The organism is Shinella sp. GW835-FHT14H05, assembly GCF_058793575.1.
In genome coordinates this window covers 941,551-997,105 of sequence record NZ_JBXAFY010000001.1, presented here as the reverse complement: position 1 = coordinate 997,105, position 55,555 = coordinate 941,551, and the positions used below count along the sequence as shown (strand labels likewise).

Here is a 55,555-nt window from a genome sequence, read left to right as displayed (position 1 = left end):
GGCCGGCTTCGTCTTTTATGAGGTCGTTGCGGACCTCGATCATCACATTGGGCAGGCCGTTTGCGAGGCCGTGCTCTTTCAAAGTATGCGTCACGCCGTCTTCCGGCCCGTAGGGCTCGTTGCGGCGGGTGTCGTAAAGGCTTTTTTCGCCAGCCGCGGCCAGCATGGCATCGGCAAGCCGCGTATCGGCATCGTGCAGGATGCCGATCTCGACGGCGCGCGGCTTGCCGAAATAGACCGGCGTGAAACTGTGCATGGTCACGATGACCGGCGGCCGCTCCTCGGCGATCCGGTTTTCGACAAGGCGGCCGAGCCCCTTGCGGAACGGCAGGTAGAGCGCCTCGGTGCGGGCATCGCGCGCCGCCTGGTCGAGGCCGGCATTGCCCGGCACCTCGAAGACCTCGCTCTTTTCCGGCATGGCGGCCGGCGATTCGGGCGGGCGGTTGCAATCATAGACGAGGCGCGAGAAACGCTGGAAAACCAGCGTCGCATCAAGGCTCCTGGCCATCAGGCGCGATACGGCGAGCGCGCCAGGATCCCAGGCGATATGGCTTGCGAGCGCTTCCTCCGTAAGGCCCAGCGTACCGAGCGCCTTCGGAAGCAAGCGGGAGGCATGCTCGCAGACGAGGATCACCCTGCCACGCGCAGCATTGTTTTCCAGGGCGACGGGGTCGCCCTCCTCTCCAGTCAGAATTCCCATCAGGCCTGATCCCCTCGACCGGCTCTTGTCATTTCTGAAGAGAATTCTTCACAGTTTTGTCCATGTCAACGGTCCAATGAAAAAATCTCTTCAAAAAAACATTTGACTTGAATTGTGACAGTGCGTTTTATCTTCAAAAGCCCGGCGAAAGACCGGGCCGCAGGGGAAGAATTTGACGCTTAACCAAGCATCCATGACGGTGTCGGATGTGATCCATGCTCATTTCGCCACGTTGACCCGTGCCGAAAAACAGCTGGCCGCATCGCTGCTCGACAACTATCCCGTCTCCGGCCTCGGTTCCATCACGACGGTCGCGGAAAACGCCGGCGTGTCGACCCCGACGGTCGCCCGCATGGTGCAGAAGCTCGGTTTCCGCGGCTTTCCGGATTTTCAGGCTCGCCTGCACCATGAGCTGGAGGCGACGCTTTCCAGCCCGATCAGCAAACACGACCGCTGGGCGGCCAATGCGCCGGGCACGCATATCCTCAACCGTTTTGCCGACGCGATCATGAACAACCTGCGCCAGACCCTGTCGCAGGTCGAGACCGCCGAGTTCAACGGGGCAAGCGCCCTCCTCGCCGATCGCCAGCGCAGCATCTACATCATCGGCGGGCGCATCACGAAGGCGCTTGCCGACTACCTCTTCACCCATTTGCAGGTCATCCGCCCGCACGTCACCCAGATCGCCTCCAATCCGAGTTCATGGCCGCACTACGTGCTGAACATGAAGGCGGGCGACGTGCTCGTCATCTTCGACATCCGCCGCTACGAGCAGGAAATGGAGACGCTCGGCCGGATCGCCCGTGAACGCGGCGTCGAGATCGTGCTCTTCACCGACCAGTGGGCCTCGCCCGTCGCCAAGGTCGCCGCGAAGGTTTTTCGCGTCCATATCGAGGCGCCGTCGGCCTGGGATTCGTCCGTCGTGACGCTTTTTATCGTCGAGGCGCTCATCGAAGCGGTGCAGAGTTCGGGCTGGGAAGAGACCAGCGATCGCATGAAGACGCTGGAGGGCCTCTTCGAGGCCAGCCGGCTTTTTCGAAAACCCCGGCCGGAGGTCTCTGGCAAATCCTGACAGGCATACGAAAAAACCGAAACAAAACTGTCACATAAGCTTCATCTGTCGCCAGTATCAGCTTCGCCGAAGTTGACTGACTCACAACAAGGAGAACACCCGTGATGTCACATACGAGACGCCTGCTTTCGCTCTCCACCGCAATGGTGGTTGCGTCCTCCTCGTTTGCCTTTGCCGAGCCGAGCGCCGAGCTCGTCGCTGCCGCCAAGGCCGAAGGCAAGCTGACGACCATCGCGCTTCCGCATTCCTGGTGCGGCTACGGCGACATCATTGCCGGCTTCAAGGCCAAGTACCCGGAAATCACGGTCAACGAACTGAACCCGGACGCCGGCTCGGGCGACGAAATCGAAGCCATCAAGGCCAACAAGGGCAACACTGGCGACCAGGCTCCTGACGTCATCGACGTCGGCCTGTCCTTCGGCCCGTCGTCCAAGGCCGAAGGCCTGATCCAGCCCTACAAGGTCGAAACCTGGGATTCGATCCCGGACAGCGCCAAGGATGCTGACGGCCACTGGTACGGCGACTATTACGGCGTTCTCTCGTTCGTCGTGAACACAGACATCGTCAAGGAAGTTCCGAAGGACTGGAAGGACCTGACCAAGGCCGACTACGCCAACGCCGTAGCACTCGCCGGCGACCCGCGCACGTCGAACCAGGCCGTTCAGGCCGCCTACGCCGCCGGTCTCGCCACCGGTGAAAAGGACGCTGCGAAGATCGGCGAAGCCGGTCTGGCGCTGTTTGCCGAAGTCAACAAGGCCGGCAACTTCGTTCCGGTCATCGGCAAGTCGGCTTCGCTTGCCCAGGGCTCGACCCCGATCGTCATCGCCTGGGACTATAACGGCCTGTCCTGGCGCGACACGCTCGGCGGCAACCCGCCGCTCGAAGTCGTCGTCCCGGCAACCGGCGTCGTCGCCGGCGTCTACGTCCAGGCGATCTCGGCCTTCGCACCGCACCCGAACGCTGCCAAGCTCTGGATGGAATACCTCTATTCCGACGAAGGCCAGCTCGGCTACCTGAAGGGCTATTGCCACCCGATCCGCTTCAACGATCTCGCCAAGAACGGCAAGATCCCGCAGGAAATGCTCGACAAGCTGCCGCCGGCAGAAGCCTATGAAAAGGCTGTCTTCCCGACGCTCGAAGAGCAGGAAGCCGGCAAGGGCGTGATCACCACGAAGTGGGACAGCGTCGTCGGCGCCAACGTCCAGTAACATCGTGCAGATACCCCTTCCCGCCGTTCGCGGCGGGAAGGGCCTGGCATTCCCGGCTGGTGTGCGTCACGATTGCGCGCCAGCCGTTTCCGTCTGAAATTCTTTTCTCTAAAATTCTTTCCTCGCCTCGCACCCGGGACCCGCCGCCCCTATGAGCACCGCAACCCTGATAGACCGTCGCAAGGTCATCGATTGGCTCGGTATCGCGCCCTTCATGATCTTTGCGCTGATGTTCCTCATCCTGCCGACGCTCTATCTGGTGGCCGGCGCCTTCTTCAACCCGCAGGGCGAATTCACCTTCCAGAACATCAAGGACCTGACGCATCCGACGATCCTCAGCGCCTACTGGATCTCGATCAAGGTCTCCGTCGCCTCCTCGCTCGGCGGCGCACTCATCGGTTTCTTCCTCGCCTGGGCCATCGTGCTCGGCGGGCTGCCGAGCTGGATCCGCTCCGGCATGCTGACCTTCTCCGGCGTCGCCTCCAACTTCGCCGGCGTGCCGCTCGCCTTCGCCTTCATCTCCACGCTCGGGCGCACCGGCCTCGTGACGGTGTTTCTCAACGAGTGGTTCGGCTTCAACCTCTATTCGACCGGCTTCAACCTCCTCTCCTTCTTCGGCCTCACCATCACCTACATGTTCTTCCAGATCCCGCTGATGGTGCTGATCCTGACGCCGGCGCTGGACGGCCTGAAGAAGGAATGGCGCGAAGCTTCCGAAATCCTCGGTGCCTCGAACTGGCAATATTGGCGCCTGGTCGCCCTGCCGATCCTCTGGCCGAGCCTGATGGGCACGACGCTCTTGCTCTTCGCCAACGCCTTCGGCGCCATCGCCACCGCCTATGCGCTGACCGGCTCCTCGCTCAACATCGTGCCGATCCTACTCTACGCGCAGATCCGCGGCGACGTGCTGCACAATCCAAACCTCGGCTATGCGCTGGCGCTCGGCATGATCGTCATCACCGGCGCCTCCAATATCCTCTACATCTGGCTGCGCTCGCGCGCTGAACGGTGGCAGAAATGAAGTCGTCCCGCCTCCTCGCCTGGATCGCCATCGCCATCGGCGTCATCTATTTCATCGTGCCGCTCATCGGCACCTTCGAATTCTCGTTGCGCATGCGGCGCGGCGAATACACGTTCGACGCCTACCAGTCGGTCTTCTCCGACCTGCAGTTCCGCGCCACCTTCGGCTATTCCATGCTGATGGCGCTGCTGACGATCGTCTTCGGCATGCTGCTCGTCGTGCCGACCGCTTACTGGGTGCGCCTGCGCCTGCCGCAGATCCGCCCGGTGATCGAGTTCATCACGCTGTTGCCGCTCGTCATCCCGGCCATCGTCATCGTCTTCGGCTATCTCCGCCTCTACAATTCGTCGTCCTGGCTGCCGCTCACCAACACGACCAGCGGCACCAACGTGCTTTTGATGTTCTCCTACATGACGCTGTCGCTGCCCTACATGTACCGGGCGGTCGACACGGCGATGCGCGCCATCGACGTCGCGACCTTGACCGAGGCCGCCGAAAGCCTCGGCGCCAAGTGGCCGACCATCATGTTCCGCTGCATCTTCCCGAATGTCATGAGCGGCGTGCTCTCCGGCGCCTTCATCACCTTTGCCATCGTCATGGGCGAGTTCACCATGGCCGCCCTGCTGAACCGGCCGGCTTTCGGTCCCTATCTCCAGCTCGTCGGCGCCAACAAGGCCTATGAGCCCTCCGCGCTCGCCATCATCGCCTTCGCGATCACCTGGCTGAGCATGGGCTTCCTGCAACTCGTCTCCCGCTTCCAGAAAACCGCGCCGCTCAAGGCCTGAGGATCTCCATGTCGTTTCTCAATCTCAGCAACATCCAGAAGGCCTTCGGCCCGGTGCAGGTCGTCAAGGATTTCAACATGGCCATCGAGAAGGGCGAATTCGTCTCCTTTCTCGGCCCGTCGGGCTGCGGCAAGACGACGGTTCTGCGCATGATCGCCGGCTTCGAGACGCCGACCGGCGGCTCGATCACCGTCAACGGCAAGAGCCAGGCGAACCTGAAGCCCAACCAGCGCAATATCGGCATGGTCTTCCAGGCCTACGCCCTCTTCCCGAACATGAACGTCGCCGAAAACGTCGCCTTCGGCCTCAAGATCGCCGGCAAGCCGAAAGCCGAGATCGACGCCCGCGTCAAGGAAATGCTCGGTCTCATCAAGCTCGACCACCTTGCCGAACGCTACCCCTACCAGATGTCCGGCGGCCAGCAGCAGCGCGTGGCGCTCGCCCGCGCGCTGGCGCCGAAGCCGCAGGTGCTGCTGCTCGACGAGCCGCTCTCCGCACTCGACGCCAAGATCCGCGTGTCGCTGCGCGAAGAAATCCGCATGATCCAGCAGCAGCTCGGCATCACCACGGTCTTCGTCACGCATGACCAGGAAGAGGCGCTGTCGATCTCCGACCGCATCGTCGTCATGAATGCCGGCAAGGCCGACCAGATCGGCAAGCCCGCCGAAATCTACAACCGCCCGGCCACCCGCTTCGTCGCAAACTTCGTCGGCACGCTGAACCTGATCGAGGCCAAGGTCGTCGACCCTGTCGCGAACCGCATCACCATCGGCGACCAGGGCGTGACGCTGCGCGAGCCACTCGGCAATGTGAAGGTCGGCGACACGGTCTCGCTGGCGCTGCGCCCGGAAGCCGGCTCGACGGCGCCGGATGCCAAGGGCGACACGGCGCTGACCGGCGAGGTCATCTCCTCCAACTTCCTCGGCTCGGTCATCCGCACCCGCATGAAGGTCGGCCCCGCCGTCATCTCCTTCGACATGTTCAACAGCCCGGGCCTCGTGCCGCCGGCCGTCGGCGAGACTGCCACGCTGCGATTCACCGCCGGCGATCTTCTGATCATCCGCGACTGAGCTAGAGCATTTCCAGCCGAAGCGGCATCGCTTCGGCGTCGGATAATGCGGCGAGAACAAAACCCTGGAGCGCTTCCGGTGAACCGGAGTTCACCGGAAGCGCTCCAGTCATTCTATTTTTCCGCCGCGGCGTGGAAAAATCTGTCGTGATTTGCGTGTTTTCCGTCGCCTCGGGATTTGATCTCCGGGCGGCGGCCGGCTAATCTTCCATCGTTCTCAGGGCGGGGTGAAACTCCCCACCGGCGGTATCTGGAGCGATCCAGGAGCCCGCGAGCGCCTTCCGCCCCAAACGGAAGGGTCAGCAGATCCGGTGCGATGCCGGAGCCGACGGTCATAGTCCGGATGGAAGAGGGCAAGCAGGAGGCACCCGGTTTCGGTCGGGTTTCAAACCTCGTGCGTGTTCGCCCAAGGGGATCATTGAAAAATGGCTCAACCCTTGAAAGGCCTAGACATGAATGCGAATGCAACCCCCGTCTCCCGGATCGCCGTCATCCGTGCCCGCTGGCACGCCGGCATCGTCGATCAGGCAGTCGATTCTTTTGTTGCCGAATGGGCAGCACTCGGCGGCCGCGCGGAAGACGTCGATATCATCGACGTGCCCGGCGCACTCGAAATCCCGCTGCACGCCCAGTTCCTCGCCCGCACCGGCCGCTATTCCGCCATCCTCGGCGTAGCGCTCGTCGTCGACGGCGGCATCTACCGCCACGATTTCGTCGCCGGCACCGTGGTCGACGCCATCGTGCGCGTCGGCCTCGACACCAACGTGCCGGTGCTCTCCGCCGTGCTGACGCCGCACAATTTCCAGGAATCCGAAGCCCACATCGCCTTCTTCCGCGACCACTTCGTCCTCAAGGGCAAGGAAGCCGCCAACGCCGCGCGCCAGATCATCGATGCGCGGGCGCAGGTGGCGCTGGCGACCGTTTCCTAAATCGACGTCTCAACGACCGGAATCATTCCGCAAGCTTGAGATGGCAAGCCGTTGAAATGTTTAGAGAGCTCGGTAGCGATGCCGGGCTTTCGTCGATTCAGGACTGAAGGTTCTTCAAATAGATCGACAGCAACTGGATCTGCGAGGAAATCCCGAGCTTGCGGTAGACGTTGCGCCGGTGGACCTTCACCGTGCCGGTGGAAATGTCGAGTTTCAGGCCGATCGATTCCGATGAATGCCCCTGCAAGACCAGCTCGATGATCGAGGCCTCGCGGTCCGTGAGGTTGAGCTTGCGCCAGACGCGGTCCGCCTCGCTCACCGGCTCTGCGCGCCGCCCGCGCCCCGGCCCGGCAAAGCGCCCGGCAAGATCGCCCCAGGCACGGCGCACGAAGGCGGCGACGAAGGGTTCGGCGTCGTTGAGCAAGGCAAGCTCCGGGGCCGGGAAGACGCCGGTCTTTTCCCGGCGCATCAGTGACACGACCACCGTCACGCCATCCGCCGTCGGCACGAAGAAGCCGAGTTCCTCGGCAAGCCGGGTCTGCGAATAATAGGTGCGGAAATACTCGCTGGAGAAAAACCGGTCCGGCGCCAGTTCCCGCATGCGGAAGACGCCGGCCTTCTCCGCGCGGGTCGTGTGGTAGAACGGATCGAGCAGGTAGGGGCCGGCCTGGTAGAGCGTGACGTAGATGTGGTGGTCATCCGCATCGAAGGTGCTGAACAGGTCGATCGGCCGGGCCTTGTCGCGATAAGCGAAGATGACGATATCGTCGAAGCGCACCAGCGCGCGCATCATGGCGAGCAGGGTTTCGCCGGTCTGCCGGTCGGAAACCTCTGTCTCGCCGGCCCAACCGGCAAGCGCGCGGAAAAGGCCCGTGAAATCGACTCGCATGGCGCCGACGCTCCTCCGGTTCCCCAATGGCGGCCGTTTTTCGCCGCTCGTGAGATATACTCCTCCCACAGCCAAATTACGGATAAAATACCTCTCTCGGGGTATATACCGCCCACCGGCGGCTGACTAGCATTCCTCCCGACGGTGGCCAAAGCGGCAGAGATCGCTGAGAGACCAAACAACCGCAGGGAACAGACGTGACATCCGCCCCAACGAACGACATCGAGTTCCGTTCGGTGACCAAGCGCTATGGCGCGGTGACCGCGGTCTCCGACATCAATCTCGCCGTGCCCAAGGGCGCCTTCGTCGCCCTTCTCGGGCCGTCCGGCTGCGGCAAGACGACGTGCCTGCGCATGATCGGCGGCTTCGAGCAGCCGACAGAGGGCGAGGTGCTGATCGCCGGCAATGTGGCCAATGGCGTGCCGGCCTATCGCCGCCCGGTCAACATGGTCTTCCAGCAATATGCCCTCTTCCCGCATTTCGACGTCGAGCAGAACGTCGCCTACGGGCTGAAGCAGCTACGGCCGAGACTGCCGGCGGCGGAGATTTCCCGCCGCGTCGGCGAGGCGCTGGAAATGGTCCGCCTTTCCGGTTTTTCGAAGCGCCGCATCCATGAAATGTCCGGCGGCCAGCAGCAGCGCGTGGCGCTCGCCCGCGCGCTCGTCAACAAGCCCTCCGTGCTGCTGCTCGACGAGCCGCTCGCCGCCCTCGACAAAAAGCTGCGCACTGCCATGCAGATCGAGCTGCAAACGCTGCAACGCGACCTCGGCATCACCTTCGTGCTCGTCACCCATGACCAGGAAGAGGCGCTGTCGATGAGCGACCTCGTCTGCGTGATGAGCGCCGGCAGCATCCGCCAGCTCGCCACCCCGCAGGAGGTCTACGACCGCCCTGCCGATCTCTTCGTCGCCGATTTCGTCGGCAAGACCAACCGCTTCGACGGCACGATGGAAGCCGGTGGCATGGTGCGCCTCGGCAACGGGTCGGCGCTCGCCTCCGGGCGAACGGACCTCGCGCCCGGCGCCGTCACCGTGGCGCTCAGGCCGGAGGTGATCCGGCTCTCCCGCAATGCGGGCGCCACCACGCTGGAAGGCACCGTCACGCACCGCATCTTCCTCGGCTCGGCCGCCGAATATTCCGTCGCCGTCGATGGCCTCGGCGACTTCCTCATCACGGCCGAACGCCAGAGCCAATCAGAAAACGACCTCGTCGCACCGGGCGAGCGGGTCGCAATAAGCTTCGATCCCGGTACAGCGCATATCTTTCCGGCCTGAGGGAAACAGGCCCGTCACGACAACAAGGGAACAGTGTGATGTCCAAATGGTTCAGAGAGAATGCCCCGATCAGTGCCCGTGATCTGACGGAAGAATTCATGCGCCTGAAGCGCGGCTCGGTCACGCGCCGCCACTTCCTCGGCGTCACCGGCCTCGGCCTTGCCGCCGCCGTGCTTGCCCGCCAGCCCGGCCTTTTCACATCGGAAGCCTATGCGGCGGAAGACCTCGGCTCCGCCATGTCGCTCGCCACCTGGCCGAACTATCACGACCCGGCGACCTTCGAGGCTTTCACCGCGGCGACCGGCGTTGCCGTCGAGGTCAATGTCTTCGGCTCGAACGAGGAAATGCTCGCAAAGCTCCAGGCCGGCGGCACCGGTTGGGACCTGTTCGTGCCCACCAACTACACGATCTCCACCTATGTGAGCCTCGGTCTCATCGACCCGATCGACCTTGCCAAGGTGCCGAATTTCGACCCGAAGACGCAGAACACCCGCTTCACCGACGAAGGCACCGTCGACGGCAAGGTTTTCGCCCTGCCGAAGAACTGGGGCACGACGGGCATCGCCTTCAATTCCGACAAGGTGAAATCGCCGGTCACCAGCTGGAAGGAATTCTTCGAGGTCGCCATGACCGAGGCCGACGGCCGCGCCATGGTGCACGACTACCAGCTCACCACCATCGGCAACGCCCTCGTCTCGCTCGGCTTCTCCTTCAATTCGATAAAGCCGGAGGAGCTTGCCAAGGCCGAAGAGCTGCTGATCAAGGTCAAACCGCATCTCTACGCCATCAACAGCGACTACCAGCCCTCCATGCGCGCCTCGGATGCCTGGATGACCATGTGCTGGACCAATGACGGCGCGCAGCTCAACCGCGACATCTCGGAAATCCAGTTCGTGCTGGGCACGGATGGCGGCGAGATCTGGTCGGATTTCTACGCGGTGCCGACGAGCGCCGCCAACAAGCCGGCCGGCTATGCGCTGCTCAACTTCCTGATGGACCCGCAGAATGCGGTGAAGGAACACGTCGCCAACGGCGCGCCCACCACCGACAGCCGCGTGCTCTCGCTGCTGCCGGCCGAGATCACCGGCAACAAGATCGTCTATCCGGACGAGGCCGCGCTGACCCCGCTGGAATTCGGCGCAGCCGTGACGCTGACCGATCCGGCGCGTGCGGAGCTGATGGCGCGGTTCAAGTCGGCTTAGCGGAAAGGCATACCTCTGCAACACCCCCCTCTGCCCTGCCGGGCATCTCCCCCTCAAGGGGGGAGATGCCCGGCAGGGCAGAGGGGGGGAGGCCACTCGCAACGTTTTCCTTCTCCTCACAGCCAAGGAGAAGGTGGCCGGCGGGCCGATGCATGCGCAACAGGACCCGAAACTATGCCCCTGACGATGACGACAAAGAGACGGCTGGTGACGACGGCGCTGCTGGCGCCGGCGTCCGTCTGGCTGTTCGTCTTCCTCGTGCTGCCCTTCATCGCCATGATGGTGTTTTCCGTCGGCGAGCGCGGACCGGCGGGCGGTTACCAGGCGGCGTTCACCTTCGCGCAATATGCCAACCTGCCGGCCCGGTCCGCCGCCTACTGGAACACGCTGATGCTGGCGCCGGTCGGGGCTTTCGTCTGCCTCATCGTCGCCTATCCCACGGCATACTACCTCGCCGTCAAGGCGAACCCGCGCTACCGGCTGCTGCTCGTCTCACTGGTCGTCGTCCCCTTCTGGACGAGCCTGCTGGTGCGCACCTATGCCTGGATGTACATCCTCGGCTCGCGCGGCATCCCGAACCTGCTGGACATGATCGGCATAGAAGACGTGCGCCTGCTCAACACGCCCGGCGCCGTGCTGCTCGGCATCGTCTACGGCTACCTGCCGCTGATGATCATGCCGATCTATGTCAGCCTCGAAAAGCTCGACCGCCGACTGCTGGAAGCCTCGGCCGATCTCGGCGCAAAACCGGTGTCGACCTTCTTCTCCGTCACCCTGCCGCTGTCCCTGCCGGGCGTCATGACCGGCGTGGCGCTCGTCACCATCCTGCTGCTCGGCGAATACCTCATCCCGCAGCTCTTGGGCGGCGGCAAGGTGTTCTTCATCGGCAATGCGCTGGTCGATCTCTTCCTGCAATCGCGAAACTGGCCCTTCGGCTCCGCCATTGCCGTCACGCTGGTCGCCATCGTGGTGGTGGTGCTGATGGTCGCCATGCGCATCGCCTGGCGGATTTCCGGCACGAGACAGGTGGATCTCGTCTGATGCGCGCGCTGATCACCTCCGTCTATCTCTTCCTCTACGCGCCGATCGCGCTCGTCGTGCTGTTCTCCTTCAATGCGGGGCGCAATGCGAGCGAGTTCACCGGTTTCTCCACGGAGTGGTACGGCAAGGCGCTGGCCAACCCGTTCCTCGTCACGGCCCTGCAGAACAGCCTGATCATCGCCCTTGTCAGCGCCACGCTCGCCGCCGTCTTCGGCACGATGGCGGCGCTGGGCCTCGAACGGCTGGGCAGCCGCGCCCGCGCCGTCTTCGATGGCCTGCTCGCCGCCGCCATCGTCGTGCCGGGCGTCGTCATCGGCATCGCGACGCTGGTCGCCCTCGTTGCCGTCTTCGGGGCGATCAATCCGGCCATCGCCGCCATCTGGCCCGGCGAAAAACCGCCGCAGCTCGGCCTCGGCTACGGCTCGATCATCGCCGCGCACGGCCTTTTCACCATGGCGCTCGTCACCATGATCGTGAAGGCGCGCATCGCCACGCTGGGGCGCGATATCGTCGAGGCCTCGGCCGATCTCTACGCAACACCGCTCACCACGTTTCGCCAGATCGTGCTGCCGCAGATTCTGCCGTCGGTGCTCGCCGGCTTCCTGCTTGCCTTCACCTTCTCCTTCGACGATTTTATCGTGGCCTTCTTCGTCGCGGGCTCGAAGACGACGCTGCCGATCTACGTCTTCGCCTCGATCCGTCGCGGCGTGACGCCGGAGGTCAACGCGATCGCCACCATGGTGCTGGTCGCCTCGCTGATGCTTATCCTGATCGCCCGCCTGCTGATGCGGGAGAAAACCAGAAAATCGCCTGCCGGGGAGTGAGACCGATGATCCTGAAGAACCGTGTCGCCATCGTCACCGGAGCAGGCTCCGGCATCGGCCGGGCCGGCGCGCGCATCATGGCGCGCGAAGGCGCCACCGTCTGCGTCGCCGACCTCGACGAGACGCGCGCCGGCGAAACCGTCGATTTCATCAAGGCCGAGGGCGGCAAGGCGGAGGCGGTGATCGTCGACGTCACCGACGACGTGGAGCTGAAGATGGCGGTCGCCGCCGTGCTCTCGCGACACGGCCGCATCGATATCCTGCACAACCATGCCGGCGCGCAGGTGGCCGGCGACCTCGAAAGCGTACCGCTCGACGGGCTGGATCTTTCCTGGAACCTCAATGTGCGCGCCCACCTGATGGCCGCCCGCCTCGTCATGCCGGCCATGAAGGCGCAGGGCAAGGGCGTCATCCTCAACACCGCCTCCTCCTCCGGCGTGCTCTACGACCGCGAGATGATCGCCTACACGACGACGAAACACGCCGTCATCGCCATGACCAAGCAGATGGCCGGCGACTATGCCCGCCACGGCGTGCGCGTCAACGCGCTCTGCCCCGGCTGGGTCGATACGCCCTTCAATCGGCCGTTCATCAGCCAGATGGGCGGGCGCGAGGCGATCGAGGCCTATATCAAGGAGAAGGTGCCGATGGGCCGCTGGGCGGATGTGGAGGAGATCGCCGAACCGATCCTCTTCCTCGTCTCCGACCGGTCAAGCTACATGACCGGCCAGATTCTCGTGGTCGACGGCGGCGAGACCGTGACTTAGGCACACTCTTAACGCAATTCCGGACGCAAAACCGCTGCACACTTTTGCTGGAATTGCTTAGACCGCCGCGCCCATCGCCCCCTGGTGCACGACGATGCGGGCGTGGTAGCCCACACGTTTGTAGAGGTCGAGCACATCCTGGTTGATCAGCCGCACGCAGCCCGACGACGTCGCCTTGCCGATCGACGCCCATTCGGGCGAACCGTGCAGGCGGTAGAGCGTGTCCTGACCGTTCTGGAAGATGTAGAGCGCGCGCGCGCCGAGCGGGTTCTTGATGCCCGGCTCCATGCCGCCGTTTTCCACGGAATATTTGGCGAGGCTCGGTGTGCGGGCGATCATGTCGGCCGGCACCTTCCAGCGCGGCCAGGGCTGGCGCCAGTGGATGATGCCCTCGCCCTCCCAGGCGAAACCGTCGCGGCCGATGCCGACGCCGTAGCGCATCGCCGTGCCGCCCGGCTCCACCACGTAGAGGAAGCGGCCGGGCGTATCGACGACAACCGTGCCGGCCGGCTCGCCTGTCGGATCCTTGACGCGCTGGCGGTAATATTTCGGGTCGATCTGCGTGTAGGGAATGGCCGGGATGACGTGGCCGCCGTCTTCCACTGCGGCGTAGCGCGCCTCCAGTTCCTCCACTGTTGCCGGCACGATGGGATAGCTGACCGTCTTGGGAACCGGTGCGACCTTCACCGATGTCGACGTGGTCGCGCAGCCCGCAAGCGTCGCGGCGGCGCCCAGGACAAACGCGCGGCGCGACAATGAGCAAACCGTAGGCATTCTCGATATGAACTCCAATGGGGGGAAACGGGTTAGCACCGATGGCTAGCCAAAGCGGGAGCAGGCTGGCAAGAAGCGGAGGCATCACATCTTCGGCATACCCCATCATTGAGGACCGGCAGATGCAAAGCGGCCACGCCCAACGGCAGATCAGGGGAAAACGAGATGGCGCCTGTGGAAATCAATCCCGCTCATGTCCGGGAATTTCCAGACCCCGAGAGCTTCTACCGCTGGCTAGCTGAGAACCACGACACGGCGCCGGAAGTGTGGATCAAGATCCACAAGCGCGGCTCGGGCCTCAAGTCCATCACGGCGGAAGAAGCGATCGAGGTGGTGCTCTGCTGGGGCTGGATCGACGCCATCCGCAAGGGACTGGACGAAAAGAGCTTTTTCCAGCGCTACTGCCCTCGCGGCCGCAAGAGTGTGTGGAGCAAGAAGAATGTCGATACGGTCGGTCGCCTGGTCGACGAGGGGCGCATGACGGAGCACGGCCTGAAGCACGTCGCAGCGGCGAAGGCGGATGGCCGCTGGGACAAGGCCTATGGCAGCGGCAAGGACCTGAAGATCCCTCCGGACCTGCAAGCCGCAATCGACGCGGACGACGCCGCCAAGGACATGCTCGGCAGGCTCACCGAACAGAACCGCTTCGCGCTGGCCTTCCGCATGCACAACATCAAGACGGACGCCGCCCGCAAGCGGAACATCGAGGCCTTCGTGGAGATGCTCAAGCGCGGCGAGACGATCTATCCGCAGAAGCAGAAGTAGATCGTCCCGATTATCCCCGGGATCTCATCGGCAATCAGTCGCGGCTGGCCGTTTTTGTACCCGACTGACCGTTCAGCCAGTTGTGCCAATCGCTCTCGCTGCCGGCAAAGACGTTGAGGTCGATCTTACCTGTTACGCCGTGCGAAAGGCCAGACCCCGAATATTGCCAGAACATCCATCGGCGGTTCGGGTAGCGCTTCGACGGGTGCGCGGCGACCGAGCGCAGCCAGAACGGATGGTTCTTGAGTTCGCCCGACAGGTTGTCCTCGTAGAAATCCGGTGCCGTATAGATGATCGGCCGCTTGCCGTAATGGCGCTCCAGCATGTCGGAGAAGACCTGGATCTTCTCGACATATTGCGCGCGGGTGAGACGCCGCTTGCAGCTCGATTCGCCGTTATATTCCGCATCGATCACCGGCGGCAGCGCATCCGGATCCTTCGGCACGTTGCGGATGAACCATTCGGCCTGCGAACTCGCGACGCGGCACCAGTAGAAGAAGTGGTACGCACCGCGCCGGATGCCAGCTTCCTTGGCCCTGCGCCAGTTCTTCTGGAACATCGGGTCGAGATGGTCGCCGCCATCGGTCGCCTTGATGAAGGCGAAGTTGGCGCCCTGCGTGCGCAGCTTCATCCAGTCGATATCGCCCTGCCAGCGCGACACGTCGACGCCGTGCACCTGGTAATGCCGCGGCGCGCGCTTGCCGAAATTGATCGGATGCGCATCGCGGAACTGCTGGCTGTAGATGCGCGACCGTTTTTTCGAGCGACCTTCTGAGGGCGTCTCGACGGCCGTCAGCGCCTCTTCCGGTCGTTCAGAGGGAATTGCCGATTGTTTGGTGACGCTCTCGAAAACGTGGGAATCAGCGCCCGGCCCGGCCCAGGCGAGCATTTCCGCACCTTCCGCCGTCACCTTGCTTTCGCCGACCGCGACTTCCGGAACAGGGTTGCTGGCCTTGGAAACGGAACTCGTGACTTCCGCCGACGGCTTGATCGACAGCGCCGCCGTGGGATTCGAGCTCGACGCACAGCCGGCCATGGAGGCACAGCCGAGGAGGATCGCTGAAAGGATCGAAAGACGCATTGGCACTCGCACGCAAAACTAACCGAAGGCCCGCCCTTTCGACACAGGGACGGAATTACTAACGGAAGATTACCGCGAAATGTTAAATGCGAGGTTTACGGAGGACTCGACATTTCAGGTACTTAGCCCCGGGAGCTGTCACGATCCTTGACGACGCCCTTCACGAAAGCGTGTCCACGCAGCGAAAGCCGGTAGCCGACGGCAAGACTCTCCGTCAGCCCCAACTCCTTGAGCTGGCGTATCTTTCGCTTGAGCGCCAGTTTCTCCACGCCAAGCCGCTCCGCCATCTCCGCAGCCGTCCGGCCGTCCTTTTCCGCGATCATGGAGAGCACCGAACCGGTCCATGGCTGGTCGCGGTCGAGCCTTTCCAGCCGGGCTTTCAGTGCCGCGATGTCGGCGCCATCGAGCGTATCGTTTTCGCGCAGGTTTTCCCGCGGGTCGTCGCCCGCGACATGGAAGGCGATGCGGTAGAGATCGCCCGCCGGCCGAAGGTCGCCCTCAAGCGCCTCCCGCGAGGCATAGCCCGCCGCACGGATATCGGCCTCGCAAAGCCACGCCAGTTCCACCGGCTCGACGCTGTCGATGGCGAGCACGCCGGCCGCGGTGCGCAGCGTGCCGCCGGCCCTGACCGTCGGCTTCGTCCAGCGGCGAAAGGCGAGTGTCACCTCGCCCCGCCCGATCCTCTCCAGCACCGCCGCCTTGAACAGCATCGCACCCTTCCGGGTTTACCCAACCCTGACGTAGCCGATGCCCTTCTTCTCGATCTCGTCGAGCGATTCGTCGTAGCCGGCATCGGCGTAGCGGATCACACCGAGCGACGTGTCGTTCGTCAAGGCATGGTCCAACCTTTCCGCCGCCGCTTCCGTGCCGTCGGCGACCAGCGTCACGCCGCAGCTCGTCATGTAGCCGGCATAACCACCGCCTCCGGAATGGATGACGACGAGGTCGGCCATCGAGGAGGTGAGCAGCATGGCATCGAGCAGCGGCCAGTCGGCAATGGCATCCGACCCGTCCTTCATGCGCTCCGTCATGATGTTCGGATGCGCCATGGCCCCGGCATCGAGATGGTCGCGCGAAAAGGCGATCGGCCCCTTGAGTTCACCCGCCGCCACCAGCTTGTTGACTGCCAGCGCCAGCTCCGTGCGCTCGCCATGGCCGAGCCAGGCGATGCGCGCCGGGAGCCCCTCGAAGGGCACGTTTTCGCGGGCAAGCCGGATCCAGTTGGTGACGATGCGATTGTCCGGAAACATCTCCAACACGAGATCGTCGATGCGCGCGATATCGCTTTCCTCGCCGGACAGCGCCATCCAGCGAAACGGCCCGATAGCACGCGCGAAGAGCGGGCGCAGATAGGCTTCGGTGAAAATCGGAATGTCGAAGGCGTTGGCAACGCCGCCTTCCCGCGCCTGCGTGCGGATGAGGTTGCCGTTGTCGAAGACTTCGGAGCCTTGCTTCTGGAACTCCAGCATCGCCGAGACATGCTCGACGATCGAGGCCCGGCTTGCCGCCATCAACTGTCCTTGGCCGTCGTCGCGCAGCCCCTTCACCTGGTCGAGGCTCATGCCCTTCGGCACGTAGCCGTAGACGAGGTCGTGCGCCGAGGTCTGGTCGGTGACGATATCCGGCACGATGCCGCGCCGCGCGATCTCCGGATAGATTTCGGCAGCATTGCCGACAAGGCCGATCGAGGTCGCGCGCTTGTCCTTCACCGCCTCGTCGATCATCGCCAGCGCCGTATCGAGATCCGGCGCCACATGTTCGAGATAGCCGACCGCCTTGCGCGCTGCCGCGCGCGCCGGATCGATATCGACGCAGAGGATGGCAGCCCCCGCCATGCGGCCGGCCAGCGGCTGCGCGCCGCCCATGCCGCCGAGGCCGGCGGTCAGGATAAAGCGGCCGGCAAGGCTTCCGCCAAACCGCTTTTCCGCGATGCGCATGAAGATTTCATAGGTGCCCTGGATGACGCCCTGGCTGCCGATATATTGCCAGGCCCCGGCCGTCAGCCCGCCCCAGCAGATCAGCCCCTTGCGCTGGAGTTCATAGAACACCTCCGCCTTCGCCCATTGCCCGACGATGTTGCAATTCGCCATGATGACGAGCGGCGCCTTGGCATGGGTCTTCAGCAAGCCTACCGGCTTGCCGGACTGGATGACCAGCGTCTGGTCCTCGTCCATCTCCGTCAGCGCCTTGACGATCGCCCGATGCGCCGCCCAGTTGCGCGCCGCCTTGCCGAGCGCCGCGTAGACGATGAGATTGTCCGGGTCCTCACCGACCGACAGCACGTTTTCGAGCAGCCGCAGCAGCCCCTCCTGCCGCCATCCCTTGGCGCGCAGCACGTCGCCGCCGGGGATCGGATAGTTCGGATGGCGCGGATTGGGTTTTGGCATGGTCATCTCCTATTCGTTTTGCGGGCTGCTGCCCCTCATCCGCCTGCCGGCACCTTCTCCCCGCAAGCGGGGCGAAGGGGTATGCCGCGCCGTTTTCCCCAACCCGATCACCGCATGGGGCACGTCCCCTCTCCCCGCTTGCGGGGAGAGGGCTAGGGTGAGGGGCAAACAACCTCAGCCGCCAAGCGCGTATTTCGCAAGCTCGATCCCCATCGCCTTCTCCACCGAAGGATACACCGTCGGATCGAGCACGCTGGAAGCGAGCGGGATGATGGTCTTCGGCACATGCAGCACGAAGAGCTTCATGCCGACTTCGAGCTGGCCGACACTGAGCGGCTCGCCTTCCGGCGACAATGTGGTGATGACATCCGGGAAGGTCGCGAGGCGTTTGCCCGCGGCCGATTCCACCACCATATATTCGTTCATCACATGCAGCACCGTCGCGCTGTCGCCCTTGCCGAGCGTCACCGTGCCGATGTCGAAGGCCTCCTTGGTATAGACCACCGACTTGTCGGTGATCGTGCCTTCGGAGAGGATCGCGCCGCCCGTCGTCTTGACGATCGCGTCGATGATCGCCGAACCGCCCTTGCCCTCCGCCGCGAGGATCGCCTCGCCGAGCGTCAGCGCCAGCGAAATGCCGCCGAGCGCCGCGTTCCTGCGGACATAGGAGGCGCGCAGCGGATTGCGGCAGGAAGCGATGAAGCCGCCGGACATGTCGGAGGCGGTGCGCAGGATCGGCGAGACCTTTGCGGTCGCGCCGCGCACGACGAGCTCGATATAGCGGTTCTCGTCGCGGTTTCCGCCCACGGCCGTCTGGATCATCTGCTCCGGGGAGCCGGCCATGCCGATCGAGCCCATGTCGCCGGTCGGGTGCGCGCGCATGTCGCCGACGGCGTCCAGCACCTTGGTGCCGAGGATGGCCGACGGCAGCCAGCCATTCAGCGTCGAGGATTTGCCGTTCTGGCCGACCATCAGCGCCGCGACCTTCTCGCCGAGCGCCTCCTGCAGAAGCTCGACCGCCTTCACATAATCGACACCGCGCATTTCCCAGGGCGTGGTCGAGGCGGGAGCGCCGATGGCAGCGGCCGTCGCCACCCAGTCGTCGTCGGAAAGCTCGTCGATGGAAACCAGTTCCGGCTTGCCGATCGACACAGCCGCATAACCGAGCATGCGGCCATGATCCGCCCAGCCGCCACCGCCGGCGGCATAGACCGAACCGCCCTTGACCGCCGCCTCGACGTCTTTTTCCTTTAGAATCCGGCCCATCAGACGTCCTCCTGACTCAAGATCTTATCCAGCTGAATCACTGCGTTAAAAAGCACCGCTGCGCCGAGCGCGATATCGTCCGTCTCAGCGAACTCTTCGGGCGCATGGCTGCGCCCGCCAAGGCAGGGCACGAAGATCATCGCCGAGCGCGTCACCCGCGCCATCCAGGCCGTGTCATGCCCGGCACCCGATGCCATGCGGCGATGCGTGGCGCCCGCGACCTCGCAAGCGGCATCCAGCACGTCGAGCAGCAGCGGATCGCCGGGTGTCGGCGGGTTGTCGGAGATGCGGCGCGGTGCTTCGATGACGGTGCCCGTCTCGCGCGCCAGCTGCTCGGCCATCATGTCCACCGATGCCGCGAAAAGGTCCATCGCGGCGCGATCCTCCGCCCGAGCATCGATCAGCAGGCGCGCGCGGGAGGGAACGACATTGGCGGCATTCGGCTCGATGGAGAATTCGCCGACCGTCGCGGTGAAATGGCTCGGTCCATCGGAGAGCGATTTCGCCAGCGCCTCGATACCCGTCACCAGCCGCGCTGCGGCGGCGAGCGCATCGGCACGATTGCCCATCGGCGTCGTGCCGGCATGGTCTGCCCGGCCCTGCACGATGATCTCGATGCGCGTGATGCCGGCAATCGCCGTCACCACGCCGATGTCGAGCCTTTCGGTTTCCAGCACAGGGCCTTGCTCGATGTGCAGTTCGAGAAAGGCCGCAATATCCTTGCGCGCCTCGGCGGCGATGCGCGCCGGATCGCCGCCGGCATCGCGAATGCCCTGTTCCAGCGTGAGCCCGTTGCTCTCGCGCGAAAACCAGTCCTCCGGCAGCACGCCGGCCATGCCGCGGCTGCCGACGCAGGAAACGCCGAAGATCGACACCTCCTCGGCGAGGAAATCGACGACCTCCAGGTCATGGTCGAGGTCTATGCCCTGGTCGGCGAGCGCCCGGGCCACTTCCAGCGCCACGGCCACGCCGGCAATGCCGTCGTAACGCCCGCCATCCGGCACGGTGTCGGAATGGGAGCCGAGCATGATCGTGCCGAGGCCGGGCTTTCTGCCCGGTCGCCGAGCGATGAGATTGCCCGCGGCATCCACGCGTGTCTCAAGCCCCGCGGCCTGAAATTTTTCGAGAAGAAAATCCCGCCCCGCCGGGAACAGAGCGGTAAAGGCACGCCGCGTATAGGGCCGGCCAGGCTCGGTGAGCCGGGCGAGGCCGTCGATCACATCCTGTATGCGGGCGGGATCGACCGGCAGATTGGTTTTTGGCGCGGCCATCAGGCGCGGCCCGAAACGAGCGTCGGCAGCGGGCGCACGAAAGCGCCGGTGCCGGGTTCGGCCAGCACCTTGGTGCCGTCGAAGGCGAGCTTGCCGCGCAGATAGGTGGCTGAAATGCGCCATGGCAGGCGAATGCCCTTATAGGGCGACCAGCCGACGACGTTATGGCCGCTAGCGGCCGCGTCATAGGTGTAGGGCTCGGGCGTCAGCACGGTAATGTCGGCATCCTTGCCGGCTTCCAGGGCACCCTTGACGTGGTCCAGCCGGAAATGGCGAGCCGGGTTCAGCGTCATCAGTTCGGCAGCGCGGGTCAGCGGAATGCCGCGCTTCAGCGCACCCTTGACGAAGAGCGGCACCATGACCTCCAGCCCCGGCACGCCCGACGCGTTCGCCAGCATATCCGGATTGGTCTTGCGGTCCTCCGACCAGCTCACATGGTCGGTCGAAACCATCGTGACATTGCCCTCGGCGACGTGGCGCCAGAGCTTTTCCACCTCGGCGCGCGGGCGGATCGGCGGGTTGATCTTCGCCTTGCCGCCGAGCCGGGCGACGTCGTTCTCCTCATCGAGCGTCAGGTAGTGGATGCAGCACTCGATGGTGGCGCGATGCCCTTGTGCACGATAGGCGGCGGCGATCTCATAGCCGCGGCCGAGCGAGCAATGCACCACATGGGCGGGGCAGCCGGTTGCGGCACCGGTCTCGTAGATCTGATTGGAGGCGAGCAGCTCCGTCAGCGGCGGGCGCGACAGGCCGTGCGCGCGATAGTCCGTGATGCCCGCGGCCTTGACCTTGGCGATCGCCGCGCGCACCGCCTCATCGTCCTCGTTGTGCACGCCGGCCGTCAGCCCGGTGGGCGCGATGGCGCGGAAGCAGTCTTCCAACAGCGCCGCGGGAATGCGCGGAAACCGCTTCGGATCGGTGCCGAAGGTCGAGAACTTGAAGGCGGCGACGCCGGCCTCGACCATCTCGCCGATGCGCGCCGGCCCCTCTTCCGGATCGACCGTGCCATAGAGCGCGAAATCGACGCGGGCCTGCGGCGAGGCATGGTCGACCTTGATTTTCACGGCCTCGGCCGAGCAGACGAGATTGCCCTCGTCATAGGGCATATCGACGATGGTCGTGACGCCGCCGGCCGCCGCCGAGCGCGTCGACCAGAGGAAATCCTCCTGGTTCTTCTGTGACAGCGAATGCACCTGCGCGTCGATGGCGCCGGGCAGGATCAGCGCGCCGGAAAGGTCGTGCCGTTCCTTCGCTGCCGGCATCGCGCCCTGCCCGACATGCACCACCTTGCCATCACGAACGGCGACATGGCCGCCCTCGACGATGCGGTCCGCGAGCACCACAGTGCCTTTCAGAACGAGATCGAAATCGGCCATCTGGTTCTCCCGTCAGAGTTTTAGCGCGAAGAAAGTGTCGATGCCGGCCATCGGCGCCGCCTCGACGAAGGCGGCGAGCGCCTCGGGGCTTGCAAGATCGCGGTCGAGCGCCTCGATCTCGGCGGAAAGCGGCCGGTCCTTGCGGTAGAACGGGCTCACCGCCCGCGTGCGCGCATAGGCAACGGCAACCACGCCCTCGACATTGTCGCCCGCAAGGTCGATCGCCTGCGCGGACAGCATGGCTTCGAGGGCGGCAAGCTGGCGCAGGTCGCGCACCTGGCTTTCCATGCGCTCGACGATCAGCGGCAGGAAGGTCGCCTCCTCTTCGAGGCCGCCGGCAACGACGATCGACTGCGCCGAGATCGGTACGGCCAGCGACTGGATGCGCATGTAAAGTTCGACGGCGAGTTTCAGCAGCGGGCCGAACCCCGTCGCCGCCTCGCCGGGTGCTACGAGATTGACCGGCAGGTTGCGGCGCACACCATTCGCCAGCAGCACGCAGCGGTTCAGCACATTGCGGGCGAGATGGGCAAAGCCGGTCTGCGCTGCTTCCACATAGAGCGTGGTCGAGAGCGGCAGCGAGCCGCCGGAGGCCATGACGTGGTTGTCCATCACCACCGGATTGTCGTCCGACTGCGCGGTCGCCTCGACGATGCGCTCGGCGGCCAGCAGCAGCGTATCGAGGCAGGCGCCGAACACCTGGGCGGTCATGCGCAGGCTGAGCGGATCGTGGATGGCGGACGGTTTCGGCCAGTGGCCGGAAGAGGCCTGCGCCTCGAACCAGCAGCCGGCAAGCGCCTCGCCGTGGGCGGAGAGCCGGGCCGCTACCCGCCACGGATCGGCCGAGGCGCCGAGCGCCAGCGACGAGAGCAGGCCCGTCACCATGAGATTGCGGATCGCCTTCGCCGCCTCGCGCACCACATTGGCGGCGGCGGCATGCGAGATGGCGTTGACGCTGAGCGCCGCCAGCGCATCGCGCGGCTGCATGCGATAGGGGGTAAGACCGGCGCGCTTCAGCGCGTCCGCGGCCGGCAGGCGCTCGCCGCCATACCAGGCCTCGCCGTCGCCGGTTATCACCGAGGCGATCTGCCCCATCAGGCCGATATCGGCGCAGCCCATAGAGCCATGCCGGCGCACGACGGGCACGACGTCCTTTTCAAGCAGCGCGAGGAAGGCGTCGATCAGCTCGGGGCTGCAGCCGGAATAGCCGCCGAGCGCGGTGTTGACGCGGATCGCCATCGCCTTGCGCACGATCGGCAGCGTGAAGGGCTCGCCGGTGCCGAAATGGTGGGCCTTCACCAGGTTGTTGTTGAACTCCACCAGGTCGTCGGCCGTCCAGAGCTTGTCCTTCATCGAGCCGACGCCGGTATTGGCGCCGTAGATCGGCAGGCCCGTGGCAAGACGATCGGTGATGACGAGACGCGAGGCGCCGACGCGGCCCATGCCGATCTCGCAGGCGACCGGCCGTCGCGTGGCGGCGCCGATCGCCTCCAGCGTTGCGAAGTCGAGCGGTTGACCGGTGAGATAGAGCGTATCGGCGGAAGCGAGCATTTTTGGAAGCCTGTTTTTCCCTAAACAATTCCAGGAAAAGTGTGAAGCGGTTTTCCGTCCGGAATTGCGAAGAAACTAGAGATGGATGTTATGCGCATCGTGGCGCAAACAGATATCCCAAAATCCGTACGGTCCATGTTATGAACCGAACGGAAGATGGCAGCGCGAAGGACCGCACCCTTGGATCTCTCCACCCTCTGCCTTGTGCACAGCATTCTCGAAGAACGCGGCATCCGCAGGGCAGCCGCCGCGATGGGCCGCCCGGCCTCCAGCGCCAGCGCGGCGCTGCGGCGCGTCGAGGCGAGCCTTTCGGTGCCGCTGGTGCGCCGCGACGGCCAGGCGCTGGTGCCGACGTTGGAGGCGGAAACGCGCCTGCCGCGCTTTGCAGAGATCGCCGGAGCCGCCGCCGCCCTTGCCGCGCTCGGTGAGGGATCACGAGAGGCGATCTCGCTTTCCGCCCTCGCCCGTTTCGCCACCGTTGCCAGAACCGGCAGCATCAACGGCGCCGCCAAAAGCCTCGGCCTCGGCCAGCCGCAGCTCACCCGCCAGCTCAGCCACCTGGAAGAGGCCCTCGGCTGCAAATTGCTGGAGCGATCGGCGACGGGGATCAGCTGCACGCCGGCCGGCCTCGAAGCGCTGGCGCTTGCCGAGCGCATCGGCGCGGCCTGGGAGGGGTTGTCGGCCGCCTCAGCGGAACGCTTCCGCCGCAGCGCCGCCACCTGGCGGCTCGGCACGATCATCCCCTTCGGCCATGAAAGCGAGATCGCCGCCATGCTCGCCCGCCTCACGGTCGAATGGCGGGCGGCGCGGCCGCGCCAGCCGCTCTTCCTCTCCTCCACCACGGCGGACGATCTGATCTCCGGCCTGAAAAACCGGCGTTTCGACCTGATCCTGCTCGACACCGACCACTACCCCGCCGAATTCGAGGGCAGCCTTATCGGCCGCTCGCAACTGGCGCTCGCAGGCCCCCGCTCACTGGACGAGGCGGAACGGCAGGACTTTGCGGCCCTGCTGCGGCGTTACCCCATCGCCGTGCCGAGCCCGAGGAGCGGCCTGCGCCAGATGACGGACCGCTTTCTGGAAGCGACACTGACCCCGGCGGAGCGCTCCCGCCTGACGCTGGTCGAGGTCGATTCGATCCCGGTCATCATCAACCTCGTGCTCCGCCACGGCCATCTTTCCGTGCTGCCGGAACATTCCGTCGCGAACATCAACCCGCCGCCGACGCTGCTGCCGCTCTATCCGGCCTATCAGCAATCGCTGAGCCTCGTCTGGCCGCGCGACGCGCTCTCCCGGCAGGCGGCCGAGACGATGCTGCCTTTGCTCGCGAAAAGCTAACCCTTCGCCCCGGCCCTCAGCCGCCGCCGGGTCTCCGTCGGGCTTTCATGGTAGTGCGCACGATAACTGCGCGAGAAGGCGGAGGAGGAGTTGAAGCCGGTCAGCGCGGCGATGTCGGCGAATTCCGATTTCGTCTCGATCACCTTGCGTCGCGCGGCGTTCAACCGCAGCGCAAGGTAATGCTGATGCGGCGCCACGCCCATCGATTCCTGGAACAGGTCCTGCAAATGCCGCGCGCTGATGCCGACGCGTTTGGCAAGCCGCGTCAGCGTCAGCGGCGCATCCACCGTCTCCTCCATCAGCCGCACCGCCTGGCTGACCCGCTGGTCGGCGACGCGCATGTTGCCGAGCGCCGGCACCTGAAGCAGGCCGCCGGTGCGCTCGTGCTCGTAGATGAACAGCCGCGACACTTCGAGCGCCAGCGAATAGCCCTGCCGGCGGCGGATGATCTCCAGCATCAGGTCGAGCGTCGGCAAAGAGCCGCCCGTCGTGATGCGCTTGCCATCGATGACGTAGCGCTCGCGCACCACGCCGATCTGCGGAAAGGCGGAGGCGAATTCCTCCATGTCCTCCCAGTGGATCGTCACCGAATGGCCGTCGAGCAGGCTCGCCTGCGCGAGCAGCCAGCTACCCGATTCGATGCCGGCCATCATGCTGCGATAACGCGCCGTCTGCGAAAGCTGGCGCCGCAACAGAGGCGTCGCACTCATCTGCCATTGATAGGAGGAAAGCACGAAAAGCGGCTGCGTCTCTTTCTCCGGCCGGAACAGGCCATCGACCGGCACGGGAATGCGGCTGCGCGTCTCGATCGGCTGGCCATCCGGCGAGAAGATGCGCCAGCAGTAAAGGTCCTGCCCGGAGATGCGGTTTGCCGCGCGCAAGGGCTCGATGACCGAGGCGACGAGGATGAGGTTCGTCTCGGGCAGGACGAGGATATCGATGTCGAGTGTCTCGGAGGATGGATCCAGCATGGCGAAAGCATGCGTGTTCACCTCTCGAATTGTCAAGGATAGATCCGAAAAGTGAAAGCACTGCGCCTCCTCTTGGCTCGTAATGTCCCCCATAAGAATTCTGGGAGAGACCACATGCCCTTAGCCATGAACCGTGATGTCTTCATCACCTGCGCCGTCACCGGCTCCGGCGACACCGCCGGCAAATCGCCTCACGTGCCGCGCTCGCCCAAGCAGATCGCCGAATCGGCGATCGACGCCGCCAAGGCCGGCGCCGCCGTCGTGCACTGCCACGTCCGCGATCCGGAAACCGGCGCGCCGAGCCGCCGCAACGACCTCTACCGCGAAGTGACCGAGCGCATCCGCGATGCCGAGGTGGACGTGGTGCTGAACCTCACCGCCGGCATGGGCGGCGACATGATCTTCGGCAACACCGAACAGCCGCTGCCGCTGAACCCCAATGGCACGGACATGGTCGGCGCCACCGAGCGCGTCAGCCACGTCGCCGAATGCCTGCCGGAAATCTGTACGCTCGATTGCGGCACGATGAACTTTTCGCTCGGCGACTACGTGATGACAAACACGCCCTCCATGCTGCGCGCCATGGGCAGGATGATGACGGACCTCGGCGTCCGCCCGGAAATCGAGGCCTTCGACACCGGCCATCTCTGGTTCGCCAAGCAGCTCGTCGAGGAAGGCGTCATCGAGGACCCGGTCCTCATCCAGCTCTGCATGGGCATTCCGTGGGGCGCGCCGGACGATCTCAACACCTTCATGGCGATGGTCAACAACGTGCCGTCCTCCTGGACCTTCTCGGCCTTCTCCATCGGCCGCAACGCCATGGCCTATCCGGCTGCGGCCGTGCTTGCCGGCGGCAATGTCCGCGTCGGGCTTGAAGACAACCTCTATGTCGGCAAGGGCCAGCTCGCCACCAATGCGCAGCTCGTCGAAAAGGCCGTCAACGTCGTCGAAAGCATGGGTGCGCGCATCATCGGCCCGGCCGAAGTGCGCGAAAAGCTGAAACTCCAGAAGCGGGCACCGAAATGAGCCAGATCAACAAGGCGGCCTGCGTCGGCGGCGGTGTCATCGGCGGGGCCTGGGTCGCGCGTTTCGCGCTCGCCGGCATCGACGTCAATATTTTCGATCCGCATCCGGAAGCCGAACGCATCATCGGCGAAGTGATGGCGAACGCCGAGCGCGCCTATGGCATGCTAACCATGGCGCCGCTGCCGCCGAAGGGCAAAATCACCTTCTGCAAAAGCTTGGAAGAAGCCGTTCAAGACGCTGACTGGATTCAGGAAAGCGTGCCCGAGCGGCTGGAAATGAAGCGCGGCGTCCTCACCCAGATCGACGCCGCCGCAAAGCCCGATGCCCTGATCGGCTCCTCGACGTCCGGCCTCATGCCGACCGATCTCCAGCGCGACATGAAGCACCCCGAACGCCTGTTCGTGGCGCATCCCTACAACCCCGTCTACCTGCTGCCGCTGGCAGAGCTCGTCGGCGGCGAAAAGACCAGCAAGCAGACGCTCGAAGACGCCAAGGCGAAGCTCGCGCCGATCGGCATGAAGGGCGTGATCATCAAGAAGGAAATCGAGGCCTTTGTCGGCGATCGCCTGCTCGAAGCCGTCTGGCGCGAGGGCCTCTGGCTCATCAAGGACGACATCTGCGACACCGAGACGCTCGACGACGTGATCCGCTATTCGTTCGGCATCCGCTGGGCGCAGATGGGCATGTTCGAGACCTACCGCATCGCCGGCGGCGAAGCCGGCATGCGCCACTTCCTCGCCCAGTTCGGCCCCTGCCTCTCCTGGCCCTGGACGAAACTCACCGATGTCGTCGATCTCAATGACGAACTGGTGGAAAAGATCGCCCAGCAGTCGGACGACCAGTCCGGCGCCCGCGGCATCCGCGATCTGGAGCGCATCCGCGACCAGAACCTCGTCGGCATCATGCACGCCCTGAAGGCCGGCGATGACGGCAAGGGCTGGGGCGCGGGCAAGCTGCTCGCCGAATTCGAAGAACATCTCTGGTCGAAAGCCGGCAAGGCGAAGGTCGAAGTCTCGGCCACCGAGCCGCTGCGCCTCATCGACACCAAGGTCAACGCCGCCTGGGTCGATTACAACGGCCACATGACCGAGCACCGCTATCTCCAGCTCTTCGGCGATACGATGGATGCGCTGCTCCGGCTGATCGGCGTCGACTTCGCCTATGTCGAGGCCGGCCACAGCTACTACACGGTGGAAACCCACATCCGCCATCTCGGTGAAGGCAAGCTCGGCCAGGCCCTCTACACGACGCTCCAGCTTCTCTCCTCCGACAACAAGCGGCTGCACTTCTTCACCCGCATCCACGACGCGGCGACCGGCGATGTCATCGCAACGGCCGAGCAGATGGCGCTGCACGTCGACAGCAAGGCCGGCAAGAGCGTCGATGCGCCCGCGGATGTGCTGGCGAAGGTGGCGGAGATTGCGGAAGCGCATGCCAAGCTGCCGGCGCCGGAGGGTGTCGGGCGGCATGTCGGGCAAAAGCATAAGTGACGGCGTAAGCCGCCACCCCCCTCTGCCCTGCCGGGCATCTCCCCCTCAAGGGGGGAGATCGGCTTGAGGCAAGGCGGTGCCACGATAAATCTCCCCCCTTGAGGGGGAGATGCCCGGCAGGGCAGAGGGGGGTAGACGCAACGCGCGCCTCCCGTGACAAGAATACGGGGAGGACTTTTCCATGAATTTCGCATTGACCGACGAACAGCAGATGATCGTGGACACGGTCCGCTCCTTTGTCGAAACGGAAATCTATCCGCATGAAAACGAGGTCGAGCGCACCGGCCATGTGCCGCCGGAACTCGGCCGGGAAATCGCCCGCAAGTGCAAGGAAATCGGCTTCTTCGGCTGCAACATGCCGGAGGAAGTCGGCGGCGCCGGCCTTGACCATGCCTCCTTCACCCTCGTCGAGCGTGAACTCGGCCGCGGCTCGATGGCGCTCACGGTCTTCTTCGGCCGCCCCTCCGGCATCCTGATGGCCTGCAACGACGAGCAGCGCGAACGCTATCTGCTGCCCGCCGTCAGCGGCGAAAAGTTCGATGCGCTCGCCATGACCGAGCCGGATGCCGGCTCCGACGTGCGCGGCATGAAATGTTTCGCCCGAAAGGACGGCGACGACTGGATCGTCAACGGCACCAAGCATTTCATCAGCCACGCCAACATCGCCGATTTCGTTATCGTCTTCATCGCCACCGGCGAGGAAGACACGCCGCGCGGCAAGAAGAAGCTCATCACCTGCTTCCTCGTCGACCGCGGCACGCCCGGCTTCGAAATCCGCGACGGCTACGAGTCGGTTTCGCACCGCGGCTACAAGAACTGCATCCTGAATTTCGACGATTGCCGCCTGTCCTCCGCCCAGATCCTCGGCGAAGTGCACAAGGGTTTCGACATCGCCAACGACTGGCTCTATGCGACCCGCCTTACCGTCGCCGCCACCTCCGTCGGCCGGGCGCGGCGCGCCTTTGACTACGCGCTCAATTACGCCGCCGAGCGCAAGCAATTCGGCAAGCCGATCGGCGCCAACCAGGGGGTGTCCTTCAAACTCGCCGACATGATCACCGAGATCGACGCCGCCGACCTCCTGACGCTGTCGGCCGCCTGGCGCCTCGACCAGGGCCTGCCGTCGAACCGCGAGATCGCATCCGCAAAGGTCTACGCCACCGAAATGCTCGCCCGCGTCACCGACGAGGCGATCCAGATCTATGGCGGCATGGGCCTGATGGACGACCTGCCGCTCGCCCGCTTCTGGCGCGACGCCCGCGTCGAGCGCATCTGGGACGGCACGTCGGAAATCCAGCGGCACATCATCAGCCGTGATCTGCTCAGACCGCTCGGAGCGTAATGTCGACATGACACGATCCCTCGACCGTCTGATCCGGCCCCGCTCCATCGCCGTCTTCGGCGGCAAGGAGGCGCGCCGCGTCATCTTCCAATGCGACAAGATGGGCTTTTCCGGCGATATCTGGCCGGTGCACCCGCGTGAGGAGGAAATCCTCGGGCGCAAATGCTACCGCTCCGTCGCCGACCTGCCGGGTTCACCTGATGCCTCCTTCGTCGGCGTCAACCGCGAACTGACCATCAGCATCATCCGCGACCTCTCGGCCCGCGGCGCCGGCGGCGCGGTCTGCTACGCCTCCGGCTTCCGCGAGGCCGTCAGCGAGCTTGCCGATGGCGACGATTTGCAGAAGGCGCTGGTGGAGGCCGCCGGCGATATGCCGATCCTCGGCCCGAACTGCTACGGCTTCATCAACATGCTGGACGGTGCCCTGCTCTGGCCGGACCAGCACGGCATGCTGCGCATCGACAAGGGCGTCGCCGTCCTCACCCAGTCCTCCAACATCGCCTGCAACATCTCCATGCAGCAGCGCGGCCTGCCGCTCGCCTATATCCTGACCGCCGGAAACCAGGCGCAAACCGGCCTCGCCGACCTCGCCTGCGCCGTGCTGGAAGACCCCCGCGTCACCGCCGTCGGCCTGCATATCGAGGGTTTTGACAGCCTCGAATCGCTGGAGCGTTTGGCGCTTCGTTCCCGCGAACTGAAGAAGCCGGTCGTCACCCTGAAGGTCGGCAAGTCGGAACAGGCGCAGCTTGCCACCGTCTCGCACACGGCCTCGCTCGCCGGCAACGATGCCGTCTCGTCCGCGCTGCTTGCGCGTCTCGGCATCGGCCGCGTCGAAACGCTGCCGGAACTGCTCGAAACGCTGAAGCTGCTGCATGTCGCCGGCCCGCTTACAAACTACGACATCTCCTCGATGAGCTGCTCCGGCGGTGAGGCCTCGCTGATGGCGGATGCCGGGGTGAAGCGGAAGGTCAATTACCGCGAGCTCAAACAGGAGCAACGCCAGCCGCTGCGCGAGACGCTCGGGCAGATGGTGACGATCTCCAATCCGCTCGACTACCATACCTTCGTCTGGGGCAACCGCGAGAAGCAAACCGCCGCCTTCACCACCATGATGCAGGGCGGCTACGCCCTGAACCTCGTCGTGCTCGATTTCCCCCGCCTCGACCGCTGCGACGCTGCCGACTGGATCACCACCTGCCACGCCGTCATCGATGCCTCGAAGGCGACTGGGTCGAATGCCGGCATCGTCGCCAGCATGGGTGAAAACATGCCGGAAGCGACCGCCGAAATGCTGATGCAGAACGGCGTCGTGCCCTTCTACGGCATAGAGGAGGCGCTCGCCGCCGCCGAAGCCGCCGCCGGCATCGGCGAGATCTGGGCAAAATCCCTCCCCGCCCCGCTGCTGAAGACCGCGGCCGGCGAAGGCGAAGCTGTCACGCTCACCGAACACGAGGCCAAGCAGGCGCTCGCCGCGCATGGCCTGTCGGTGCCGAAGGGCGTCACGGCTGACACCTCGGAAGCCGCCGCCGATGCCGCGCAAGATCTCGGTTTTCCGGTGGTGCTCAAGGGCCTTGGCGTCGCGCACAAGACCGAGGCCGGCGCCGTCAAGCTCAACCTCGCCAGCCGCGAGGCCGTGCTCGATGCGGCCAAGGCCATGGCGGGCGTCGCATCCGGTTTCCTCGTCGAAAAGATGGTGGGCAAACCCGTTGCCGAACTCATCGTCGGCGCGATGCGCGATCCCGTTGCGGGTCCGGTCCTCACCATCGGCGCCGGCGGTATCCTGGTCGAACTGCTCGAAGATTCTGCGATCCTGACCCTGCCGACGGATGAAAAAACCATCCGCGCGGCCATCGCCGGATTGAAGATTTCGAAGCTTCTCGGCGGTTATCGCGGCGCTGCGAAGGGCGATATCGACGCTCTTGTCGCCGCCGTCGCATCAGCGGCATCCTATGTCGTTTCAAACGCTTCAATAATCGAAGAACTGGACGTTAATCCCGTAATGGTGCTGCCAGCTGGCGACGGTGTCGTCGCAGCCGACGCGCTGATCCGTCTAAGGAAAAACCCATGACCGGACCGATCCTGCAACGCCGCGAAGGCGGTATCCTGGAAATCACGATCGATCGCCCGAAGGCCAACGCCATCGACCTCGTGACGAGCCGCCTCATGGGCAAGATCTTTGCCGATTTCCGCGACGACGACAGCCTGCGCGTCGCCATCATCACCGGCGCGGGAGAAAAATTCTTCTGTCCAGGATGGGACCTGAAAGCGGCGGCCGCGGGCGATGCGGTCGACGGCGACTATGGTGTCGGCGGCTTCGGCGGCATGCAGGAGCTGCGCGACCTCAACAAGCCGATCATCGCGGCCATCAACGGCATCTGCTGCGGCGGCGGGCTCGAAATCGCGCTCTCCACCGACCTCATCCTCGCCGCCGAACACGCGACCTTCGCGCTGCCGGAAATCCGCTCCGGCACCGTGGCGGATGCCGCTTCGATCAAGCTGCCGAAGCGCATCCCCTACCACATCGCCATGGACATGCTTCTGACCGGCCGCTGGCTCGACGTTCAGGAGGCGCACCGCTGGGGTTTCGTCAACGAAATCCTGCCCGCCGACAAGCTTCTGGACCGGGCCTGGGAGCTCGCACGCCTGCTCGAAAGCGGCCCGCCGCTCGTCTATGCCGCCATCAAGGAAGTGGTGCGCGCCGCCGAGGGCGACACCTTCCAGGCGACCATGAACAAGATCACCCGCCGACAGTTCAAGACGGTGGATATTCTCTATTCCAGCGAGGATCAGCTCGAAGGCGCGCGCGCCTTCGCCGAAAAACGCGATCCCGTCTGGAAGGGACGATAGCGTCCGCGCCCCTGCATCGGGCGCGGTCTGCACGCTTCCATAAGCCAGGCTTTTGGAAGACCAAGATAAATTAGGGCGTTACAGACGCCCTGCATTTGAATAGCTTTATGGAACAGGGCCGCTGCTCGGCAGGAAGAGGAGGCTTTCGGAAGACGAGGACATGCACCGCCACCGTCACAAATCTCGGACGGGAGGTTGCCATGGAGGCCAAAAACAGAAATTCTGCCAATCACAATAACAATTGCCCACTTCAGGGCCAGCAAAAGGGAACAGGGGAATGACTGATTACACCAAATATCTCACCAGCCAGGTCACGCTCGGCCAGATGAACCGCCGCGAATTCATGGGCCGTGCCGCTGCATTCGGCATCACCCTCGCCGTCGCCGGCACCATGTTCGACACTGCCGCCAAGGCGCAGGAGCCGAAGCGCGGCGGAGCCCTCAAGCTCGGCCTCGAAGGCGCTGCCGCGACCGACTCGAAGGACCCGGCCAAGGCGCTTTCGCAGTTCATGTTCGTCGTCGGCCGCAACTGGGGCGACATGCTCGTGGAATCCGAGCCGCTGACCGGCAAGCCGGTTCCAGCACTTGCCGAATCCTGGGAACCGTCCGCCGACGCCTCGACCTGGACCTTCGCTATCCGCAAGGGCGTGAAATTCCACGACGGCAAGGAACTGACGGTCGACGACGTCATCAAGACCTTGCAGCGCCACACCGACGAGAAGTCGGAATCGGGCGCGCTCGGCGTCATGAAGTCGATCAAGGAAATCAAGGCCGACGGCGACAAGCTGGTGCTCGTGCTGACGGAAGGCAATGCCGACCTGCCGCTGCTGCTCACCGACTACCACCTCGTCATCCAGCCGAACGGCGGCCTCGACGATCCGAACGCGATGATCGGCACCGGCCCCTACAAGGTCACGAGCTTCGAGGCCGGCGTGCGCGCCACCTTCGAGCGCAATGCGGATGACTGGCGCCAGGATCGCGGCTTCGTCGACTCGATCGAGATGATCGCGATGAACGACGCGACGGCCCGTATCGCAGCGCTGTCCTCCGGCCAGGTGCACTACATCAACCGCGTCGACCCGAAGACCGTCGACCTCCTGAAGCGCGCGCCGACCGTGGACATCCTCTCCACCTCCGGCCGCGGCCATTACGTGTTCATCATGCATTGCAACACGGCGCCGTTCGACAATAACGACCTGCGTCTGGCGCTGAAATATGCGATGGACCGCGAGACGATGCTGGAAAAGGTGCTCGGCGGCTACGGCAAGATCGGCAACGATTTCCCGATCAACGAGACCTACGCCCTCTTCCCGGAAGGCATCGAGCAGCGCGCCTATGACCCGGACAAGGCGGCCTTCCACTACAAGAAGTCGGGCCACAGCGGCTCGGTCCTGCTGCGCACGTCGGACGTCGCCTTCCCGGGTGCCGTCGACGCCGCCGTTCTCTACCAGGAGAGCGCCAAGAAGGCCGGCATCGAGATCGAAGTGAAGCGCGAGCCCGGCGACGGCTACTGGTCGAATGTCTGGAACGTCCAGCCCTTCTCCACCTCCTACTGGGGCGGCCGCCCGACCCAGGACCAGATGTACTCGACCGCTTACCTCTCGAAGGCCGACTGGAACGACACGCGTTTCCTGCGCGAAGACTTCGACAAGATGGTTCTCGAAGCCCGCTCGGAACTCGACGAGGCCAAGCGCAAGGAAATGTATCGCACCATGGCCATGATGGTCCGCGACGAAGGCGGCCTGATCCTGCCGATGTTCAACGACTTCGTGAACGCCTGCGGCAAGAACGTGAAGGGCTACGTGCACGATATCGGCAACGACATGTCGAACGGCTATGTCGCAACCCGCGTGTGGCTCGACGCCTGATGACCGGCCGCGGACCGGCGCACGGTCCGGAGCTGACAGCAACGACGACTGCGGGCGAAGCCCCGCAGTCTGTCGGCGTTGCCGGGTCGGTTGCGTCCACTGGAGCCCCCTTCAACGAAGGTTCGCCCTCGTTCTGGGCGAAACTCAGCAAGAGCAGCCCCCTCGCTGCGCTCATCCTGCAACGCCTCGCGCTCAGCGTGGCCTTGCTCTTTGCCGTGTCCCTGATGATCTTCGGGGGCGTGGAAGCCCTGCCCGGCGACTTTGCCACCACCTATCTCGGCCAGTCCGCCACGCCACAGGCCATCGAGAACATCCGCAAGGATCTCGGCCTCGACCAGCCGGCCACCACCCGCTACTTCAAATGGCTCGGCGGCGCCGTCCAGGGTGACTTCGGCAATTCCTGGGCGTCGAAAAACTCGGTCAGCGAGCAGATCGGCAAGCGCCTCGGCAATTCGCTGTTCCTTGCCTTCTTCGCGGCCATCATCTCCGTGCCGCTCGCCGTCGGCCTCGGAATGCTGGCGGTGCAATATCGAAACCGTCTGCCGGACAAGATCATCAACGTCATCTCGCTTGCGGCGATCTCGCTTCCCGAGTTCTTCGTCGGCTACCTGCTGATCCTGTTCTTCGCCGTGCAGATGGGCGTCGCGACCTTCCCCGCGACGGTCTATGAATCGATGACCATCGGCCAGCGCCTCTCCGCCATCGCACTGCCGACGGCAACGCTGGTGCTCGTCGTGCTCGCCCACATGATGCGCATGACGCGAGCCGCGATCCTCAACGTCATGTCGTCGGCTTACGTGGAGACCGCCGAACTCAAGGGTCTCGGCAGCCTTCGCGTCATCGCGAAACATGCGGCACCGAACGCCTTGGCGCCGGTCATCAACGTCATCGCGCTCAACCTCGCCTATCTCGTGGTCGGCGTCGTCGTCGTGGAAGTGGTCTTCGTCTATCCCGGCATGGGCCAGTACATGGTCGACGCCGTGACGGTGCGCGACATGCCGGTGGTGCAGGCCTGCGGCCTGATCTTCGCCGCCTTCTACATCTTCCTCAACATGTTCGCCGATATCCTTGCGATCATCGCGAACCCCAGATTGAGGCACCCGCGATGAGACTTTCCTCCATTCCCGTCAGCGCCTGGGTCGGCATTCTGGGCATCGCGCTCTCGATCTTCTGTGCCGTCTTTGCCCCCCTCATCGCGCCCTATGGCGAAAGCCAGATCGTCGGCTCCGTCTGGGAGCCGATGGGCGGTGCCTATCTTCTCGGCACCGACAATCTTGGCCGCGACCTCTTCTCGCGGCTGATCTTCGGCGCCCGCACCACGATCTTCGTGGCGCTGGCGGCAACCGTGCTCTCCTTCTCGCTGGGCATGCTGCTCTCCTTCATCGCGGCGGTGACGGGCGGGCTGATCGACCAGATCTTCTCGCGCTTCAACGACCTGATGATGGCGATCCCGACGCTGATCTTCGCGCTCGTCGTGCTCGCCGTGCTGCCGCAGCAGCTCTGGATCCTCATCCTCGTGATGGCGGTCCTCGACTCAACCCGCGTCTACCGCATCGGCCGCGCCGTGGCGCTCGATGTCGCGGTCATGGAGTTCGTGGAAGCGGCGCGTCTTCGCGGCGAAGGCACGGGCTGGATCATCTTCCGGGAAATCCTGCCCAACACGCTCTCGCCGCTGCTCGCCGAATTCGGCCTGCGCTTCGCCTTCTCCATCCTGTTCCTCTCCACGCTCTCCTTCCTCGGCCTCGGCATCCAGCCGCCGGCAGCGGACTGGGGCGGCATGGTGAAGGACAACAAGGACGGCATCATCTTCGGCATTTCGGCCGCCCTCATTCCGGGCGGTGCGATTGCGGGGCTGGCCATCTGCGTCAACCTCGTCGTCGACTGGCTGATGAAACGCACCTCGAGCCTCAAGGGAGGGCGCGGCGATGCCTGATCTGCTGTCTGTCAAGAACCTGAAGATCGAGGCGACCAGCTACCCGCCGGGCGAGCCGCCGCGCACCGTCACCCTCGTCGAAGGCGTCTCCTTCGACGTCGAAAAGGGCAAGGTGCTCGGCCTCATCGGCGAATCCGGCGCCGGCAAATCGACGATCGGCCTCACCGCGCTTGCCTACGGGCGCGGCGGGGTGCGGATTACCGGCGGCGAGGTCCTGCTCAACGGGCAGGACCTGCTGAAGCTCGGCCCGAACGGCATCCGCAAGGTGCGCGGCGCCAAGGTCTGCTACGTCGCGCAATCGGCGGCCGCGGCCTTCAACCCCGCCCACCGGCTCGGCGAACAGGTGATCGAGGCTTCGCTGAAACACGGCATCATGAGCCGTGCGGACGCGGAAAAGCGCGCGCTCTACCTGTTCAAGGTGCTCGGCCTGCCAAACCCCGAAACCTTCGGGCAGCGCTACCCGCACCAGGTCTCGGGCGGCCAGCTCCAGCGCGCCATGACCGCCATGGCGCTCTGCCCCAACCCGGAACTCATCGTCTTCGACGAGCCGACCACCGCGCTCGACGTGACGACGCAGATCGACGTGCTTGCCGCCATCAAGCACGCGATCGAGGAAACGAATACGGCCGCGCTCTACATCACCCACGACCTTGCCGTCGTGGCGCAGATCACGGACGACATCCTCGTGCTCCGGCACGGCAAGATGGTGGAATACGGCTCGGTGAAGCAGATCATCGAGGCGCCGACGCAGGACTATACCCGCGCGCTCGTCAACGTGCGCGGCACCAAGCGCGAGGAGGCGCCCGACCAGTCGGATACGCTTCTGAAGGTGGAGAACATCACCGCGGGCTACTCCAACGGTTTCAAGGTGTTGCAGAACGTCTCGCTGCACCTGCCGAAGGGCCAGACGCTGGCGGTGGTGGGTGAATCGGGCTCGGGGAAATCCACCCTCGCCCGCGTCATCACCGGCCTGCTGCCACCGCAGGAAGGCACGATCAGCTTCGACGGCAAACCCTTGCCGAAGGCGCTGAAGGGCCGGTCGAACGACGAGCTGCGCCGCGTCCAGATGATCTACCAGATGGCCGACACCGCGATGAACCCGCGCCAGACGGTGCGCGACATCGTCGGCCGCCCGCTCACCTTCTACTATGGCATGCGCGGCGCCAAGAAGACCGAACGGGTGAAGGAACTGCTGGAGCAGATCGAAATGGGCGGCCGCTTCGCCGACCGTTATCCGGCGGAATTGTCCGGCGGCCAGAAGCAGCGCGTGGCGATCGCGCGCGCACTTGCGGCCCAGCCGGAACTCATCCTCTGCGACGAGCCGACCTCCGCCCTCGACCCACTGGTGGCCGAAGGCATCCTGAAGCTGCTCCTGAAGCTCCAGGACGAGACCCACGTCTCCTACATGTTCATCACCCACGACATCGCCATCGTGCGCGCGATTGCCGATAGCGTGGCCGTGATGCACCGGGGAAAACTCGTCCGCTTCGGCCCGAAGTCAAAGGTGCTGTCACCGCCCTTCGACGATTATACGGACCTGCTGCTGAAGTCGGTCCCCGAGATGGAAATCGGCTGGCTGGAGAAGGTGCTGACGACCCGACGCATGGAAAGCGCCGGCAACTGATATAGCGGGCGGGTGGCTTTGTCACCCGCCACCGCCGCCTGTCAAAAACCCGAAAACCTCACCTCCGTCATCCTCGGGCTTGACCCGAGGACCCATCACTCGACGCAAAGAGTGGATCCTCGGGTCAAGCCCAAGGATGACGGAGAGGATGGGGGTTGGCCTCGCCAACAAACTCCGGCTGGCTTCAATCCCTCAATTCTGCGTGCAAGTCACATCGCCAAGCCGGCTGGCAGAGCCGCCTTCGACGCTCACCGTCTCATCCCCCCGCGCCGTGCAATTGCCCTTCTCGCCGACGCCCGAGCGGAATTTCACCATGGGCTGGCCTTCGATCATGATGCTGGGCACGATCTCGTAAAGCTCCGGCGGGCAATTCACCACGTCGGAGAGGCGCAGCGCCGGGGCGCCGCCGATGAAGACGCTTTTCGAGCCGGACAGGGCGCAGGCCGGGATGGGCACGGCTGCATCCTCGGCAAAGGACAGCGACGGCCCCGCCGCAAACATCCCGAATGCCAGGGCGACACCGGCAAACCGCAGAACCTTCATCATGCTTCTCCCTTTTCACGCGCCGCACGGGACAAGGCCCGCAACGTTTCGAGCGCCCGTTCGGCATCCCGCTCCGGCACGAATATATGGTCGTGATGGTAGCCGGCAACCACGTTGGCGCTGATGCCGTCTGCCGTCAACGCCGTGGCAAAGGCCGCCGTCAGGCCGACGGCCTCCAGCGAGGAATGCACGGTGAGCGTGATCATCCGCATGGGCGGGCTTGCGGCTAGGCCATCCGCAGCGTCGGCGGGCAGGATCAGCGTGATGCCCTCTTCCTCCCGAAAAAGCCCGATCGGCCCGCGCGACAGATGCGCCGCGAGCTCGCCCGCCGGCACGCTGGCATAGACGAAGCTACCCTCCACCAGCGCCGGCTCCATGGTCGCGAGCAGCACGTCGAGATCGGTGACGCCGCTCATGGCCTTGCCATCCGGCGGACCGCATCGCACAGCGCCGCAAAGCCGACCCTCGCCCCCTCGCTCATGAAGCGCGCCCGGAGCCAGGCATGGATCATCTGCTTCTCCTCGCGAAATTCCACCGGCACGCCGGCCAGCGCCAGCCGCGCCGCATAGGCCCGCGCATCATCACGCAGGGGATCGAAAAAGGCACCGGTGATGAAGGCGGGCGGCAGGCCGGCCAGGTTTTCCGCTCGTAGCGGAAAGGCATGCGATACATCCTCCGGCGCCTTGTAGATCTCCCGATAGTAGCCGACATCGGCCGTCGAAAGCCCAGGCGCCTCGGCCATCTCCTCGTAGGAACCCGAAACGAGATCGCCACCGAGGCCCGGATAGATCAGCGCCTGCCCGACAATGCCCTTCAGCCCCTCATCGCGCGCCCGCAGCACGATGCCGGCCGCAAGATTGCCGCCCGCGCTGTCGCCGATGACGACGACGGGATGCGGCTCCAGCAGAAGATCGATCAACACCGCCCAGCAATCGTCGAAGGCGGCGGGCCAGACGTGCTCCGGCGAAAGCCGGTAATCGACGGAGACGAGTTCAGCCCCCGCGGCCTCGGAAATCTCGGCGCAGATCGCATCATGGCTCTCAAGCGACCCGACGACGAACCCACCGCCATGGATGTAGAACAGCCGCGTCTCGGTCGAGAGCGTGGCCGGCCGGTAGCGGCGGATCGGGATACGCTCCGCGACGAGGCCGTCGACCTTGACCATGCCCGCCGGCGCCGGCGCATCGAAAACGGCGCAGAGCGCATTGTACCAGGCGCGCTGCTGGGTGATATCCGCATCCACGGCATCGGCGGGATAAAAATCCTCGCAGCGCTGGTGGAAGGCAAGAATGCCCGTTTCGCTGGGCATGGGACGTCCGGTCATGGCAACTCCTCGTCGATTGCCGGCATCATAACCATGCTACGCAACAAGACCTGTCCCGTCAGCGGCTTTCCCACGGAATTTTCGCCGCTTGCCTCGCCCGACCCGGCCATATTAACTGCCGCCATGGCATTCACCTTCCGGCAATTGCAATATTTCGTCGCCGTCGCGGAACAGGGTTCGGTGACGCGCGCGGCGCAAAACCTCTCGATCTCGCAATCCTCGATCACCGAGGCGATCAAGGAACTCGAATCCGATCTCGGCGTCGAGCTGTTCGATCGCCACCCGCGCGGCCTGACCACGACGCATAACGGCCACCAGTTCCTGCGTCACGCGACAAAAATCCTCGCCGACGTCTCGGATGCGCGCCGCTCCTTCTCCGACAACCGCACGGCCGAAAAAGGCCAGCTCAATCTCGGCGTCACCTCGCTCGTCGCCGGCTACGTGCTGTCGGACCTGCTCTCCCGCTACCGCCGCGCCTTCCCCGGCATCGATGTCAGCGCCATTGAGGACAACGGCTCCTATCTCGAACACCTGCTGGTCGGCGGCGAGCTCGACGTCGCCGTCATGGTCATCTCGAACCTGCGCGACCGTATGGCGCTCCAGGCGGAGATCATCGAGACGTCGCCCTATCGGCTCTGGCTGCCGATCGGCCATCCCCTCGTCTCCGCCGATATCATCTCCGTCAGCGATATCGCCAAGGAACCGCTGATCATGCTGACCGTCGACGAAATCGAGGAGAATACCGGCAAGCTCCTCTCCGCACTCGGCGCCCGCCCACACGTCGCCTTCCGCACCCGCTCGGTGGAAGCCGTGCGCAGCCTGGTCGCCACCGGCGCCGGCATCGCGCTCTTGCCCGATCTCGTCTACCGCCCCTGGTCGCTGGAAGGCGACCGCATCGAAAGCCGCGACGTTTCCGGCGCGCTGCCGGTCGTGCAGGTCGGAATGGTCTGGCGCAAGGGCTCCAGCCTGCCGCAGGCGGCGCGGGATTTCGTCGGGCTGGCGGAGGCTTTGCGCAGCGGGCGTGGGCGATAAATGCCGTCGGTTTCGGAATTTCCGATAGTGGCATTCTGATTAATGAATTTGCGAAAGCGGCGAAATCGCGGCACCTTTTCTTTCGGGAACAATACCGCACGAAGCGGATCACACCGGGAGACTGACATGAAGCGACTTCTGCATTCCTGCACCGCGCTCACCCTTTCGCTCGCCTTCACCGCATCCGCCCTTGCCCAGGAGCCGCTGAAGGAGCTTGGAGCCGGCGAAGGCGAAGTGTCCATCGTCGCCTGGGCCGGCTATATCGAGCGCGGCGAGACGGACAAGAACTACGACTGGGTCACCGAATTCGAGAAGAAGACGAGCTGCAAGGTCACCGTGAAGACCGCCGCAACCTCCGACGAAATGGTCGCCCTGATGAACGAAGGCGGCTTCGACCTCGTCACCGCCTCGGGCGACGCGTCGCTCCGCCTCGTTGCCGGCAAGCGCGTCCAGCCGATCAACACCGACCTTATCCCGAGCTGGAAGACCGTCGACGAGCGTCTGCAGAACGCGCCCTGGCATACGGTGAACGGCGTGCACTACGGCACCCCCTATCTCTGGGGACCGAACGTGCTGATGTACAACACCGATGCCTTCAAGGACGAAGCGCCGAAGAGCTGGAACGTCGTCTTCGAAGAGATGACGCTGCCGGACGGCAAGTCGAACAAGGGCCGCGTGCAGGCCTATGACGGCCCGATCCACATTGCCGATGCCGCGCAATACCTGATGGCGCACAAGCCGGACCTCGGCATCAAGGATCCCTACGAGCTCAACGAAGACCAGTACAAGGCCGCCCTCGACCTGCTGCGCGTCCAGCGCACGCTCGTCGGCCGCTACTGGCACGATGCGATGATCCAGATCGACGACTTCAAGAACGAAGGTGTTGTCGCTTCGGGCTCCTGGCCGTTCCAGGTCAACCTGATGCAGGCGGAAAAGCAGAAGATCGCCTCGACCTTCCCGGAAGAGGGTGTCACCGGCTGGTCGGACACGACCATGCTGCATGCCGAAAGCCAGCATCCGAACTGCGCCTATATGTGGATGGAGCACTCGCTGTCCGCCAAGGTGCAGGGTGACGCGGCCGCCTGGTTCGGCGCCGTGCCTTCGGTTCCGGCCGCCTGCAAGGGCAATGCGCTGCTGACGGACGAAGGCTGCAAGACCAACGGTTTTGAGAACTTCGAGAAGATCCACTTCTGGCGCACGCCGGTCGCCAAGTGCGAAAGCCAAAGCGAATGCGTGCCCTACCACCGCTGGGTCTCCGACTATATCGGCGTGATCGGCGGACGTTGAAGCTGCAATAGCCCCTCACCCTAACCCTCTCCCCGTAAACGGGGAGAGGGAACGTGCCCCAAGACAGTTTCGCATCATGCCAATGGGCCTGTAGCGGAAAACGCATCCTCGTGCCTCCTTCGCCCCGCTTGCGGGGAAGGTGCCGGCAGGCGGATGAGGGGCAACCCACACACTGCCCGGAGCCCCCATGACCGCCGTCCTGTTCCAGCAAGTCTCCCGCCATTTCGGCGCCGTGCGCGCCGTCGATAGCGTGGATCTCGCGATTGCCGAGGGCGAGTTCTTCGCCATGCTGGGGCCGTCCGGCTCCGGCAAGACGACCTGCCTGCGCCTGATGGCGGGCTTCGAGCAGCCGACGTCCGGCCATATCGAGATTTTCGGCGAGACGGCGGAGGGCGTGCCGCCCTACCGGCGCAACGTCAACACGGTGTTCCAGGACTATGCGCTGTTCCCGCATCTCTCGATCCTCGAAAACGTCGCCTATGGGCTGATGGTCAAGGGCGTCGCCAAGGCGGAACGGCTGAAAGCGGCGGAAGAGGCGCTCGCCATGGTGAAACTGCCCGGCTACGGCACGCGCCGGCCCGGCCAGCTTTCCGGCGGCCAGCGGCAGCGCGTGGCGCTGGCGCGTGCGCTCGTCAACCGCCCCCGCGTGCTGCTGCTCGACGAACCGCTCGGTGCGCTGGACCTGAAGCTGCGCGAGCAGATGCAGGAAGAGCTGAAATCGCTGCAGAAATCGCTCGGCATCACCTTCGTCTTCGTCACGCACGACCAGGGCGAGGCGCTCTCCATGGCCGACCGCATCGCCGTGTTCAACGATGGAAAAATCCAGCAGCTCGGCACGCCGGAAGAGGTCTACAAGCGGCCGAAGACGCGCTTCGTCGCGGATTTCGTCGGCTCCTCCAATGTGCTGCCGCCCGATTTCGTGGCGGGCCTCGGCTTTGGCAAGGGCTATGCCAGCCTGCGCCCGGAAGCGATTGCGCTTGGCGAGAGCGGGCCGGGCCGCAAGCATTTCACCGGCCGCGTCGTCGCGGCGAGTTTCCTGGGTGCCGCGAACCGCGTAACGGTCGAGGCGGCGGGCGCCCGGGTCGCGGCCATGGTACCGGCCTCGCTTGCGGTGCCGGCCGAGGGCGAGACGGTCACCTTCTCCTTCCTGGCCGACGACCTGCATCAGATGGACGGCGCCCAATGACGATCGCCGCCGACACCTCCATCCTCGCGCGCCGCGAAAACACCTCCGGGCGGCTTTCGGATTTCTTCTGGCGCAACCCGAAGATCCTGCTCTTCCTGATGCTGACGCCGCCACTGCTCTGGCTCGGCGTCATCTATCTCGGCTCGCTCTTCGCGCTGCTGCTGCAGAGCTTCTTCTCGATCGACGATTTTTCGGGGCTGATCAATTACGAGTTTACGCTCGCCACCTATCGCCAGCTCCTCATCCCGTCGAATTTCGACATCATCCTGCGCACCGTCGTCATGGCCGCGCTGGTGACGCTCGCCTCCGCCGTCATCGCCTTCCCGATCGCCTATTATGCGGCGCGGTATGCGAAGGGAAAGTGGAAGGTCATCTTCTATCTCGGCGTCATGCTGCCGCTCTGGTCGAGTTATCTGGTAAAAATCTATGCCTGGAAGCTGATCCTCGCCAAGGAAGGCATCGTCACCTGGGCGCTCGCCAAGCTGCACCTGCTCTGGGTGCTGGATGCGTGGCTGTCGCTGCCTGTCGTCGGCGGGACATCGCTGTCGATCAGCTATACCGGCACCTTCATCGTCTTCATCTATGTCTGGATGCCCTTCATGATCCTGCCGATCCAGGCAGCGCTCGAGCGCGTGCACGGCAACCTGATCGAGGCCTCCGCCGATCTCGGCGGCCGCCCGGCGCAGACCTTTCGCTACGTGCTGTTCCCCTTGGCGCTACCTGGCATCATCGCCGGCTCGATCTTCACCTTCTCGCTGACCTTGGGCGACTACATCATCCCGCAGATCATTGGCTCGTCGCGGCTGTTCATCGGCCAGGCGGTTTATGCCCAGCAGGGCACGGCCGGCAACATCCCGCTTGCCGCGGCCTTCACCGTCGTGCCGATCGTCATCATGGGCCTCTATCTCTGGATGGCCAAGCGACAGGGGGCCTTCGATGCGCTCTGACCGAAACACCTCCGCGCCGCTGGGCCTGAAGATCGCCGCCGGTGCCGGCCTCGCCTTCCTGCACCTGCCGATCCTGCTGATCTTCCTCTATGCCTTCACCACGGAGGAGAAGAGCTACCAGTTCCCGCCGCCGGGCTACACGCTGCAATGGTTCGCGGTCACCTGGAACCGGCCGGATGTCTGGGCTGCCATGGGCCTTTCGGTGCGCGTCGCCGCCATCTCGACGGCCATCGCGCTCGTGCTCGGCACGCTTTGCGCCGCCGCGGTCAGCCAGACGAAATTCTTCGGACGCGAGACGATCTCGCTGCTCGTCATCCTGCCGATCGCGCTGCCGGGCATCATCACCGGCATCGCGCTGCGCTCGGCCTTCTCGTTCGCGGAAATCCCCTTCTCGTTCTGGACCATCGTGCTCGGCCACGCGACCTTCTGCGTCGTGGTCGTCTACAACAATGCGGTGGCACGCTTCCGCCGCGTCTCGGGCTCGCTGATCGAGGCGTCGATGGATCTCGGCGCCGATAGCTTCCAGACCTTCCGCTACATCATCCTGCCGAATATCGGCACCGCCCTTCTTGCCGGCGGCATGCTAGCCTTCGCGCTCTCCTTCGACGAGGTGATCGTGACGACCTTCACCGCCGGCCAGCAATCGACCCTGCCGATCTGGATGCTGGAGGAGCTCGTGCGCCCGCGCCAGCGGCCGGTGACGAACGTCGTCGCCATGGTCGTCGTGCTGCTGACCTTCCTGCCGATCCTCGGCGCCTACTACCTCACCCGCGACGGCGACCAGGTCGCCGGCGGGGGCAAATGACGACACAAGGGAGAACATCGATGGACACCCAAATGCTGATCGGCGCGCGCTTCGAGGCCGGCACGGAAGTCGAGGAGCATATCCTGAACCCGAAGACCGGCGCCAAGATCGTCGACCTGCCGGAAGCCTCCTACGCCCAGATCGACGCCGCGGTGGATGCCGCCGAAAAGGCCTTCGTCTCCTGGGCCACCACCACGCCCGCCGAACGCTCGGGCTACCTCTTGCGGATCGCCGACGCGATCGAGAAGGACGCGGACGCCTTTGCCGCGCTGGAATCGCTGAATTGCGGCAAGCCGATCAACGCGGCGCGCAATGACGAACTGCCGGCGATCGTCGACTGCTGGCGCTTCTTCGCGGGCGCCATCCGCTCGCTCAATGCCCCGGTCGCCGCCGAATACCTGCCCGGCTTCACCTCGATGGTGCGCCGCGACCCGATCGGCATCGTCGGCTCGATTGCGCCGTGGAACTATCCGCTGATGATGATGGCGTGGAAGCTGGCACCGGCCATTGCCGGCGGCAACACGGTGGTCTTCAAGCCCTCCGAGCAGACGCCGCTGACGGCGCTGAAGATGGCGAAGCTCTTGGCCGATATCCTGCCGGAAGGTGTGGTCAACATCGTGCTCGGGCGCGGCGAGACAGTCGGCAATGCGCTGATCAACCATCCGAAGATTAACATGGTCTCGATCACCGGCGATGTCGCGACTGGCAAGAAGGTGCTGGCGGCGGCGGCGAAAACCGTCAAGCGCACCCATCTGGAACTCGGCGGCAAGGCCCCGGTCGTCGTCTTCGACGACGCGGACCTCGAGGCCGTCGTCGCGGGCATCCGCGCCTTCGGCTATTACAATGCCGGCCAGGATTGCACGGCCGCCTGCCGCATCTACGCGCAGGACGGCATCTACGAAAAGCTCGTCGCCGATCTTTCGGCGGCCGTCTCGACCATCAAGTACAACGACCCGGACGACTCGTTGAACGAGATCGGCCCGCTGATCTCGAAACGCCAGCGCGACCGCGTGGCGAGCTTCGTCGAGCGCGCCTCCGAACTGAAACATGTAGAGATCACCACGGGCGGACGCGCGGGCAGCGACGAGGGTTATTTCTTCCAGCCGACGGTGGTGGCCGGCGCCACGCAGGACGACGAGATCGTGCGACGCGAAGTGTTCGGCCCCGTCGTCTCCGTCACCCGCTTTTCCGAGGCCGACCAGGCGGTCGCCTGGGCGAACGACAGCGACTACGGCCTCGCCTCCTCCGTCTGGACCAGGGACATCGGCAAGGCGATGAAGGCCGCCGCCCGCCTGCAATATGGCTGCACCTGGATCAACACGCATTTCATGCTGACGACCGAGATGCCGCATGGCGGCGTCAAGCAATCAGGCTACGGCAAGGACATGTCGATCTACGCACTGGAGGACTACACCGCCGTGCGCCACGTCATGATCAGCCACGGCTGACGGAAACTTTTGGCCGCTCCGGCGGTTCCGCTCCCGGGATGTTAGGTCCCGGGAGAACGGCATGAGGATTTTGTCCCGCACCGCGACTGCAACCGCCGCCCTCGTTGGCGCGCTGACCTTCTCGCAGGCACCGGAATTCGCGCAGCAATACCAGCAGCGCCTTGGCGGCGCGCTCGATGAACTGCGCATCATCGTCGCCGATTTCGACCGCGACGCCACGCTCGCCGGCATCGACCGTACACAGGCGCTCGCGATCTACGATGGCGCCGGCGAAGCCTTCCTGCGCAATCGCGGCCAGTCGATGCGCCGCACCCTCACCCGCTTCGAGACGATCGCCCGCCAATCCGCCGGCATGGCCCGGACGTCCCCCTTCGCAAAACCCTTCGCGCTCTTGCGAAACGCCGACGACATGATCCTCACCAATGCCTGGCGGGATTTCCAGCCGGCCGTTCCCGTGACACCGGCCGGCCTTCTCTGGGCGGCGACCGGTGCCGCCCTCGGCTGGGGGTTGGTGGGCGCGACCCGAATGCTGCGCCGCTTTCGCCGCCATCGCCCTGTCCCGGCTGATCAACTCACCTGACCGGGAACTTTTTTTGCCCTCGCGCGTCCTTCTGTCCATACATCTGGAGATACCGCCATGCTGAAATGGGCACTGATTTTCCTCGTCATCTCGCTGATCGCCGGCTTCCTCGGCTTCTCCGGCGTGTCGGCAGCGACAGCCACGATCGCCAAGATCCTGTTCGCGATCGCCATCGTCATCTTCTTGATTTTCCTCGTGCTTGCACTGATGGCCGGCAGCCTCGCCTTCTGAGTGCAATTCATCCCCAGCCTGTGTTGCGCGCCGGCAACACAGGCTGAATCATGACTGTTCCAGTCATATAATTTGTTGCAGCGATCTGAATCCTGATAAAAACGGTCATCTTATTGATCCGCTTCGTCAGAAGAACTCCGCATGCACAAGCCTTCCCGCACGATGTTCCGCCTGGCGCTCGCCGGCACGTCCCTCCTCACGCTCGCCACGGTCGCCCTTGCGCAGGACCAGGCAGCGACGACACAGGGCGGTGCGACCGTTCTCGAAGACATCGTGGTGGACGGCGGCAGCGGCGGCGTCATCACCGCGGATGGTTATGTCGGCAAGAGCAGCGCTACGGGCGCCAAGATCGATACGCCCTTCATCCAGACCCCGCAGTCGATCTCCTCGGTCACTCAGCAGCAGCTCGAAGACCGCAACCCGCAGACCCTGCTCGACACGCTCGCTTATACGCCCGGCACCCGCGTCGGCGGCTACGGTTTCGATCCGCGCTTCGACAGTTTCACGGTGCGCGGCTTCGACGTGACCTATACCGGCGTCTTCCGCGACAACCTGCGCCAGCCGGGCGCCGGCTCCTCGCTGTTCAAGACCGAGCCCTATGGGCTCGAAGGCGTGTCGATCCTGCGCGGCCCTTCCTCGGCACTCTACGGCGCCTCCGGTGCCGGCGGCCTCTACAACCTCATCAGCAAGCGCCCGACGGAAGAGGCGCTGCGCGAAGTGCAGGTACAGTACGGCAGCCACGACCGCTACCAGGGCCAGTTCGACCTTTCCGGCCCGATCAACGACGAAGACACCTTCTACTACCGCCTGACCGGCCTCATGCGCAGCGCCGACACCGAGCAGGTCGGCGTTCCCGACGACCGCGCCTATATCGCACCGGCCTTCACCTGGAAGCCGGACGAGGACACGCGCCTGACCATCCTCGGCGAATATTCGCGCACCAAGACGGGCGGCACGGCGGCCTATTATTATGACCCGGCCACCGGCAAGGTCAGCGATTTCTTCGCCGGCAACCCGGCCTATAACGATTCCATCCAGAACCAGGGCCGCGTCGGATACGAGTTCGAGCGCCGCCTGAACGAGACTTTCACCTTCCGCCAGAACGCCCGCGCCTCCTGGCTGAACGTCGACGCCGACTGGGCCTTCGCGTACCAGCCGAACGCCGCCGACCCGACGCTGCTCGACAGCAGCGCCGGCACGTTCGAGGAGTGGCTGAACACCTACACGATCGACAACCAGCTCGAAGCCAAGTTCGAGACCGGCGCGCTGGAACACACGCTCTTGACCGGCGTCGACTTCACCAAGGTCTACTGGAAGTCGCTGAACGGCTATGGCGTCTCGCCGCCGCTCGACATCAACGATCCGACGCGCGGCCGGCCGGTCGATCCGATCGCCTTCCAGACGAAGAGCGTGCAGGACCAGCTGATCACCGGCCTCTACATGCAGGACCAGATCCGCTACGACGCGCTGACCTTCACGCTTGGCGGCCGCTACGACTGGGTCTCGACCGACACCGACAACACGGACCTCGCCTCCGGCGCCCTCGACACGATCAGCCAGGACGACCGCGCCTTCACCTGGCGCGCCGGCGTGACCTATGAGACCGAATGGGGCATCACGCCATATGCCAGCTATTCAACCGCGTTCTCGCCCAATGCCGGCGTGAACATGGCGACCGGCAACCCCTTCAAGCCGACCGAGAGCGAACAGCAGGAAATCGGCGTGAAATATCTGCTGCCGGACAGCAACACGCTCATCACCGCCGCCCTCTTCAACATCGACCAGACGAACGGCCTCTATTACGAAGTTGTCGATCTGCCGAGCGGCCCGGCCAACATCCAGGTGCAGCGCGGCAAGCTGCGCTCGCGCGGCCTGGAGCTTGAAGCCTCCACCAGCCTCGACAACGGCCTGTCGCTGATCGCCTCCTACACCTACACGCAGGCGAAGATCATCGACGGCCCGGCCGGCACCGTCGGCAACGACGTCTCCTCCATTCCGCGCCACATGGCCTCGCTCTGGGCGCATTACGATATGCCGGAAGACGGCGCGCTCGCCGGCCTCGGTTTCGGTGCTGGCGTGCGTTTCACCGGCTCCAGCTACGGCAGCGACGAAAATGTCTCGAAAAACGCCTCGCGCGCCTTCGTCGATGCGTCGATCGACTACGATTTCGCCGCGATCAACAAGGAGTTCGAGGGCCTGAAGCTGCAGGTCAACGCGACGAACCTGTTCGACCGTCAGGATGCCGTGTGCTCGGCCGGTTTCTGCTACCGCGACCAGGGCCGCACGGTCATCGGCAGCCTGAAGTATTCGTGGTAAGCCCTTGACGAACCTTTCCTCCCAGGACGGCGAAACCGCTTTCAGGCCCCAGGGCCTGAAGGCGGTCTTTACCGGCGAGCACGCCTGGTGCGGCGAGAAAATGATGCTCTCGTCGGACCTCGACGGCGCCGTGCCGCTCGGCGATTTCCTGGCGGGGGACGGGTTTTCGCAAACGCTCGACCGCTATGCCGCGGTCCACGGCAGCGCGGACCGGCGCGCCGTCGCCTCCTTCTGGTCGCTCTACTATTTTTCCGCGCTGACCATCCCCTATGTCGTCGCGCGCCGGGCGGAGATTACGCCGCCAATCGCCCTTGACGAGATGACCATCGCCATCGGCGAAGACGGCCTGCCGCGCGCCTTCGGCCTGCCGCATGAGGGCGACTGGAGCGAAAGCAAGGGCCTCGTCGACGTCATCACACCGCTGGTCGATTGCCACCTCGCCCGCGTCGTTGCGCTGTTCAAGGAAAAGACCGGCATCGCGCCGAAACTCGCCTGGAACAATGCGGCCGTCTATATCGACTATGCCTTCAACGCGACGGACCGGTCGCCCGCTGAAGGCGACGACCATTGGCCGTCGCGCCAACTCTTCGATTGCCCGCACCTGGCAAATGGCAGCCGCAACCCCTTCCACGGCTGCCTGCGCCATGAGATGGAAGAAGGCGCGGTCCACTGTCGCCGGAAAGTCTGCTGCCTGCGCTACATGCTGCCCGGCATTCCCGGCTGCGGCGAACTCTGCGCCCTGCCGGAACTGAGAAAACAATGACCATGCGCTTCCTCGCCCTCGCCGCCTTCCTGATCCTCGCCGCGCTGCCGGCCCGCGCCGAGGTGCAGTACCCGTTGACCGTGACGGACGCGCTCGGCCGCGAGGTCACCATTCCGGCCGAGCCCAAGGCCGTGCTGCTCGGCAGCGGCTTCAATCTGGTGGCGCTGTCGCTCGTGCATCCCGATCCCGTCAGCATCCTTGCCGGCTGGGCGAGCGACATGAAGGGCGACAACCCGGAGATCTATGCGCGCTTCAAGGACAAGTTCCCGAAGATCGAGGACGTGCCGATCATCGGCGACGGCATCACCGTGTCCTTCGAGGCGGCGCTGTCGCTGAAGGCCGACCTCGCCATCCTCGCGAACTGGCAGGCCGATACCGAGCTTGGCAAGCAGGCGATTGGTTATCTGGAACAGACCGGCGTGCCCGTCGTCGTCGTCGATTTCAACAGCGACGCGCTGAACAACACCGCCGGCAACATGCGCCTGCTCGGCAAGGTGATGAACCGCGAGGAGCAGGCGAACGCGTTTGCCGATTTCTACGAGGCGCGCGTCAAGCGCATCCGAGACCGGGTGGCCGAACACAAGGAACCCGGCCCGACCGTGCTGATGGACGCCTTCCCCAACCCGGAAAAGTGCTGCTATGCCTATGGCACCGGCGGGCTCGGCGCCTTCATCGCCATCACTGGCAGCCGCAACATCGCCGAAAGCCTGCCGGCGCAGGGCGGCATCATCAGCTCGGAATTCCTCGTCGCGGCCAATCCGGACGTCTATATCGCCACCGCCTCGCCAGGCGGCACCTACAGCGCCTTCTCCATCGGCCCCGGCGTCGATCCGAACGAGGCGCGCGAGACGCTGGCGCGCGCCGTTTCCAGCCCCTTCCTCGCCAATCTGAAGGCGGTGAAGGACGAACGCGTCCATGGCCTATGGAATTTCTTCAACGCCGTGCCGCTCAATATCCTCGCCGCGGAGGCCTTCGCGCACTGGCTGCGCCCGGAGATTTTCGGCGATATCGATCCCGACCAGACGATGAAGGAAATCAACGAGCGCTTCGCCGCCGTGCCCTTCGATGGCGCCTACTGGATCAGCCTCAAGGCAAAGTGACGGGCGCGGCCTTTCGACGGGCCGCCGCGCACGCTATATGATGCCCAGGAGGACTTGAATGATCTGGGCATTCGCAGTCGCAGCGGCGGCAATTCTTTATCTCGCACTGCGCTTCCGGCGCTTTCAGAGCTGGGTCGAACCCGCACTCACCATAGTGGTGGCTATCGGCCTTGCCGCGGCACTGCTCATCTGGTTCGTGGAAGAGCGCGCCCCCTCCGGCGAGGTCGTGGTGCAGGACACGGCGGCACCGGCGCTTTCGGCGGACAGTGTCGAGCTCTCCGAAACGGAGGCGACAACCGGCCAGACGAAGACGAGTTTTCGGGTAACGGGCCGCATCACCAACAAGGGCACCGTGCCCATGCAGTCCTTCCGCCTCGACGTTGTGCTCTCCGATTGCCCGAACGGCACCTGCCGGGAGGTCGGCCGCGACGACGCGCTGATCGTGCTGCGCGTGCTGCCCGGCGAAAGCCAGGCCTTCAGCACCTTCGCCGTCTTCCCCGGCAGCGACATCACCCCCGTCACCACGCCCGAATGGGATTTTGGTGTGCGCGACGTGCGCGCCTACGGGCGCTAGGCCCCGTCGGCGCCTTCGGCGAGCATCGCGTTCACCCGGTCGCCGGAGATTGCAGCGGACAATTTGACGAAACTGCCATCCTCGATGATGGCCTCCATCTGCTCGGCGATCGCCGCATGGGTGACGCGGGCGATGGTCGAGCCGAGCGAGATGCGGCGCACGCCCGTCTCCGCGAATTGCGGCACCGTAAGCTGGCGCAGCGGCCCCGCGGCGAGCGCATTGACCGGTTTCGAAACCGACTGCACGACGCGACGCAACTCCTCCGCACCCGGCGGCACCGGCACATAGACGAGATCGGCGCCGGCCTTTTCGAAGGCCTGGATGCGCCGGATCGCCTCAACGAGATCGTAGACGCCGTTCATCACGCCATCGGCGCGCGCGCAGAGAATGAACGGCTGGCCGAGCGATCGGGCCGCGTCGGCGGCGGCACGGATGCGCTTCACGGCGAGGTCGAAAGCATAGGCCGGGTTGCCCTCGACCATCTGCGTGTCCTCGATCGAGCAGCCGGAAAGGCCGACTTCGGCCGCAAGCCGGATGGTCTCGGCAACCTCGTCGGGCTCGTCGGCAAAACCGTTCTCGAAATCGCCGGAGACGGGCAGCGGCGTGGCGCGCACGAGGTCTTCGGCATGTTTCAGCGCCTCCTCGCGGGTGACGCGGCCCATGTCCGGGCGGCCGAGCGTGAAGGCGAAGCCGGCGGAGGTGGTGGCGAGCGCGACGGCGCCGGCAGCGGCCATCATGCGGGCGGAGCCGATATCCCAGGGGTTCGGGATGACGAAGCAGCCCGACTGGTGCAGCGCATGGAAATGTTCGTGGCGTTCGGCAAGCGTCGTCATGCCCTTACCCTTTCCGACTTTGGATCATACATCGGAACGAGCGAGGCTTCCGCCTTCACCCGCACGCCGGCGATCTCGATCTCGTAACGGGAGGCGAGCACATCCGCCTCGCTCTCGCCGGCGCAGGGAACATACCCCATGCCGATCGCGCCGCCGAGAGCGTGGCCGTAATTGCCGGAGGTGATGGTGGAGACGATCTTGCCGTCGCGCACCAGCGCCTCGTTGTGGAAGAGCAGCGGCTGCGGATCGGTAAGCCGGAACTGCACCATGCGGCGCTTCGGCCCCTCCTCTTCCTTCCGCAGCACCGCGTCGCGGCCAAGGAAGTCGCCCTTCTTCGTGCGCACCGCAAACCCGAGGCCCGCTTCGAGCACATGGTCCTCGTCCGTGATGTCATGGCCGAAATGGCGGAAGGCCTTTTCGATGCGGCACGAATCAAGCGTGTGCAGGCCGCACAATTTCAGGCCCACATCGGCGCCCGCCTCTTCCAGCGCCTCGAAGACATGCGCCGTCTGGTCGGTGGAGACATAAAGCTCCCAGCCGAGTTCGCCGACATAGGTGACGCGGTGGGCGCGGGCGAGGCCCATGCCCACCTCGATCTGCCGGGCGGAGGCAAAGGGATGCGCCGCATTGGAAAAATCGTTCGGGCTCACCTTCTGCATGAGGTCGCGCGCCTTCGGACCCATGACGCAGAGCACGCTTTCGGCCGCTGTGACATCGGTGATGACGACGAACTCGTCATTGAGATGCTTGCGCAGCCAGGCGAGATCGCGCTGGAGCGTGGCACCCGGCACGACGAGGAAGAAGGCAGTCTCCGAAAGCCGTGTCACCGTCAGGTCGCTCTCGATGCCGCCGCGTGCGTTCAGCATCTGGGTATAGACGATGCGGCCGGGCGCGACGTCCATCTGGTTGGCGCAGAGGCGTTGCAGGAAGGCGAGCGCATCGCGGCCCTCCACGCGAATCTTGCCGAAGGACGTCATGTCGAACAGGCCGACGCCATTGCGGACCGCAAGGTGTTCTTCCTTCTGGTTCTCGAACCAGTTCTGCCGCTTCCACGAATAGCGGTATTCCCGCTCCTGCCCTTCCTTGGCGAACCAGTTGGCGCGCTCCCAGCCCGCCACCTCGCCGAATACCGCGCCGCGGGCCTTCAGGTGCTCGTGCAGCGGCGAACGGCGCACGCCACGGGCGGTCGCCATCTGGCGATAGGGGAAATGGTCGGCATAGAGCAGGCCGAGTGTCTCGGAAACACGGTCCTTGAGATAAGCGCGGTTCTTCTGGAAAGGCTGGGCGCGGCGGATGTCCACTTCCCAGAGATCGAACGGCGCCTCGCCGTCGTTCATCCATTGCGCCAGCGCCATGCCGGCACCGCCGGAGGAGACGATGCCGATGGAGTTGTAGCCGGCAGCGACCCAATAACCTTTGAGTTCGGGCGCTTCGCCGAGATAGTAGCGGTCGTCCGGGGTAAAACTCTCCGGGCCGTTGAAGAAGGTGTGGATGCCGGCGGTTTCCAGCATCGGCATGCGGTTGATCGCATTTTCGAGGATCGGCTGGAAGTGATCGAAATCCTCCGGCAGCTGGTCGAAGCAGAAATCTTCCGAGATGCCGTCCATGCCCCAGGGCTTGGCCTTCAGCTCGAAGGCCCCGATCAGCATCTTGCCGGCGTCTTCCTTGTAGTAGGTGCACTCGTCCGGCACGCGCAAAACCGGGAGCCGTTGCAGGTTCGGGATCGGCTCCGTGACGATGTAGAAATGCTCGCAGGCATGCAGCGGCAGCGTGACGCCGGACATGTCGGCGAGCGTGCGCCCCCACATGCCGGCGGCATTGACGACATTGTCCGTCTCGATGGTAAAAATCTCGCCATTCTGCTCGCAGGTGACACCCGTCACGCGGCCGTCCCTGGTAACCACCGAGGTGACCTTGACACCCTCGATGACCGTCGCGCCGTTCTGCCGCGCACCCTTCGCCAAGGCCATCGCGATATTCGCCGGGTCGCATTGGCCGTCGAGCGGCAGGTGCACGGCGGCCTTGATATCCGCCGTGTTGAGGTGCGGATACATCGCCTTCACCTCGTCGACGGTGATTTCGCGCACGTCGATGTCGAAGGCGCGGGCGAGCGAGGCCTGGCGGTAGATCTCCTCCTTGCGCTCCTCGGTGAGCGCCACCGTCATCGAGCCGCACTGGCGCATGCCGGTGCCGATGCCGGTCTCGGCTTCAAGCTTGGTGTAGAGGTCGGCCGAATATTTTGCGAGCCGCGTCATGTTCTGCGAGGCGCGCAGCTGGCCGATCAGGCCCGCCGCATGCCAGGTGGTGCCGGAGGTGAGCTGCTTGCGTTCCAGCAGCACCACATCCGTCCAGCCGAGTTTCGCGAGATGATAGGCGACCGAACAGCCGGAGACACCGCCGCCGATGATGACGGCTCTCGCCTTCGAAGGGATGGGCTTGCTCATGCACGCAGTCTTTCATTGTTGGGGTCGAAGAGCGGCCCGTCCGGCTGGACCACCGCCTTGAAACGGTCGCCGTAAATCTCGACCTCGATTTCCGTGCCGGGCACCGTGAGATCGGCCCTGAGCATGCCGAGCGCAATGGACTTGCCGGTGCGATAGCCCCAGTTGCCCGAGGTCGTCTCGCCGACCACCTTCCCGCCGTGCCACAGCGTCGACATGTAGGGCGCATCGCAATCGCCGGCTTCCACCGTCAGCGTCACGAAGCGTTTTGTCACGCCCTGCTGCTTCTCCCGCTCCAGCGCGGCCTTGCCCTTGAAGTCAGGCTTGGTCCAGTCGATGAAGCGGTCGAGGCCGCCCTGAAGGATGGTGTAGTCGGTCGAAAGATCGCCCTTCCAGGCGCGATAGCTCTTCTCGATGCGCAGCGAATCCAGCGCCTCCATGCCGAAAGGCCTGAG

51 protein-coding genes and 1 riboswitch (2 of these 52 running past the window's edge) are annotated in these 55,555 nt (G+C 64.7%); of the genes, 34 read left to right on the top strand and 17 right to left on the bottom strand.

Annotation, left to right across the window (positions count from 1 at the left end):
• Window positions 1-703: the 5' portion of an N-formylglutamate amidohydrolase gene (locus AC1Q6Z_RS04950; RefSeq protein WP_492647244.1), read on the bottom strand. The gene continues 62 nt to the left of window position 1, outside the view; 703 of the gene's 765 nt are visible here — the first part of the coding sequence; the start codon lies at window positions 701-703; the stop codon falls past the left edge of the window.
• A 190-nt stretch (window positions 704-893) separates the two neighbouring features.
• Between AC1Q6Z_RS04950 and AC1Q6Z_RS04945 the strand changes: the two genes are divergently transcribed.
• The 6 genes from AC1Q6Z_RS04945 (at window position 894) to AC1Q6Z_RS04920 (ending at window position 6,784) form a co-directional block, all read left to right on the top strand.
• The gene (locus AC1Q6Z_RS04945) at window positions 894-1,772 is read left to right on the top strand and encodes a MurR/RpiR family transcriptional regulator (protein WP_439616439.1); all 879 of its coding nucleotides are present in this window, start codon (window positions 894-896) and stop codon (window positions 1,770-1,772) included.
• A gap of 104 nt (window positions 1,773-1,876) precedes the next feature.
• The gene (locus AC1Q6Z_RS04940; protein WP_305111293.1) at window positions 1,877-2,980 is read left to right on the top strand and encodes an ABC transporter substrate-binding protein; all 1,104 of its coding nucleotides are present in this window, start codon (window positions 1,877-1,879) and stop codon (window positions 2,978-2,980) included.
• A 151-nt stretch (window positions 2,981-3,131) separates the two neighbouring features.
• Window positions 3,132-4,001 carry an ABC transporter permease gene (locus AC1Q6Z_RS04935; protein WP_492646923.1) on the top strand — a complete coding sequence of 290 codons (870 nt, stop codon included), beginning with the start codon at window positions 3,132-3,134 and terminating at the stop codon, window positions 3,999-4,001.
• Complete coding sequence (locus AC1Q6Z_RS04930; RefSeq protein WP_256117224.1) at window positions 3,998-4,786, top strand: ABC transporter permease; 789 nt, start codon at window positions 3,998-4,000, stop codon at window positions 4,784-4,786. Before AC1Q6Z_RS04935 ends, AC1Q6Z_RS04930 begins: the two co-directional genes overlap by 4 nt.
• Before the next feature lie 8 nt (window positions 4,787-4,794).
• Window positions 4,795-5,856: an ABC transporter ATP-binding protein gene (locus AC1Q6Z_RS04925; RefSeq protein WP_256117226.1), complete on the top strand. Its 1,062-nt coding sequence runs from the start codon at window positions 4,795-4,797 to the stop codon at window positions 5,854-5,856.
• A gap of 208 nt (window positions 5,857-6,064) precedes the next feature.
• Window positions 6,065-6,214, top strand: a riboswitch (FMN riboswitch).
• A 93-nt stretch (window positions 6,215-6,307) separates the two neighbouring features.
• Window positions 6,308-6,784: a 6,7-dimethyl-8-ribityllumazine synthase gene (locus AC1Q6Z_RS04920; protein ID WP_492646922.1), complete on the top strand. Its 477-nt coding sequence runs from the start codon at window positions 6,308-6,310 to the stop codon at window positions 6,782-6,784.
• Between the two features lie 97 nt (window positions 6,785-6,881).
• Here the strand turns inward: AC1Q6Z_RS04920 and AC1Q6Z_RS04915 are convergent, their stop codons facing one another.
• Window positions 6,882-7,673, bottom strand: coding sequence for a helix-turn-helix transcriptional regulator (locus AC1Q6Z_RS04915; RefSeq protein WP_256117228.1), 792 nt, complete (start codon window positions 7,671-7,673; stop codon window positions 6,882-6,884).
• 197 nt (window positions 7,674-7,870) lie between these two features.
• On the opposite strand from AC1Q6Z_RS04915, the gene AC1Q6Z_RS04910 reads away from it, so the two are divergent.
• From AC1Q6Z_RS04910 to AC1Q6Z_RS04890, 5 genes are all read left to right on the top strand, one after another.
• Window positions 7,871-8,947 carry an ABC transporter ATP-binding protein gene (locus AC1Q6Z_RS04910; protein ID WP_439616368.1) on the top strand — a complete coding sequence of 359 codons (1,077 nt, stop codon included), beginning with the start codon at window positions 7,871-7,873 and terminating at the stop codon, window positions 8,945-8,947.
• A 38-nt stretch (window positions 8,948-8,985) separates the two neighbouring features.
• Window positions 8,986-10,149, top strand: coding sequence for a polyamine ABC transporter substrate-binding protein (locus tag AC1Q6Z_RS04905; protein ID WP_492646921.1), 1,164 nt, complete (start codon window positions 8,986-8,988; stop codon window positions 10,147-10,149).
• A 174-nt stretch (window positions 10,150-10,323) separates the two neighbouring features.
• Complete coding sequence (locus AC1Q6Z_RS04900; protein ID WP_492646920.1) at window positions 10,324-11,190, top strand: ABC transporter permease; 867 nt, start codon at window positions 10,324-10,326, stop codon at window positions 11,188-11,190.
• On the top strand, window positions 11,190-12,014 hold the full coding sequence (locus tag AC1Q6Z_RS04895; RefSeq protein ID WP_492646919.1) for an ABC transporter permease: 825 nt from the start codon (window positions 11,190-11,192) through the stop codon (window positions 12,012-12,014). Before AC1Q6Z_RS04900 ends, AC1Q6Z_RS04895 begins: the two co-directional genes overlap by 1 nt.
• Before the next feature lie 5 nt (window positions 12,015-12,019).
• Window positions 12,020-12,781 (top strand): SDR family NAD(P)-dependent oxidoreductase, encoded by a 762-nt coding sequence (locus tag AC1Q6Z_RS04890; RefSeq protein ID WP_256117233.1) that lies wholly within the window; start codon window positions 12,020-12,022, stop codon window positions 12,779-12,781.
• 57 nt (window positions 12,782-12,838) lie between these two features.
• Here AC1Q6Z_RS04890 and AC1Q6Z_RS04885 read toward each other — a convergent pair whose 3' ends face one another.
• Window positions 12,839-13,555 (bottom strand): L,D-transpeptidase, encoded by a 717-nt coding sequence (locus tag AC1Q6Z_RS04885; protein ID WP_435267917.1) that lies wholly within the window; start codon window positions 13,553-13,555, stop codon window positions 12,839-12,841.
• Between the two features lie 165 nt (window positions 13,556-13,720).
• On the opposite strand from AC1Q6Z_RS04885, the gene AC1Q6Z_RS04880 reads away from it, so the two are divergent.
• Entirely contained in the window at window positions 13,721-14,320 is a 600-nt protein-coding gene (locus AC1Q6Z_RS04880; RefSeq protein WP_492646918.1) for a YdeI/OmpD-associated family protein, read from the top strand.
• A gap of 34 nt (window positions 14,321-14,354) precedes the next feature.
• Here the strand turns inward: AC1Q6Z_RS04880 and AC1Q6Z_RS04875 are convergent, their stop codons facing one another.
• The 7 genes from AC1Q6Z_RS04875 to AC1Q6Z_RS04845 form a co-directional block, all read right to left on the bottom strand.
• Complete coding sequence (locus AC1Q6Z_RS04875) at window positions 14,355-15,401, bottom strand: glycoside hydrolase family 25 protein (protein ID WP_439627929.1); 1,047 nt, start codon at window positions 15,399-15,401, stop codon at window positions 14,355-14,357.
• A gap of 122 nt (window positions 15,402-15,523) precedes the next feature.
• Window positions 15,524-16,111 (bottom strand): helix-turn-helix domain-containing protein, encoded by a 588-nt coding sequence (locus AC1Q6Z_RS04870; RefSeq protein WP_492646917.1) that lies wholly within the window; start codon window positions 16,109-16,111, stop codon window positions 15,524-15,526.
• 15 nt (window positions 16,112-16,126) lie between these two features.
• Entirely contained in the window at window positions 16,127-17,788 is a 1,662-nt protein-coding gene (gene ertB / locus AC1Q6Z_RS04865) for a thiourocanate hydratase (protein ID WP_492646916.1), read from the bottom strand.
• 174 nt (window positions 17,789-17,962) lie between these two features.
• A complete protein-coding gene (ertC, locus tag AC1Q6Z_RS04860; RefSeq protein WP_492646915.1) occupies window positions 17,963-19,054 on the bottom strand; it encodes a thiohydantoin desulfurase in 1,092 nt (363 codons plus the stop codon).
• Entirely contained in the window at window positions 19,054-20,325 is a 1,272-nt protein-coding gene (locus tag AC1Q6Z_RS04855) for a Zn-dependent hydrolase (RefSeq protein ID WP_492646914.1), read from the bottom strand. The genes ertC and AC1Q6Z_RS04855 overlap by 1 nt, the downstream gene beginning before the upstream one ends.
• Entirely contained in the window at window positions 20,325-21,701 is a 1,377-nt protein-coding gene (ertD, locus tag AC1Q6Z_RS04850) for a hydantoin-5-propionate amidohydrolase (RefSeq protein ID WP_492646913.1), read from the bottom strand. The genes AC1Q6Z_RS04855 and ertD overlap by 1 nt, the downstream gene beginning before the upstream one ends.
• A gap of 12 nt (window positions 21,702-21,713) precedes the next feature.
• Window positions 21,714-23,252: an aromatic amino acid lyase gene (locus AC1Q6Z_RS04845; RefSeq protein ID WP_435267909.1), complete on the bottom strand. Its 1,539-nt coding sequence runs from the start codon at window positions 23,250-23,252 to the stop codon at window positions 21,714-21,716.
• A gap of 180 nt (window positions 23,253-23,432) precedes the next feature.
• On the opposite strand from AC1Q6Z_RS04845, the gene AC1Q6Z_RS04840 reads away from it, so the two are divergent.
• Window positions 23,433-24,590 (top strand): LysR family transcriptional regulator, encoded by a 1,158-nt coding sequence (locus tag AC1Q6Z_RS04840; RefSeq protein WP_492646912.1) that lies wholly within the window; start codon window positions 23,433-23,435, stop codon window positions 24,588-24,590.
• On the opposite strand, the gene AC1Q6Z_RS04835 is transcribed toward AC1Q6Z_RS04840, so the two are convergent.
• Window positions 24,587-25,561 carry a GlxA family transcriptional regulator gene (locus AC1Q6Z_RS04835; RefSeq protein WP_435267907.1) on the bottom strand — a complete coding sequence of 325 codons (975 nt, stop codon included), beginning with the start codon at window positions 25,559-25,561 and terminating at the stop codon, window positions 24,587-24,589. The genes AC1Q6Z_RS04840 and AC1Q6Z_RS04835 overlap by 4 nt on opposite strands.
• A 114-nt stretch (window positions 25,562-25,675) precedes the next feature.
• Between AC1Q6Z_RS04835 and bcoG the strand changes: the two genes are divergently transcribed.
• The 9 genes from bcoG (at window position 25,676) to AC1Q6Z_RS04790 (ending at window position 37,690) form a co-directional block, all read left to right on the top strand.
• Window positions 25,676-26,587 carry a 3-dehydrocarnitine:acetyl-CoA trimethylamine transferase BcoG gene (gene bcoG, locus AC1Q6Z_RS04830; RefSeq protein WP_439616379.1) on the top strand — a complete coding sequence of 304 codons (912 nt, stop codon included), beginning with the start codon at window positions 25,676-25,678 and terminating at the stop codon, window positions 26,585-26,587.
• Window positions 26,584-28,077, top strand: a complete 1,494-nt coding sequence (locus tag AC1Q6Z_RS04825) for a carnitine 3-dehydrogenase (RefSeq protein WP_492646911.1) — start codon at window positions 26,584-26,586, stop codon at window positions 28,075-28,077. Before bcoG ends, AC1Q6Z_RS04825 begins: the two co-directional genes overlap by 4 nt.
• Before the next feature lie 181 nt (window positions 28,078-28,258).
• Window positions 28,259-29,419, top strand: a complete 1,161-nt coding sequence (locus AC1Q6Z_RS04820; RefSeq protein WP_256117251.1) for an acyl-CoA dehydrogenase family protein — start codon at window positions 28,259-28,261, stop codon at window positions 29,417-29,419.
• Between the two features lie 7 nt (window positions 29,420-29,426).
• Window positions 29,427-31,487 carry an acetate--CoA ligase family protein gene (locus AC1Q6Z_RS04815; RefSeq protein WP_492646910.1) on the top strand — a complete coding sequence of 687 codons (2,061 nt, stop codon included), beginning with the start codon at window positions 29,427-29,429 and terminating at the stop codon, window positions 31,485-31,487.
• Window positions 31,484-32,266: a carnitinyl-CoA dehydratase gene (locus AC1Q6Z_RS04810; RefSeq protein WP_435267902.1), complete on the top strand. Its 783-nt coding sequence runs from the start codon at window positions 31,484-31,486 to the stop codon at window positions 32,264-32,266. Before AC1Q6Z_RS04815 ends, AC1Q6Z_RS04810 begins: the two co-directional genes overlap by 4 nt.
• Before the next feature lie 277 nt (window positions 32,267-32,543).
• Complete coding sequence (locus tag AC1Q6Z_RS04805; protein WP_256117256.1) at window positions 32,544-34,133, top strand: ABC transporter substrate-binding protein; 1,590 nt, start codon at window positions 32,544-32,546, stop codon at window positions 34,131-34,133.
• Window positions 34,133-35,242 (top strand): ABC transporter permease, encoded by a 1,110-nt coding sequence (locus tag AC1Q6Z_RS04800; protein ID WP_305111306.1) that lies wholly within the window; start codon window positions 34,133-34,135, stop codon window positions 35,240-35,242. The genes AC1Q6Z_RS04805 and AC1Q6Z_RS04800 overlap by 1 nt, the downstream gene beginning before the upstream one ends.
• Window positions 35,239-36,066 carry an ABC transporter permease gene (locus AC1Q6Z_RS04795; RefSeq protein ID WP_435267900.1) on the top strand — a complete coding sequence of 276 codons (828 nt, stop codon included), beginning with the start codon at window positions 35,239-35,241 and terminating at the stop codon, window positions 36,064-36,066. Before AC1Q6Z_RS04800 ends, AC1Q6Z_RS04795 begins: the two co-directional genes overlap by 4 nt.
• On the top strand, window positions 36,059-37,690 hold the full coding sequence (locus AC1Q6Z_RS04790) for an ABC transporter ATP-binding protein (protein ID WP_435267899.1): 1,632 nt from the start codon (window positions 36,059-36,061) through the stop codon (window positions 37,688-37,690). Before AC1Q6Z_RS04795 ends, AC1Q6Z_RS04790 begins: the two co-directional genes overlap by 8 nt.
• A gap of 192 nt (window positions 37,691-37,882) precedes the next feature.
• On the opposite strand, the gene AC1Q6Z_RS04785 is transcribed toward AC1Q6Z_RS04790, so the two are convergent.
• Genes AC1Q6Z_RS04785 through AC1Q6Z_RS04775 form a run of 3 tightly spaced genes read right to left on the bottom strand, consistent with a single transcriptional unit; the run spans window position 37,883 to window position 39,557 of the window.
• Window positions 37,883-38,236 carry a PAAR domain-containing protein gene (locus AC1Q6Z_RS04785; RefSeq protein ID WP_492646909.1) on the bottom strand — a complete coding sequence of 118 codons (354 nt, stop codon included), beginning with the start codon at window positions 38,234-38,236 and terminating at the stop codon, window positions 37,883-37,885.
• Window positions 38,233-38,649, bottom strand: coding sequence for an ACT domain-containing protein (locus AC1Q6Z_RS04780; RefSeq protein WP_435267897.1), 417 nt, complete (start codon window positions 38,647-38,649; stop codon window positions 38,233-38,235). Before AC1Q6Z_RS04780 ends, AC1Q6Z_RS04785 begins: the two co-directional genes overlap by 4 nt.
• Complete coding sequence (locus tag AC1Q6Z_RS04775; protein ID WP_492646908.1) at window positions 38,646-39,557, bottom strand: alpha/beta hydrolase; 912 nt, start codon at window positions 39,555-39,557, stop codon at window positions 38,646-38,648. Before AC1Q6Z_RS04775 ends, AC1Q6Z_RS04780 begins: the two co-directional genes overlap by 4 nt.
• A gap of 123 nt (window positions 39,558-39,680) precedes the next feature.
• On the opposite strand from AC1Q6Z_RS04775, the gene AC1Q6Z_RS04770 reads away from it, so the two are divergent.
• The 12 genes from AC1Q6Z_RS04770 to AC1Q6Z_RS04715 all read left to right on the top strand — a co-directional run bounded on the left by AC1Q6Z_RS04770 (window position 39,681) and on the right by AC1Q6Z_RS04715 (window position 51,826).
• Window positions 39,681-40,589 (top strand): LysR family transcriptional regulator, encoded by a 909-nt coding sequence (locus AC1Q6Z_RS04770; protein WP_306031837.1) that lies wholly within the window; start codon window positions 39,681-39,683, stop codon window positions 40,587-40,589.
• A gap of 126 nt (window positions 40,590-40,715) precedes the next feature.
• Window positions 40,716-41,876: an ABC transporter substrate-binding protein gene (locus AC1Q6Z_RS04765; RefSeq protein ID WP_256117266.1), complete on the top strand. Its 1,161-nt coding sequence runs from the start codon at window positions 40,716-40,718 to the stop codon at window positions 41,874-41,876.
• Between the two features lie 187 nt (window positions 41,877-42,063).
• Complete coding sequence (locus AC1Q6Z_RS04760; protein ID WP_492646907.1) at window positions 42,064-43,062, top strand: ABC transporter ATP-binding protein; 999 nt, start codon at window positions 42,064-42,066, stop codon at window positions 43,060-43,062.
• Complete coding sequence (locus AC1Q6Z_RS04755; protein WP_492646906.1) at window positions 43,059-44,009, top strand: ABC transporter permease; 951 nt, start codon at window positions 43,059-43,061, stop codon at window positions 44,007-44,009. The genes AC1Q6Z_RS04760 and AC1Q6Z_RS04755 overlap by 4 nt, the downstream gene beginning before the upstream one ends.
• Window positions 43,999-44,814, top strand: coding sequence for an ABC transporter permease (locus AC1Q6Z_RS04750; RefSeq protein WP_492646905.1), 816 nt, complete (start codon window positions 43,999-44,001; stop codon window positions 44,812-44,814). Before AC1Q6Z_RS04755 ends, AC1Q6Z_RS04750 begins: the two co-directional genes overlap by 11 nt.
• Window positions 44,815-44,834: 20 nt before the next feature.
• Window positions 44,835-46,262, top strand: a complete 1,428-nt coding sequence (locus AC1Q6Z_RS04745; protein ID WP_492646904.1) for a gamma-aminobutyraldehyde dehydrogenase — start codon at window positions 44,835-44,837, stop codon at window positions 46,260-46,262.
• A gap of 61 nt (window positions 46,263-46,323) precedes the next feature.
• Window positions 46,324-46,842 carry a DUF2937 family protein gene (locus AC1Q6Z_RS04740; protein WP_492646903.1) on the top strand — a complete coding sequence of 173 codons (519 nt, stop codon included), beginning with the start codon at window positions 46,324-46,326 and terminating at the stop codon, window positions 46,840-46,842.
• Between the two features lie 57 nt (window positions 46,843-46,899).
• Window positions 46,900-47,073 (top strand): DUF1328 domain-containing protein, encoded by a 174-nt coding sequence (locus AC1Q6Z_RS04735; protein WP_256117273.1) that lies wholly within the window; start codon window positions 46,900-46,902, stop codon window positions 47,071-47,073.
• A 141-nt stretch (window positions 47,074-47,214) separates the two neighbouring features.
• Window positions 47,215-49,389: a TonB-dependent siderophore receptor gene (locus AC1Q6Z_RS04730; RefSeq protein ID WP_492646902.1), complete on the top strand. Its 2,175-nt coding sequence runs from the start codon at window positions 47,215-47,217 to the stop codon at window positions 49,387-49,389.
• 100 nt (window positions 49,390-49,489) lie between these two features.
• Window positions 49,490-50,152: a siderophore-iron reductase FhuF gene (gene fhuF / locus AC1Q6Z_RS04725; RefSeq protein WP_492647243.1), complete on the top strand. Its 663-nt coding sequence runs from the start codon at window positions 49,490-49,492 to the stop codon at window positions 50,150-50,152.
• Entirely contained in the window at window positions 50,149-51,252 is a 1,104-nt protein-coding gene (locus tag AC1Q6Z_RS04720; protein WP_492646901.1) for an ABC transporter substrate-binding protein, read from the top strand. The genes fhuF and AC1Q6Z_RS04720 overlap by 4 nt, the downstream gene beginning before the upstream one ends.
• A 58-nt stretch (window positions 51,253-51,310) precedes the next feature.
• Window positions 51,311-51,826, top strand: a complete 516-nt coding sequence (locus tag AC1Q6Z_RS04715) for a hypothetical protein (protein WP_492646900.1) — start codon at window positions 51,311-51,313, stop codon at window positions 51,824-51,826.
• Here the strand turns inward: AC1Q6Z_RS04715 and AC1Q6Z_RS04710 are convergent.
• The 3 genes in view from AC1Q6Z_RS04710 to AC1Q6Z_RS04700 are tightly spaced (each overlapping or abutting the next) and all read right to left on the bottom strand, a layout consistent with a single transcriptional unit that may run on beyond the window.
• Window positions 51,823-52,659 (bottom strand): isocitrate lyase/PEP mutase family protein, encoded by an 837-nt coding sequence (locus tag AC1Q6Z_RS04710; RefSeq protein ID WP_492646899.1) that lies wholly within the window; start codon window positions 52,657-52,659, stop codon window positions 51,823-51,825. The genes AC1Q6Z_RS04715 and AC1Q6Z_RS04710 overlap by 4 nt on opposite strands.
• Entirely contained in the window at window positions 52,656-55,103 is a 2,448-nt protein-coding gene (locus AC1Q6Z_RS04705) for a GcvT family protein (protein ID WP_492646898.1), read from the bottom strand. Before AC1Q6Z_RS04705 ends, AC1Q6Z_RS04710 begins: the two co-directional genes overlap by 4 nt.
• Window positions 55,100-55,555 carry the end of a GcvT family protein gene (locus tag AC1Q6Z_RS04700; protein ID WP_492646897.1) on the bottom strand. It continues 1,995 nt past the right edge of the window, so only the last 456 of its 2,451 coding nucleotides appear in the window; its start codon lies beyond the right edge, outside the window — the gene reads right to left on this strand; the stop codon is at window positions 55,100-55,102. The genes AC1Q6Z_RS04705 and AC1Q6Z_RS04700 overlap by 4 nt, the downstream gene beginning before the upstream one ends.

Excerpts from the sequence above, each read along its gene's own strand:
- AC1Q6Z_RS04945 (WP_439616439.1), top strand. The coding sequence starts at position 894 with ATGACGGTGTCGGATGTGATCCATGCTCATTTCGCCACGTTGACCCGT.
- AC1Q6Z_RS04940 (WP_305111293.1), top strand. The coding sequence starts at position 1,877 with ATGTCACATACGAGACGCCTGCTTTCGCTCTCCACCGCAATGGTGGTT.
- AC1Q6Z_RS04935 (WP_492646923.1), top strand. The coding sequence starts at position 3,132 with ATGAGCACCGCAACCCTGATAGACCGTCGCAAGGTCATCGATTGGCTC.
- AC1Q6Z_RS04930 (WP_256117224.1), top strand. The coding sequence starts at position 3,998 with ATGAAGTCGTCCCGCCTCCTCGCCTGGATCGCCATCGCCATCGGCGTC.
- AC1Q6Z_RS04925 (WP_256117226.1), top strand. The coding sequence starts at position 4,795 with ATGTCGTTTCTCAATCTCAGCAACATCCAGAAGGCCTTCGGCCCGGTG.
- AC1Q6Z_RS04920 (WP_492646922.1), top strand. The coding sequence starts at position 6,308 with ATGAATGCGAATGCAACCCCCGTCTCCCGGATCGCCGTCATCCGTGCC.
- AC1Q6Z_RS04915 (WP_256117228.1), bottom strand. The coding sequence starts at position 7,673 with ATGCGAGTCGATTTCACGGGCCTTTTCCGCGCGCTTGCCGGTTGGGCC.
- AC1Q6Z_RS04905 (WP_492646921.1), top strand. The coding sequence starts at position 8,986 with ATGTCCAAATGGTTCAGAGAGAATGCCCCGATCAGTGCCCGTGATCTG.
- AC1Q6Z_RS04900 (WP_492646920.1), top strand. The coding sequence starts at position 10,324 with ATGCCCCTGACGATGACGACAAAGAGACGGCTGGTGACGACGGCGCTG.
- AC1Q6Z_RS04895 (WP_492646919.1), top strand. The coding sequence starts at position 11,190 with ATGCGCGCGCTGATCACCTCCGTCTATCTCTTCCTCTACGCGCCGATC.
- AC1Q6Z_RS04890 (WP_256117233.1), top strand. The coding sequence starts at position 12,020 with ATGATCCTGAAGAACCGTGTCGCCATCGTCACCGGAGCAGGCTCCGGC.
- AC1Q6Z_RS04885 (WP_435267917.1), bottom strand. The coding sequence starts at position 13,555 with ATGCCTACGGTTTGCTCATTGTCGCGCCGCGCGTTTGTCCTGGGCGCC.
- AC1Q6Z_RS04880 (WP_492646918.1), top strand. The coding sequence starts at position 13,721 with ATGGCGCCTGTGGAAATCAATCCCGCTCATGTCCGGGAATTTCCAGAC.
- AC1Q6Z_RS04875 (WP_439627929.1), bottom strand. The coding sequence starts at position 15,401 with ATGCGTCTTTCGATCCTTTCAGCGATCCTCCTCGGCTGTGCCTCCATG.
- AC1Q6Z_RS04870 (WP_492646917.1), bottom strand. The coding sequence starts at position 16,111 with ATGCTGTTCAAGGCGGCGGTGCTGGAGAGGATCGGGCGGGGCGAGGTG.
- ertB (WP_492646916.1), bottom strand. The coding sequence starts at position 17,788 with ATGCCAAAACCCAATCCGCGCCATCCGAACTATCCGATCCCCGGCGGC.
- ertC (WP_492646915.1), bottom strand. The coding sequence starts at position 19,054 with ATGGGCCGGATTCTAAAGGAAAAAGACGTCGAGGCGGCGGTCAAGGGC.
- AC1Q6Z_RS04855 (WP_492646914.1), bottom strand. The coding sequence starts at position 20,325 with ATGGCCGCGCCAAAAACCAATCTGCCGGTCGATCCCGCCCGCATACAG.
- ertD (WP_492646913.1), bottom strand. The coding sequence starts at position 21,701 with ATGGCCGATTTCGATCTCGTTCTGAAAGGCACTGTGGTGCTCGCGGAC.
- AC1Q6Z_RS04845 (WP_435267909.1), bottom strand. The coding sequence starts at position 23,252 with ATGCTCGCTTCCGCCGATACGCTCTATCTCACCGGTCAACCGCTCGAC.
- AC1Q6Z_RS04835 (WP_435267907.1), bottom strand. The coding sequence starts at position 25,561 with ATGCTGGATCCATCCTCCGAGACACTCGACATCGATATCCTCGTCCTG.
- bcoG (WP_439616379.1), top strand. The coding sequence starts at position 25,676 with ATGCCCTTAGCCATGAACCGTGATGTCTTCATCACCTGCGCCGTCACC.
- AC1Q6Z_RS04825 (WP_492646911.1), top strand. The coding sequence starts at position 26,584 with ATGAGCCAGATCAACAAGGCGGCCTGCGTCGGCGGCGGTGTCATCGGC.
- AC1Q6Z_RS04820 (WP_256117251.1), top strand. The coding sequence starts at position 28,259 with ATGAATTTCGCATTGACCGACGAACAGCAGATGATCGTGGACACGGTC.
- AC1Q6Z_RS04815 (WP_492646910.1), top strand. The coding sequence starts at position 29,427 with ATGACACGATCCCTCGACCGTCTGATCCGGCCCCGCTCCATCGCCGTC.
- AC1Q6Z_RS04810 (WP_435267902.1), top strand. The coding sequence starts at position 31,484 with ATGACCGGACCGATCCTGCAACGCCGCGAAGGCGGTATCCTGGAAATC.
- AC1Q6Z_RS04805 (WP_256117256.1), top strand. The coding sequence starts at position 32,544 with ATGACTGATTACACCAAATATCTCACCAGCCAGGTCACGCTCGGCCAG.
- AC1Q6Z_RS04800 (WP_305111306.1), top strand. The coding sequence starts at position 34,133 with ATGACCGGCCGCGGACCGGCGCACGGTCCGGAGCTGACAGCAACGACG.
- AC1Q6Z_RS04795 (WP_435267900.1), top strand. The coding sequence starts at position 35,239 with ATGAGACTTTCCTCCATTCCCGTCAGCGCCTGGGTCGGCATTCTGGGC.
- AC1Q6Z_RS04790 (WP_435267899.1), top strand. The coding sequence starts at position 36,059 with ATGCCTGATCTGCTGTCTGTCAAGAACCTGAAGATCGAGGCGACCAGC.
- AC1Q6Z_RS04785 (WP_492646909.1), bottom strand. The coding sequence starts at position 38,236 with ATGATGAAGGTTCTGCGGTTTGCCGGTGTCGCCCTGGCATTCGGGATG.
- AC1Q6Z_RS04780 (WP_435267897.1), bottom strand. The coding sequence starts at position 38,649 with ATGAGCGGCGTCACCGATCTCGACGTGCTGCTCGCGACCATGGAGCCG.
- AC1Q6Z_RS04775 (WP_492646908.1), bottom strand. The coding sequence starts at position 39,557 with ATGACCGGACGTCCCATGCCCAGCGAAACGGGCATTCTTGCCTTCCAC.
- AC1Q6Z_RS04770 (WP_306031837.1), top strand. The coding sequence starts at position 39,681 with ATGGCATTCACCTTCCGGCAATTGCAATATTTCGTCGCCGTCGCGGAA.
- AC1Q6Z_RS04765 (WP_256117266.1), top strand. The coding sequence starts at position 40,716 with ATGAAGCGACTTCTGCATTCCTGCACCGCGCTCACCCTTTCGCTCGCC.
- AC1Q6Z_RS04760 (WP_492646907.1), top strand. The coding sequence starts at position 42,064 with ATGACCGCCGTCCTGTTCCAGCAAGTCTCCCGCCATTTCGGCGCCGTG.
- AC1Q6Z_RS04755 (WP_492646906.1), top strand. The coding sequence starts at position 43,059 with ATGACGATCGCCGCCGACACCTCCATCCTCGCGCGCCGCGAAAACACC.
- AC1Q6Z_RS04750 (WP_492646905.1), top strand. The coding sequence starts at position 43,999 with ATGCGCTCTGACCGAAACACCTCCGCGCCGCTGGGCCTGAAGATCGCC.
- AC1Q6Z_RS04745 (WP_492646904.1), top strand. The coding sequence starts at position 44,835 with ATGGACACCCAAATGCTGATCGGCGCGCGCTTCGAGGCCGGCACGGAA.
- AC1Q6Z_RS04740 (WP_492646903.1), top strand. The coding sequence starts at position 46,324 with ATGAGGATTTTGTCCCGCACCGCGACTGCAACCGCCGCCCTCGTTGGC.
- AC1Q6Z_RS04735 (WP_256117273.1), top strand. The coding sequence starts at position 46,900 with ATGCTGAAATGGGCACTGATTTTCCTCGTCATCTCGCTGATCGCCGGC.
- AC1Q6Z_RS04730 (WP_492646902.1), top strand. The coding sequence starts at position 47,215 with ATGCACAAGCCTTCCCGCACGATGTTCCGCCTGGCGCTCGCCGGCACG.
- fhuF (WP_492647243.1), top strand. The coding sequence starts at position 49,490 with ATGATGCTCTCGTCGGACCTCGACGGCGCCGTGCCGCTCGGCGATTTC.
- AC1Q6Z_RS04720 (WP_492646901.1), top strand. The coding sequence starts at position 50,149 with ATGACCATGCGCTTCCTCGCCCTCGCCGCCTTCCTGATCCTCGCCGCG.
- AC1Q6Z_RS04715 (WP_492646900.1), top strand. The coding sequence starts at position 51,311 with ATGATCTGGGCATTCGCAGTCGCAGCGGCGGCAATTCTTTATCTCGCA.
- AC1Q6Z_RS04710 (WP_492646899.1), bottom strand. The coding sequence starts at position 52,659 with ATGACGACGCTTGCCGAACGCCACGAACATTTCCATGCGCTGCACCAG.
- AC1Q6Z_RS04705 (WP_492646898.1), bottom strand. The coding sequence starts at position 55,103 with ATGAGCAAGCCCATCCCTTCGAAGGCGAGAGCCGTCATCATCGGCGGC.